A 44669-nucleotide genomic window follows, 5' to 3' on the forward strand; every position below is an offset into this window, starting at 1 on the left:
TGCGCACGTTATTGAGCAACATGCAAATAATCGCTTGTTCCGTCCACGTGTAAATTATGTTGGCGAGCGACATGTACTTAGTAAATAAGAACAACTGGGGAGTTGTTAGCGCCGCCCGCCAGATGGGTGTTTGACAGACACCCATCATTAATAATAACGAATTTTCGACAGAAAGGGAAGAATAGCATGATTAAAACAAATGAAATTAAACAAAAAGATGCATTATTAGAAGAAATTACGGATTATGTATTAAATAAAGAGGTTACTAGTGCAGAAGCATTTAGTACTGCTCGCTACGTATTATTAGATACACTTGGATGCGGAATTTTAGCATTGCAATATCCAGAGTGTACGAAATTATTAGGTCCAGTTGTACCAGGAACGGTTGTGCCAAACGGTACACGTGTACCAGGAACGTCTTATGTACTAGATCCAGTAAAAGGTGCATTCAATATTGGATGTATGATCCGTTGGTTAGACTATAACGATACTTGGCTTGCAGCAGAATGGGGACATCCATCTGATAACTTAGGCGGAATTTTAGCAGTTGCAGATTATATTAGCCGTGTTCGTATTTCAGAAGGAAAAGAACCATTAAAAGTACGTGAAGTACTAGAAATGATGATTAAAGCACATGAAATTCAAGGTGTACTTGCTTTAGAAAACAGCTTAAACCGCGTTGGTCTTGACCACGTATTATATGTAAAAGTAGCAACAACTGCAGTAGTTGCGAAAATGCTTGGCGGAACACGTGAAGAAATCTTTAATGCATTATCACATGCGTGGATTGATAACTCTAGTCTTCGTACATATCGACATGCTCCAAATACTGGATCACGTAAATCATGGGCAGCAGGTGATGCGACGAGTCGCGGTGTTCATCTTGCAATGACTGCTCTAAAAGGTGAAATGGGTTATCCAACAGCATTATCTGCGCCAGGATGGGGATTCCAAGATGTATTATTTAACAAACAAGAATTAAAATTAGCTAGACCACTAGAGTCTTATGTAATGGAAAATGTATTATTTAAAGTATCATATCCAGCAGAATTCCATGCACAAACAGCTGCAGAATGTGCAGTGAAATTACATCCGGAACTTAAAGAAAGATTAGATGAAATTGATCGTATTACAATTACAACTCATGAATCAGCAATTCGTATTATCGATAAAGAAGGTCCATTAAATAACCCAGCTGATCGTGATCATTGTTTACAATACATTACGGCAATTGGTTTATTAAAAGGAGATATCGTAGCGGACGATTATGAGGATGTAGTAGCAAATGATCCACGTGTAGATGAATTACGTAATAAGATGGTTGTTGTTGAAAACAAACAGTACAGTTTAGATTATCTTGACCCGAACAAGCGCTCAATCGCCAACGCTGTTCAAGTTCATTTTAAAGATGGTACTGTAACAGAAAACGTGGAATGTGAATACCCACTTGGTCACCGTTTCCGTAGAGACGAAGCGATTCCAAAAGTTGTTCAAAAATTCACTGCAAATATGGCAGGTCATTATTCTAGTAAGCAACAAGAACAAATTCATGAAGTTTGTTTAAATGAAGAAAAACTAGAAAATATGAATGTAAACGAATTTGTAGATCTATTCATAATTTAATAATAGGGGGAATTTAGAATGGCTTGGGTTGTGAATAAGCAGTCAACACAAGAGGAGCTTGCGAATGGCTTCCGAGCTTTAGTAGAAGCAAATGAAATTTTGCAAATTCCAGGTGCTCATGATGCAATGGCCGCTCTTGTTGCAAAAAATACAGGTTTTTCAGCTCTTTATTTATCGGGAGCTGCTTACACTGCAAGTAAAGGTCTACCAGATTTAGGTATCGTGACATCTACTGAAGTAGCAGAAAGAGCAAGAGATCTAGTTAGAGCTACAGATTTACCAGTTCTTGTTGATATTGATACAGGATTTGGTGGAGTACTAAACGTAGCGAGAACAGCTGTAGAAATGGTAGAGGCAAAAGTAGCGGCTGTTCAAATTGAAGATCAACAATTACCAAAGAAATGTGGACATTTAAATGGTAAGAAACTTGTTACTACAGAAGAATTAGTTCAAAAAATTAAAGCGATTAAAGAAGTTGCGCCAAGCTTATATATTGTTGCACGCACAGATGCTCGCGGTGTAGAAGGACTAGATGCTGCGATTGAAAGAACGAATGCATATGTTAAAGCAGGTGCAGACGCAATTTTCCCAGAAGCGCTTCAATCGGAAGAAGAATTCCGTTTATTTACTAGCAAAGTGAATGCACCTTTACTAGCAAATATGACTGAGTTTGGGAAAACACCATATTATAGTGCAGAGGAATTTGCGAATATGGGCTTCCAAATGGTGATTTATCCAGTAACGTCGCTTCGAGTTGCTGCAAAAGCATATGAGAATGTATTCACGCTAATTAAAGAGACTGGTTCTCAAAAAGATGCACTTTCAAATATGCAAACGCGAAGCGAGCTATATGAGACAATTTCATATCATGACTTTGAAGAATTAGATACTGGAATTGCAAAAACAGTATTATCAGAAGATCAATAGATAAAACAACTAGGGCGATGAGAATACATCTTTGGCAAAATGAACTGCTTGATGTGAAAATTCATCGCCTTCTGTTTTCAATAATAAGATATTCCACTCATCGTAGACGAGCATATGCAAAGAGCAATGAAGGCCGAAATGATAGGGGGATTCAGATGGAGAAAACGAAGTTACCTTGGGATGAATTTTTTTCAATCAATAAAGATGTGAATAATACTTTCTTTACACCAGAAGATTTTTCAGGGGATGAAGATTTAATCGCAAAAACGACAGAACAATTCGTTAAACAGGAAATTGTCCCACAAATTGAAAACATTGAAAAACATAACTATAAAGTTTCCCGTCAATTATTTGAGAAAGCTGGGGAACTTGGATTATTAGGCATTGAGGTACCAGAAGATTATGGCGGGTTCGAGTTAGGAAAGGCTGTCTCAGGTCTTGTAGCAGAGAAGATGGGTTACGCAGGTGCATTTAGCGTTTCATTTAATATACACGCTGGTGTCGGTACATTGCCTTACATATATTACGGAACGAAAGAACAGAAAGAAAAATATTTACCAAAAATCGCATCGGGAGAATGGATTGGGGCTTATGCTCTAACTGAGCCAAATGCTGGTTCTGATGCATTAAGTGCAAAAACAAGCGCAATTTTGAATGAAGAGGGTACAGCTTGGAAGTTGAATGGTGAGAAGCAGTGGATTACAAATGCTCATATGGCAGATGTATACGTTGTTTTTGCGAAGACAAATAAAGGAATGACAGCGTTTATTGTCGAAAGAACATGTGAAGGTGTATCTATTGGATTAGAAGAAAAGAAAATGGGGATTAAAGGTTCTTCAACAGCGACGCTTATTTTAGAAGATGTAGTTATCCCTGCTGAAAATGTGTTAGGGGAAGTTGGGAAAGGGCATCACGTAGCCCTTAATATTCTTAACTTCGCTAGACTAAAACTTGCTTTTGGAAATATTGGAACAGCAAAACAAGCAATTGGTTTGTCAGTTCAATATGGAAAAGAGCGAAAACAGTTCCAAACGGAATTAGTGGATTTTACGATGATACAAGAGAAAATTGCAAATATGATCATTACAACATATGGAGCAGAAAGTGCAGCTTATCGTACAGCAGGTGTAATTGATGACGCAATTCATGAGAGTGATGAGGACCTTATGAAAAAAATGTCCCAATTTGCAATTGAATGTGCACTGAATAAAGTGAACGCTTCTGAAACACTCGCTTATATCGTAGATGAAGCTGTACAAATTCATGGCGGTTACGGTTATATGCAAGAATACGAAGTAGAACGATTATATCGTGATGCTAGAATTAGTCGTATTTTTGAAGGAACAAATGAAATTAATAGATTAACAGTTGCTAAAATGTTAATGAAGCAAATCGAACAAATAGAAGATACTGAAGTAGAAATTGATATAGCAACTGTAGAAAGAAACCATCGTTACATTTTATTAGCGAAAAAATTGTTGAAACAATCTTTGAAAACGCTCTCTAAAACTCCAGGATTAAAAATTGATCAAGAGCAAGAATATTCACGTGTATTATCAAATATGTTGACGGACGTGTACGTCATGGAATCAGCATTTTTACGTACGAGTAAAGCAATTAATAAAAATGGTGAAGAAAAAGAGCGTACAAAACAAATGATAACGGATGTTATTTGTGAGGAAGGCTATCGTAAAGTAGAAGAAGCGGCGATTTCTATACTTTCAGCGGCTGTCACAGAAGAACAAGATAGACACGTAATGTTAGCTGAAATCCGTCAATTATTAGTGCCTTTATACACGAACGTATTTACGAAAAAGAGAGAAATTGCGAAAGCTATTATAAATCGTGGGAAATATATTGTGTAAATAGGAGGAAAGCGATATGAAAAAGATTGGTTTTATCGGTTTAGGTAACATGGGCCTTCCGATGTCTAAAAATTTAGTTAAATCAAGTTACACAGTATATGGTGTGGACTTAAATAAAGAGGCTGAAGCTTCCTTTGAAAAAGAAGGAGGAATTATCGGCTTATCAATCTCAAAATTAGCAGAGACATGCGATGTGATTTTTACAAGTTTACCTTCACCTCGTGCTGTTGAAGCAGTATATTTTGGGGAAGAAGGATTATTTGAAAATAGCCACTCGAATGTCGTATTAATTGATACAAGTACTGTATCTCCACAATTAAACAAACAGTTAGAGGAGTCGGCGAAAGAAAAGAAAGTAGACTTTTTAGCCGCACCAGTTAGCGGTGGGGTAATTGGTGCAGAAAATCGTACATTAACGTTTATGGTAGGTGGATCAAAAGACGTATATGATAAAACTGAATCTATCATGGAAGTGTTAGGAGCGAATATTTTCCACGTAAGCGAGCAAATTGATAGTGGTACGACTGTTAAATTAATTAACAATCTATTAATTGGTTTCTATACAGCTGGTGTGAGTGAAGCTTTAACATTAGCGAAAAAGAGTAATATGGATTTAGATAAAATGTTTGATATTTTAAATGTAAGTTACGGTCAAAGTAGAATTTATGAGCGCAATTATAAAAGTTTCATTGCATCAGAAAACTATGAGCCAGGATTTACTGTAAATCTATTAAAAAAAGATTTAGGCTTTGCAGTTGATTTAGCTAAGGAAAGTGAACTTCACTTACCTGTAAGTGAAATGTTATTAAATGTATATGAAGAAGCGAGTGAGGCAGGGTATGGTGAAAACGATATGGCTGCTTTATATAAGAAAGTTAGCGAACAATTAATTTCTAATCAAAAATAAATCATAAAAAGGAGAGAATACAATGATTACAACTGAAATTAAACGAGTAAAAAATCATATTAATGGCGAGTGGGTAGAATCTACTGGTACAGAAGTAGAAGCGGTTCCGAATCCAGCGACTGGAAAAATCATTGCTTACGTTCCACTTTCTCCAAAAGAAGACGTTGAAAAGGCTGTTGAAGCGGCAAAAGCGGCATTTGAAACATGGTCTAAAGTACCTGTTCCGAATCGTTCAAGAAATTTATATAAATATTTACAGCTATTACAAGAAAATAAAGATGAGCTTGCAAAAATCATTACGCTAGAAAATGGTAAAACGCTAACAGATGCAACAGGTGAAGTACAACGTGGTATTGAAGCGGTAGAACTTGCAACATCAGCTCCAAATTTAATGATGGGACAAGCTCTTCCTAATATCGCAAGCGGAATTGATGGATCGATCTGGCGCTATCCAATTGGAGTTGTTGCGGGTATTACACCGTTTAACTTCCCAATGATGATTCCATTATGGATGTTCCCACTTGCAATTGCTTGCGGTAATACGTTCGTATTAAAAACATCTGAGAGAACGCCACTTTTAGCAGAGCGACTTGTAGAGTTATTCTATGAAGCTGGTTTTCCAAAAGGGGTATTAAATTTAGTACAAGGCGGAAAAGATGTTGTAAATAGCATTTTAGAAAATAAAGATATTCAAGCTGTTTCGTTCGTTGGTTCTGAGCCGGTAGCTCGTTACGTATATGAAACAGGTACGAAACATGGAAAACGTGTACAAGCGTTAGCAGGTGCGAAAAATCATGCGATTGTAATGCCAGATTGCAATCTTGAAAAAACGGTACAAGGTGTAATTGGATCTGCGTTTGCAAGTAGTGGAGAGCGCTGCATGGCATGTTCAGTAGTAGCAGTAGTAGATGAAATTGCTGATGACTTTATCGACGTACTAGTAGCAGAGACGAAAAAACTAAAAGTAGGTGACGGTTTCAACGAAGATAATTACGTTGGACCATTAATCCGTGAATCGCATAAAGAGCGTGTTTTAGGCTATATTAATAGCGGTGTAGCAGATGGAGCAACTTTATTAGTAGATGGTCGTAAAATTAATGAAGAAGTTGGAGAAGGTTACTTCGTTGGAGCAACAATCTTTGATGGCGTAAACCAAGAAATGAAAATTTGGCAAGATGAAATTTTCGCTCCAGTATTAAGTATTGTGAGAGTGAAAGATTTAGAAGAAGGTATTAAATTAACAAATCAATCTAAATTTGCAAATGGCGCGGTTATTTACACTTCAAATGGTAAACATGCACAAACGTTCCGTGATAATATCGATGCTGGTATGATCGGTGTAAACGTAAACGTTCCAGCACCAATGGCATTCTTCGCATTTGCAGGAAATAAAGCTTCCTTCTTTGGTGATTTAGGTACAAATGGTACAGATGGTGTTCAATTCTATACACGTAAAAAGGTTGTAACGGAGCGCTGGTTTTAATATAGAGTGAACAGCCAAATCAGTTGTTAAATGAAAACCACCACTATTAATAGTGGTGGTTTTCGTCTTGTTAATTATTTTTTTCAAAAGCTAGTTTAATACCAAAACCAATTAAGACGATTCCTGTTAAGCCTTGAATATAACGTTGCGTCTTCGGTTTCTTCATAAAAGCACTAATTTTATCAATTAAAAATATATAAAAGGCAAACCAAATGATTGTTAAAACGAGATAAGTAAGACCCATTACGAGAAGCTGAATAAATGTATTATGACTTGGATTTAAAAATTGTGGTAAAAAAGTTAAAAAGAAGACTGCAATTTTAGGGTTTAATAAATTCGTAAGAAACCCTTGGCGAAAACAAGAAGTATGTTCTTTATCATTATTTATAGATACATCATTTGTATTTACACCTTCTTTGTTTTTCACTGCTAATAGGGCTTTAATACCAATATAGATTAAATAAAGGGCCCCAACATATTTGAAAATAGAAAATAAAAGAGCTGACTTTACAATAAGTGCGGAAAGACCAATTACAGCAGCTAAAGTATGAATCAAAAGTGCAACACATGTACCGAATACTGTTTTAACACCGCCCATTTTACCAGCAACTAATGTGTTTTTCGTAGCCATCGCTGTATCAGGTCCAGGTAAAATGATTAGACAAATAGACATAATGATGAAAAGAAGATAATTTTCTATCATATTCGTCCTCCTTCTTTATTTTTAGAATATTTGATTAAAATTAGTGTAGCACAAAATTTAATTTAATAAAATTAAATTTTGTTAAAAAATATTAAATAAGAAGAGGCTATATTCGTAGTGGTGAATACACTACAAATATAGTCTCACTGTTAGGCATTAAGTAAGTTAAAGAAACGATTTACGTCGTCTTCTGAAACATCGCTTACCTGTTTATATTTATAATTCGGATTTTGGTCTTTATCAACGACAACGGAGCGTACGCCCTCGAAGAAATCTTCATGTCTCATGAAATTTTTAGCAAGTATAAGATCTGTAGCGAAACATTCTTCAACAGATTTTCCTTTGCCATCTAATAGTTGTTTTAAAGTTACTTTTAATGAAATTGGAGATTTTGATAATAATATTTGTTTCGTTTGTAAAGCGAATTCGCTATCTCCTTTTTCTAATGAGTCGATAATTTCTTCAATCGTTTCTAAGGCAAAGTGTGTATTAATTTCCTCTAATGAAGCAGCAAGTTTGCTTTCTAAGTCAGGAGTAGATGTAAAGGTTTGAAGAACTGCTTTTAAATGAGTATGTACATCTTCAGTATGCCAATTTACGTTGTCAAGTTCGGCTAGAAAAGCTGGTAATGAATCAGACGTCATAAAGTAATCAGCAGCATGAATAAATAATACGTCAGAAGCTTTTAAAATAGATGCTGTTAAAGCAACGTAATTTCCTGTATATCCAGGTGCTTTATTTAAGAAATATGCGGCGCCGACGTCTGGAAAGAAGCCGATGTTCATCTCAGGCATCGCCCATTTTGTGCGCTCCGTCACAATACGATACTTCGCACCATTTGTAAGTCCGACACCACCACCCATTACAATTCCATCTAAACAAGCGATAATCGGTTTTTTATATTGATAAATATATGTATCAATTTCATACTCTTCTTCAAAAAAACGTTCTGCATGCTGTAAAGCAACTTCGTTTGAACGTGCTTCGTAAAGAGTTTTAATGTCACCGCCTGCGCAAAAACCTTTCGTTCCGGCTCCCTTTAATACGATAATTGCAATGCGCTCATCGTTCTCCCATTCTTTAAGTTTTTGCCCAATTGGTTGTAACATATCATAAGATAAAGAGTTAAGTGCTTTTGGGCGGTTTAAAGTAATTGATGCAACGCCGTTTTCACTAACAGAAAATAAAACGTTTTCAGTCATGATTCATCCTCCCTTATATATCTTCTTATTCTTAATTCTTGATACGTATTGAAATGTCCTGTATAAATTTTGTCTAAAGTTGACGGTAAGTGTTATTTTATTCCGCTATTTGTGGATAAGAAGGCCCACACCTTGAAATTCGACGAATACGAGAAAGTTAGGTAGAAGAGAATGGCTGTTAAAAGTTTGATAGGTACGAGCGATAGGCAGTGGGAGTTTTGTTCATACCTATTAATTCATGCTTCACTTTATTCAACGCATATTTTGCCGAGTTATCTTTGCAGGATTTTGAATGTTGAAGATGAATAATACATTATTAATGTAAGTGATATTATTTGAAATTATTATGGCAAAAGCGCTATTATAAATGTGTAAAATGTAAAAAATTTCTTGAAAACAGAATGGTTTAAATGATAATGAATGTTTACATGGAATTAGAAATAGAGAAAGGAGAAATCGGAATGCCAGGACCTTTATTATTGTCGGTTATTATCTTGTCATCATTAATGATAGGGATTACTCAGTTTTTTCATCATACAGATACGACAGAAGAAGTAAAGGATAAAGTTCGTCTCGTATTTCCGATTTTTATCGTATCTATTTCCTTATGTTTTCTATTAAATAAAGATGGGTATATTGTGGTGGTTTTTTCATTTTTCGTAGCGAGCGTTTTAATAACGATTTTATATTATGTAATGAAAGATTATATGCAAAAATAAAAATGTCTAAATAGACATTTTTATTTTTGCATAACATTAAATTTCACATACCGTAATTTAAATGAAAACATAAAACATATAGCAACAGAAAAGTGTGTACTTTACCGTGTATGTACTTGTCAATCTTGCATAGCCACTATACTATTAAAATGTAGAGATTATAAGAAGGGGTTGTATCTATTATGAAATTTGAGATGCACACAAAAATAGTTTCAAATGAAAAAGAAGTAAGATTACATATGGAAGAAAACATATTTCAATTAAACTTGAATGGTTATCATTTATTTGCAGTTCAAGAAATATTACCTTTATATAAATCAAATGAAGAAAGAATTGGTAGTGCGATTATACAAAAGTTAGAGTGGGAGAACGGAAAAACTACAGTAAACTATCAACTCGTATCACTAAACTCAGTAAATTAAAAGGAGAAGGAAATTATGAAGTTATTTCATACAGCGGATTGGCATTTAGGCAAGCTTGTTCATGGCGTGTATATGACTGAAGATCAAAAGATTGTATTAGATCAGTTTGTACAAGCTATTGAAGAAGAAAAACCAGATGCCGTAATTATTGCAGGGGACTTATATGACCGAGCAATTCCACCTACGGAAGCAGTAGACTTATTAAATGATGTATTACAAAAAATAGTGATTGATTTACAAACACCAGTTATCGCAGTTGCAGGAAACCATGATAGTCCAGATCGTATACATTTCGGTAGTAGTTTAATGAAGAAACAAGGATTATTTATTGTGGGACAATTTCAATTTCCATATGAACCCATTGTATTAAATGATGAATATGGCGAGGTTCACTTCCATCTAGTTCCCTATTCGGATCCAAGCATAGTTAGACATGTATTGAAAAACGAAGACGTCCGATCTCATGATGATGCGATGCGTATTTTTATGAATGAACTTTCTGAAACGATGGATAAAGAAGCAAGACATGTATTTGTAGGTCATGCATTTGTAACTTCTGCGGGAGAAGCGGAGGAGAATACAAGTGATGCAGAACGTCCGCTTTCAATTGGTGGTGCTGAATACGTAAATAGTCATTATTTTGATAAATTTCATTACACAGCGCTTGGACATTTACATCAAGCGCATTTCGTACGTAATGAGACAATTCGATATTCAGGTTCGCCACTTGCATATTCTATTTCTGAAGAAAAACATAAAAAAGGATATTATATCGTGGAACTGGACGAAAAGGGTGAAACAACAATTGAAAAAAGATTACTTACACCACGTCGTAAAATGCGAACAGTAGAAGCGAAAATAGATGAATTATTACAACATCCGGTAAGTGAAGATTACGTGTTTGTAAAACTATTAGATGAAAATCCTGTTTTGCAGCCAATGGAAAAAATACGCTCTGTATATCCAAATGCAATGCATGTTGAAAGGTCTATTCAAAGGCGAGAGTTCACAGAGTCAAATGAAGTAACTGTTTCAAGACATAAAACGGATGATGTATCTCTTTTAAAAGCTTTTTATAAAGAAATGAAAGGCTTAGATTTATCAGAAGAGAAAGAACGTCTATTTGTAGAAGTATTACAAACAGTGCAAGAACGGGAAGGTGAACGAGGATGAGACCGATTCAGCTTATTATGACAGCATTTGGGCCATATAAACAGACAGAAGTAATCAATTTTGATGATCTTGGAGAGCATCGCATCTTCGCCATTTCTGGAAATACGGGAGCTGGAAAAACAACGATTTTTGATGCGATTTGTTACGTATTATATGGTGAAGCTAGTGGGGAAGAACGCAGTGATACGAGCATGCTTCGAAGTCAGTTTGCTGATGATGATGTTTATACAAGTGTAGAACTAACTTTTCAGTTAAAAAGGAAGCACTATGAAATAAAACGGCAACTTGGCCATAAAAAACAAGGGAATAAGACGATTACAGGACATGCAGTAGAATTATATGACGTTATGGATGGAGAAAAAATTCCAGCTGTTGATCGTTTTCATGTAACAGATGTAAACAAAAAAGTGGAAGATTTAATTGGGTTAAGTAAACATCAATTTAGTCAAATTGTTATGTTACCACAAGGAGAATTCCGAAAACTATTAACATCTGAGACAGAAAACAAAGAAGAGATTTTACGTCGTATTTTTAAAACAGATCGTTATAAATTAATGCGTGAATTACTTGATCAAAAACGAAAACAATGGAAAGACGTTCTGCAAGAAAAACAAAAAGAGCGAGAGTTACATTTCCGCAATGTATTTAAACTACCAATTCGAGATGGAGCATTATTAGAGACATTAGTGGAACAAGAACATGTAAATACGCATCAAGTAGTAGAGGCGTTAGAGCAAGAAACAACGGCATATAAGACAGAGGTTGCGCAATTACAACTAGAACAAGATGCTCGAACAAAGCAATTAAAAGAAGCTGAAACACGTTTTCATGCAGCAAAATCTGTAAATGAGAAATTTACAGATTTACAACAAAAGAATGAAAGATACAACACTTTACAAGAAAACCGTGCGGTCATTGAAAGGAAAGAAACATCTTTTAGACGTGCGGAACAAGCAAAGCATTTATTACCATTTGAGCAATGGCACGAGGAAGCAATGCAAAATGAACAGAAGGCTGAAAGTTTATTAAAGCAGATTATCGTAAAAAAAGAGAATATAATAACCAGTTTTACACTTGCACAGCAGAAATACGAAGTAGAAAAAAATAAAGAACTTGAACGAGAAGATGCTAAAAAACTTGTTCAAAGATTAGAAGAATTACAATCAATTATTGCATCATTAGCTGAAAAAAAGTTGAATTTACAAAATGCTGAAATTCAACTAGGAAGATTAAAAGAAAGTATGCAAAAGCTCGATCAACTACTAGAAGAGCATACAAATCAAAAACAGAGAATGTCTGGTGAATTACAGCAATTAGAACAAGCACTTGAGCAGTATGTAGCGAAAGTAGAAGAACTAACGAACATGCGAGAAGATGCAAAAGTTTTAAAGCAGGCATATGACGTTTGGCAAGAGAAACAAAAATTCGAGCAAGAAAAAGAAGCAGCATATACTAAGATGCAAGAGGCAGTTCGTGCATATGAAAATATGGAACGCCGCTGGCTAAGCGAACAAGCAGGCATATTAGCACTTCATTTACATGATGGTGAATCTTGTCCAGTTTGTGGTAGTACGAATCATCCGAAAAAAGCGACAGAGCAAAGTAATGCGATCGATGAAAAAGAGTTAAACGATTTAAGAGACAAGAAAAATGTTGCTGAAAAATTACATGTTCAAGTAGAGGAGAAATGGAATTTCTATCGACTACAATATGAACAGGTGATCGAAGAAGTCATGAAACGAGGGTATCACTCAGATGAATTAGTTGAAACGTACAGTGCACTCGTTCAAAAAGGAAAACAATTAGCGGCAGAAGTTAATACGTTAAAAGAAAGCGAAGAAACGCGTAAGCAAATTGCTGTGAATATAAAAAGTGTAGAAGAAAAAGTAGATGAACTTCAGAAACAAAAGCGTGAAGCAGAAACATTGCAGCACCGTACAGAAATGGAGTGCATGCAACTTCGTACGTCATATGAACATGATAAGCAAAATATTCCAGATAACTTACAAACAGTACAAGCTTGGAAAGCACAGTTTGACCAAGCAATGCAACAACTTAGGTTAATGGAAGACGAATGGAAGAAAGTGCAAGAAGCATATCAACATTGGCAAAATGAAAATATACGTATTCAAGCAGAACATGAAGGTGCATCTAATCAATTTGAAAGTGCAAAATTGAAGAAAGAAGAGACTCTCTCGCGCTTTATGAAAGAACTAGAGCAGAGGGGATTTATAGATCAGCTAACGTATAAAGAAGCTAAGTTAAATGATGCTGAGATGGAGATGTTACAAAAAGAAATTCAAAGTTACTATTCATCTCTTGAAGTACTTGCAAAACAAATTGAAGAGTTACATGCTGAATTAAAAGATAAAGAGTTTATGGATATTACATCGTTAGGTGAGCATATAAAAGAATTAGAAATCAATCTCGATATAAGTAAAGAAAAACGACAACGTGCGCAAAACGCTGTAACATATATTTCTGATTTACATGAAAGTATTAGACGTATTGATGAACAAATTCATGAGGAAGAAAAAGCTTTCCAAGAACTAGTTGATTTATATGAAGTAATGAAAGGCGATAACGAAAGTCGCATATCATTCGAGCGTTACATCTTAATTGAGTATTTAGAACAAATTGTTCAAATTGCAAACGAACGATTACGAAAATTATCAAATGGGCAATTTTATTTAAAAAGAAGTGAGCGAGTTGAAAAAAGAAACCGTCAAAGTGGATTAGGTTTAGATGTGTACGATGCATACACCGGCCAAACACGTGATGTGAAAACATTATCTGGCGGTGAGAAGTTTAACGCATCGCTTTGCTTGGCGCTTGGAATGGCAGACGTCATTCAAGCGTATGAAGGTGGTATTTCCATTGAAACGATGTTTATCGATGAAGGTTTCGGTTCATTAGATGAGGAATCATTAACGAAAGCAGTAGACGCTTTAATTGACTTACAAAAATCAGGCCGATTTATCGGTGTCATTTCACACGTTCAAGAGCTGAAAAACGCAATGCCGGCTGTATTAGAAGTAACGAAGCAGAAGGATGGTTGTAGTCAGACTCGGTTTGTGGTGAAGTAAGTTCAATTTTAGTTCATACTAAAAGATTTAATCACGCTTTTCTCGAATTGTTACATAATTTTATTATGTAAGTAAGGGTTTATATTTTAAAATGTTTTATTTACATTTGAATTTAAATAAAAGTATGTAAGCTGGTTCTAATCGTTATTAAATGTAGAACTTATGAAAAATCAAAGGCCGTCTCTTTTTTAGAGGCGGCCTTTGTATGTTTGTTATTCAAAATTTGATAACTCACCTATGAATTATCAGAAGAAGGCGGTGTATTTTCCAAACGATTATAAGCTTTAAAAGCTACGATTGCCGATATAACACCACCTACTAAAAATAGAGTTGATCCACCAACTAAAATGATACGACTGACATATGTCTCACGTGCTTCTTCAATTTCTTCTTGTAACATTGTAGGCATATGAAATCCTCCTTTGCCAAATTGTTTTGTAAATAGTATATACAAACGCCTAAAATGTGTTAAGATTACTGGATAGTTTTATGCGGAAGATACAAAATGCATAAAACTATCCAGCACGTAGTAGGATGCAAGTCATTAAATAAATCTTCATCATAAATTTATGCTAACTTCACATAGAGCACATATTAACATTGTATTATGTATATGTACCAAATAAATAAATGAATAAATAAAAAAAGTGAATAATTGTAAGTTCTATTTTTGAAAATTTGAGATCCTATTATTTCTATATGAAGGTCTTGAGCGGGAGTATTGAATTTTGTAGAAATGGATCTTAATAAAAAGGAATTCATATAAAAGGGGAATGTCTTATGACAACATATACGAGTGAAATGAAAAAAAGTGTAGTTTCAGAAGAGGATGTAGATATTTTAAAAATTATGGCGCATCCAATCCGATTACAAATTGTAAATGAATTAAGTACTAGAAAAACTTGTAATGTAACACAATTAACAGAATTGCTGAATATTCCACAATCGACTGTTTCGCAACATTTATCAAAAATGAAAGGTAAAGTGTTACGAGCTGAGCGAAAGGGTTTAGAAATTTATTATCACATTAATAATTTAAAAGCGAGTAAGATTGTTAATGTTTTAGGATATATAAACTAATGAAGTATTATGATATAAAATAGCCTCTGCTGGTGAGCAGAGGCTATTTTGTGTTGTTTTATCACGCATTAACGGGCAATGAAACTTCCACCTCAAAATTTAGCTTGAGCAAAGAAATTAGGATGGGAGATAAACTGCCCGTTAATGCCCGATTGGTGAGGGTTGATTAAAGTTTTACTTTATGTATTTGCATTTAAAATTTTATAGTTTTTATGATTTACTATCGTTCGATCAAATTCAAAAGTACCACCGCTTACATCTGTAATTTCAACTAAGACCGATTCAGTATATAGTTTTAGTACAGACCCAGTAATCTTTAAATTATTTCGTTGAAAAAGTATAGTATCCCCTACGTTTGCTTTCATAGTACCTCCTTATAAAAGACAGAAATATTTGTTTATTACATATATTAAACCACGGATAGTTATATTAGTGAATATTTAGTTTTGTTTATCAATGAAAATTTTTTTATTTAATAGAAAAGTATAGAGTGCTCCTATGGTAAAAGTTATATTTTGTTTAAGGTTATTATATGCAAAGTAAAATTTTTCAGAATTGGCGAACCAATATTTCTATGTAAATTATGTAGCTAAACAAATTAATCAAAAGAGAGATAATATGTAGCTCTAAACGTAAAGTAGATCAGCAAAGTTTTATAGGGAAGGCAGCATTGTTTTTCGGAGTACAGGAAGTAATTTCTTCAATAAGTATAAATAAGCGTTTCTCAAAAGTAATAGTATTCAGGTGAATATAGTATAAGAAATGAAAAGAAATGGAGTTATCATCTGTATAAATCTGACTAAAAATATAGAAAAACTCAAATATAAAAAGGTATTCAATTAAAAATGGAGAAGTAATATATATGAAAGGAGAGATTCATATGAGTAAAGGGAAAAAGAAAGTTAAGCAAACTAGTTTTCTGGTGAATTTTTTGAACGGCAAGGGGAGTCTCGTGAAATTTTAATAGTATTATAGTTATCCCCTTGTGAAAAAATTGGTTGGGGGAATATATAAATGATAACAGAAATGAATATTAAAGTAGTTTGTGAGGAACAGTTTTCAAATAGAGAAATAAAAATTTTAGAGACGTTTCTTTCAACTCTATCGGGGCATTCTAACGCTTTCGTTACAAAAGAGGGGATGTTTTTAAATCCTTTAAGTAAAGAGAAGAGTGTGGTCTATTATCACAATTTTGTATTTGTAAAATCACTTACAGAAGAAAAGTGTGCAGAATTAAAAGAAGTTTTAACAAGACGTATTAAAAACGCTTTCGTTATGATGGAATTTGTAGAGCCAATCGTTACATTTGAAGAAACAATTATAAACGTATAAAGAAAATCAGCCTTATGAATTGACCTAATAAAACCTTCTCTTTACTAAATAGTAAAGAGAAGGTTTTATTACAGCCCAGTTTAATTTATGAAAATACAACAACTCAATTCAAATAGTACGTGTATTAACAAAGGGTGACAATGATTTCATTTGTGTTCTACTATTTAAATTTCAATTCAAAGATGGTTGTCAAACAGATATTCATATAGGCCGAATTTTTGAAAGTAAAGTTTTTAATAAGATAGGTAAAGATGAGAAGTCATTCTGAGATTAAAGAGGACACTATAGAATTGTGACCATTACACTTTTAATGTAATGGTTTTTTTCATGCAAACAACCAGAAACTTCGAAAAGAAGTTATATATATTCGTATCCAATTAAGTAGGAAACCTTTTGTTTGCATAAGGTAATCAAAATTTGACTGGAGCAAAGAAATTAGGTGGGAGTCGGGCTGCTCGTAAACATCTGATTGGTGTGGCCTAATAATCAATGAGAGGTGAATAAAATCCTACAGATTAAAGTTTCACTAAATGAAAAAGATTTCAAAAACACTTGTAAGCCGTACTTATATAACACAATACGAACAGCTGCTACGTATTTAATAAGCAGTTTGTTGTATTTCACCCTTCATTTTCTGTAACTGATTTCATATTTTTGACGCTTTACATTGTAAGTGCTTACATAAGCGGGGACATCTTATACAATGAAGTTGTCAAATCAAAGAGGTGGACAAAATGAACATAAAAAAAGTAAATGTAGCGAATAGCATTGAAATAGAAAGAGGAGGCGGGATGATATGAAAAAATCAACTGTTAATCCATGGCTTGTTGTCCTTGGTACAGTCATAGTACAAATGGGGCTTGGAACGATATATACTTGGAGCTTGTTCAATCAGCCTTTAGTTAGTAAATTTGGTTGGAGTCTGAACGCTGTTGCTATAACTTTCTCGATTACAAGCCTTTCTTTAGCGTTTTCAACTTTGTTTGCGAGTAAATTGCAAGAAAAATGGGGACTTCGTAAACTCATTATGATAGCTGGACTAGCATTAGGACTAGGATTAATACTTAGTTCACAAGCTTCCTCATTAATATTGCTTTATGTATTAGCAGGAGTTGTCGTAGGGTATGCAGATGGTACAGCATATATCACTTCACTATCGAATTTAATTAAGTGGTTTCCAGAGCGTAAAGGTTTAATTGCTGGTATATCTGTCTCTGCATATGGTTCAGGTAGCCTAATCTTTAAATACATAAACGCACAGCTGATTGAATCAGTTGGTGTATCACAAGCGTTTATATACTGGGGTTTAATTGTTACAGCTATGATTGTGATTGGCGCTTGTTTAATCCATCAAGCTGCTGATCAAGGGGCAGTTCATGAAACAAAAACGCAGGAATATACAACGAAAGAAATGCTAGGTACAAAACAAGTATACTTATTATTTATTATGTTATTTACATCATGTATGAGTGGCTTATACTTAATTGGCATGGTAAAAGACATCGGTGTTCAACTTGTAGGGCTTAGCGCAACAACAGCAGCTAATGCAGTGGCTATGGTTGCAATCTTCAATACATTAGGTCGTATTATTCTAGGACCGTTATCAGATAAAATCGGCCGTTTAAAAATCGTTACTGGTACTTTTGTTGCTATGGCGACTTCAGTCTTGGTCCTAAGTTTCGTAGATTTAAATTATGGTATCTACTTCGTCTGTGTAGCAAGTGTAGCGTTTTGCTTTGGTGGAAATATCACTATTTTCCCAGCTATTGTTGGTGATTTCTTCGGCATGAAAAATCATAGTAAAAACTACGGAATTGTGTATCAAGGATTCGGGTTTGGAGCGCTTGCAGGTTCCTTTATCGGTGCAATTCTAGGTGGATTTAAACCAACTTTCATGGTGATCGGCGTATTATGTGTCGTGTCATTTATTATCGCAATTTTAATTCAAGCACCTAATAAGAAAAAAGAAAAAGAAGAAGAATATCGCAGTGTAGCGTAACGATTTAAACCTTCTATGGCACTACGATAAGAAAAAAGCACTCTATGAAAAAGGGTGCTTTTTTCTTTATGAACTTTTTTAAATTATTTTTCTCTGCCAAGTCCTTGTAATCGACGTAATGATACGAATAAAAGTGCGAGTAAAATATCGATTTGGATTATATTGAAGTTTCATTAAAGGATGCATAATATAGGAAAATGTAAATTAATCTTAGATTATACATAGAATATTTATTGAGAAATGAAAGATGTAAAATAAAATATTTTCAGAAAAATGTTGAAAAAAAATGAATTTTTGGTAAAGCATTGTAGGCGAAAAAATCTACAAGTTATCTTTTTGAATTTCAAAAAGATGATAAGGAATTATGGATCTATTTTGTATCCTTTATTACAGCCCGTAAAACCCCCAATGAATAAAGTTGCACTTCATTTAAAGTACTTTTTATTGCTTATAGATGTAGTCTTGCATAGAAACATAAAAAAAATGTCTGAAAAATAAAAAAAGATTGACAAGATTATTGAGAAACATTATCATTTCGATGTAAGAACAGTAAATGAAAAATATTATCAATTAATTTCATTTCGATGAAAAGTACACTTGACCAATTAGTTTAGTAAGTGTATTATTTTTTACATTACCAATGATAATGAAAATCGTTATCATTTAATTTGTTTCATTAGATTAATTTTTATATGAAAGGATAGAGGGAATGAACGTAGGGGAATTTGATGGGAAAACCGTTTTCGTAACAGGTGCAGCGCAAGGTATAGGTAGTGTTGTAGCAAAAATGTTTTTAGAAAGAGGAGCTACAGTTATTGCGGTTGATCAAAATGAAGAAGGGCTAAATGTGTTATTAAATCATGATGCATCATATGAAACACGTATGAAGACATTTCATTTAGATGTAAGTGATAGCAATGCTGTTGAAGAGGTAGTAAACCGAATTGAAAATGACATAGCGCCTATAGATATATTAGTAAATGTCGCAGGAGTTTTACGAATGGGAGCGATTCACTCTTTAAGTGATGAAGATTGGCATAAAACATTCTCTGTAAATACTACAGGAGTTTTCTATATATCTCGATCGGTAAGTAAACGTATGATGGTAAGAAAATCAGGGGCAATTGTTACAGTTGGCTCAAATGCAGCAAATACTCCGAGAATGGAAATGGCTGCGTATGCTGCATCAAAAGCTGCAACGACAATGTTCATGAAATGTTTAGGATTAGAGCTTGCATCATACAATATTCGCTGCAACTTAGTTTCTCCTGGTTCTACTGAAACTGAAATGCAAAGGTTACTATGGGCTGATGAAAATGGAGCTAAAAATATAATTGCTGGTTCTCAAAATACATATAGACTCGGTATACCATTACAAAAAATTGCACAACCTTCAGAAATTGCTGAAGCAGTATTGTTTTTAGCTTCTGATAAAGCGAGTCATATTACAATGCACAATTTATGTGTCGATGGCGGTGCTACATTAGGAGTTTAATAAAAAATTCAGGAGGTTTTCATACTATGAATGAACTTACAGCCGTAAAGGAACTGTCAGAAAAATTATTAGAAGATTATAAAACTGAATCTTCATTCTTTTTCGCTTCACCAACTCGAACGATATTAGCAGAAGGAGAGTTTACTACAGTAAAGCATCGTGAAATTGAAAGTTTCCCAGAGCTTGTGCAAGCGACATTAAGTAATGCGAAACAAGCTGGAAATCCAAATCCTATCGTTGTGGGTGCTTTGCCATTTGATCGTAGAAAAGAAGTCCAACTTATCGTACCAGAATATAGCAGAATTTCTGAGCGTTTACAATTAGATACAACAAATCAGCTTGAAATAAATGAGAACGTAACATTTGAAATGAAGTCAGTGCCAGACCCTGAAGTTTATATGAATGGTGTGAAGCAAGGGATTGAAAAAATTCAGGATGGAGATTTAAAGAAAATCGTTCTATCTAGATCGTTAGATGTTAAATCTTCAGAGAAGATTGATAAACAAAAACTACTTCGCGAATTAGCAGAGCATAATAAGCACGGTTATACATTTGCTGTGAATTTACCGAAAGATGAAAACGAGAACAATAAGACATTAATTGGAGCAAGCCCGGAATTGCTTGTTTCACGTAGTGGTATGCAAGTCGTTTCTAATCCATTAGCTGGTTCAAGACCAAGAAGTGACGATCCAGCTGAAGATAAAAGAAGAGCAGAGGAATTACTCTCTTCACCAAAAGATTTACATGAACATGCGGTAGTAGTTGAAGCGGTTGCTGCTGCGCTTCGTCCGTACTGTCATACATTGCATGTGCCAGAAAAACCATCAGTTATTCATAGTGAAGCAATGTGGCATTTGTCTACCGAAGTGAAAGGTGAACTTAAGAATCCAAATACTTCTTCTTTACAATTAGCAATTGCTCTCCATCCTACGCCAGCAGTTTGCGGAACTCCAATGGAAGCAGCAAGAGAGGCTATTCAAAAAATTGAGCCATTTGACCGTGAATTCTTTACAGGAATGTTAGGGTGGAGCGATTTAAATGGAGATGGCGAATGGATTGTTACAATTCGTTGTGCGGAAGTGCAAGAGAATACACTTCGTTTATATGCAGGAGCTGGAGTTGTTGCTGAGTCAAAACCAGAAGATGAGCTAGCAGAAACATCAGCTAAGTTCCAAACAATGCTGAAGGCTTTAGGGTTAAGAGATAATTCGTTGAATGAAAAATAGGGGGAAGAAAGAATGTTAACAGGTTATACGGAATGGCCAAAAGAATTCGTCGATCGTTACCGAGAAGAAGGGTGTTGGCTTGGTGAAACATTTGGCGGAGTGTTAAGAGAGCGTGCTGAAAAATATGGAGATCAGATTGCAGTTGTAAGCGGTAATACACATATAACGTATAGTGAACTTGATAAAAAGGTAGATCGCTTAGCTTCAGGTTTACTGAATGTAGGAATAAAGAAAGAAGACCGAGTTGTAATCCAGTTACCTAATATTATAGAGTTTTTCGAAATATGTTTTGCACTATTTCGAATTGGAGCGCTTCCTGTTTTTGCGCTACCTTCACATCGAAGCAGTGAAATTAGTTATTTTTGTGAGTTTGGCGAGGCGAGCGCTTACGTTATTTCAGATAAGGCTCTCGGTTTTGATTATCGAAAACTAGCAAGAGAAGTGAAAGAGAAAGTGCCAACTTTACAACATGTAATTGTAGTGGGAGAAGAAGAAGAGTTTGTGAACATAAATGATCTGTATATGGATCCCGTATCATTACCAGAAGTTCAGCCAAGTGATGTTGCGTTTCTTCAATTATCAGGAGGGACAACAGGACTTTCTAAATTAATTCCTAGAACACATGATGACTATATTTATAGTTTACGTGTTAGTGCTGAAATTTGTAATTTAAATGCAGAAAGTGTCTATATGGCAGTTCTTCCAGTAGCACACAATTACCCAATGAGTTCTCCAGGAACATTTGGAACTTTCTATGCGGGTGGAAAGGTAGTGTTGGCAACTGGAGGGAGTCCAGACGAGGCATTTGCTCTTATAGAAAAAGAAAAAGTGACGATTACAGCGCTCGTTCCACCATTAGCAATGATTTGGCTTGATGCTGCATCTTCCCGTAATAACGATTTATCGAGCTTGCAAGTGATTCAAGTAGGTGGTGCGAAATTTAGTGCCGAAGTTGCGAAGCGTATTCGCCCTACATTTGGATGTACGTTACAGCAAGTGTTTGGTATGGCAGAAGGGCTAGTAAATTACACAAGATTAAATGATCCGGAAGAAATCATTATTCATACACAAGGTAGACCGATGTCTACATCCGATGAAGTAAGGGTTGTTGATGAAAATGATAACGATGTAAAACCGGGTGAAGTAGGTAGTTTATTAACACGAGGTCCATATACAATTCGTGGTTATTATAAAGCGGAAGAGCATAATGCACGATCATTTACAAAGGATGGATTTTATCGCACAGGTGATCTTGTAAAAGTAAATGAACAAGGTTACATCGTTGTAGAAGGAAGAGATAAAGATCAAATTAATCGTGGTGGTGAGAAAGTTGCTGCGGAAGAGGTTGAAAATCATCTATTAGCACATGATGCAGTACATGATGTAGCAATTGTATCTATGCCTGACGATTATTTAGGTGAACGCACCTGTGCTTTTGTTATAGCTCGCGGTCAAGTTCCAACTGTAAGTGAATTAAAAATGTTCTTAAGAGAACGTGGTATAGCGGCTTATAAAATTCCAGATCGAATTGAATTTATTGAATCATTCCCGCAAACAGGAGTCGGAAAAGTCAGCAAAAAAGAACTACGTAAAGTCATTGCTGAAAAACTTATTACAGTAAAACAATAATAAAAACCGGAAGGAAGTGATTAGATGGCTATCCCATCTATTTCAGTATATAAAATGCCAATTGAATCAGAACTACCAAAAAATAAAGTGAATTGGACACCAGACCCGAAACGTGCAGTACTTTTAATTCATGACATGCAAGAATATTTTCTTGATGCATATAGCGATAAAGAATCACCAATAGTAGAACTCATTTCAAATATTAAAATGATAAGAGAAAAATGTAAGGAACTTGGTATACCAGTTGTTTATACAGCGCAACCTGGTGGGCAAACGTTAGAACAAAGAGGTTTATTACAAGACTTTTGGGGTGACGGTATTCCTGCTGGACCAGATAAAAAGAAAATTGTTGATGAACTTACTCCTGATGAAGATGATATATTCCTAACAAAATGGAGATATAGTGCATTTAAAAAGACAAATCTATTAGAAATTTTAAATGAACAAGGAAGAGATCAACTCATTATTTGCGGTATTTATGCGCATATTGGATGCCTTTTAACAGCTTGTGAAGCATTTATGGATGGTATAGAGCCGTTCTTTGTAGCAGATGCAGTTGCTGATTTTTCACTAGAGCATCATAAACAAGCATTGGAGTATGCATCTAATAGATGCGCAGTAACGACATCAACAAACCTACTGTTAAAAGTTTTACAAAGTGTAAAAGGTGATGAGAGTGAAGGAACCACTATACAGGAAGTACATGAACTAGTTGCACAACTACTTCGTGAGCCAGTAGAGAGTATTGATATTGATGAGGACTTATTAAATAGAGGGCTTGATTCGGTCAGAATTATGAGTTTAGTAGAGAAGTGGCGTCGTGAAGGGAAAGAAATCACGTTTGCAGATTTAGCAGAACGTCCAACTGTTGCAGGTTGGTACAGCTTACTATCTTCAAAAACAGCAAAGGTGCTGTAACAAATAGACTACATAATAAAGGGGTAGTAAAGAATGCCTAACAGTCAAAAGATTCGTCATTCGTTATCATCTGCGCAGTCTGGTATGTGGTTTGCGCAACAATTAGATCCGCTTAATCCGATATATAATACTGGGGAATATGTAGAAATAAACGGGAATATTCATCAAGACATTTTTGAATTAGCTGTACGTAAAGTCGTAATGGAAGCAGAAGCACTTCATGTTCGCTTCGAAGAGGATGAAATTGGCCCATGGCAAGTTATTGAAGAATCACAGTTTCATATGCATTTTATTGACGTTCGTAAAGAAGAACATCCTGAAGAAGCTGCTAAAGTATGGATGAAAAATGATTTATCTATGCCAGTCGATTTGAAAAAAGATACTTTATTTACTGAAGCACTTATTCAAGTTGAAAATAATCGTTTCTTTTGGTATCAGCGCATCCATCACATTGTGATGGATGGCTATGGATTTTCACTTCTTAGCCAAAAGGTAGCGAATGAGTATACATCACTTATAGAAGAAACAAACAAGAATGAAAAGCCATTTGGTTCTCTTGCAAAAGTTGTGCAAGAAGATATTGAGTATCGTGAGTCTAAACAATTTCAGGAAGATCGTACTTTTTGGTTAGAAAAATTTGCGGATGAACCAGAAGTTGTAAGTTTGGCAGAACGAGCACCGAGAACATCAAATGGATTTTCACGAGAAACAGCTTATTTATCTAGTTCTAGCACGAAAACTTTACTAGAAGAAATCAATATTTCGTTAACAAGTTGGCCGGAATTCATTGTCGCTGTAACAAGTATTTATATGCATAAATTAACAGGTGAAAATGATATTGTTTTAGGTTTACCGATGATGGGACGTCTAGGTTCTGTATCTATTCATACACCTAGTATGGTAATGAATTTAGTTCCGCTTCGTATTACAGTAACTCCAAATATAACTCTTGCGGAATTATTGCAACAAGTTTCTAAAGAAATCCGAGATGTACGTCGCCATCATAAATACCGTCATGAGGAATTAAGAAGAGACTTAAAGTTACTAGGTGAAAATCAAAGGTTGTTTGGACCGTTAGTGAATGTTATGCCATTTGATTACGGGCTTAATTTTGCTGGGAAGCGTGGTATTACGCATAACTTATCAGCAGGACCTGTAGATGATTTATCGATAAATGTATATAAACGTTTTGATCAAAAGGAGTTAATGATTCATTTTGATGCGAATCCCGAAGTATATAATGGCGCGGAGCTAGCATTGCATAAAGAAAGATTTATGAATCTATTTGAATTAGTAATAAATAATTATGAGAAAAACGAGTCTATTGGAAAAATAAACATTACTCTGCCTGAAGAAAAGCATAAAGTTTTATTGGAATGGAATGAAACGAAGGAAGATGATGAGTTAATCAGTCTACCTATATCATTTGAAAAACAAGGGCAAAAAAATCCAAATAAACTAGCGATTACTTGTGACGGTGTAAACCTTACGTATAAAGAGCTAAATGAACGAGCGAATGAACTAGCACATTATTTAGTAGAAGAAGGCATACGACCAAACCAGTTTGTAGCTTTAGTATTTCCTAGATCAATAGAAATGGTGGTTAGTATGCTAGCGGTCTTAAAAGCTGGTGCAGCATATTTACCAATAGATCCAGAATACCCAGCAGAAAGAGTTAATTATATAGTAAATGATGCAAACCCAGTTTGTATCATAACACATTCATCTGTTTCATCTAAGTTAGTTATAGAAAATGATATGAAAAAAGTTGTATTAGATGAAGAAGAAACGAAACTAGCGTTACATACATATTCTTGTATGAATATAGCATGTAAGAATGATGTATCACGTTTAAACCCAGCCTATACAATATATACTTCAGGCTCAACAGGAAACCCAAAAGGTGTAATTGTTCCTATGAGAGGTTTAAGTAACTTTTTAATGGCTATGCAACAAAAGTTTTCATTAAATGAAAATGATCATTTATTAGCAGTTACAACGTTTGCGTTTGATATTTCTGCTCTAGAAATTTATTTACCTCTTATTAGTGGTGCAAGTTTAACAATTGCGCAAAAAGAAGACATACAAGAGTCATCAGCATTAACGACACTTTTACAAGAAGAAAGAGTGACAATTATGCAGGCTACACCGACGCTTTGGCAGGCGTTAGTAACTGATTATCCAGAGAAGCTACAAGGGCTAAATATACTTGTTGGTGGTGAAGCTCTTCCAGCGCATTTAGCAAATAAATTAAAAGAATTAGGTTGCTCAATAACTAATTTATATGGACCAACTGAAACGACGATTTGGTCTACTTTCATGAACATTGATGAAGGTGAAAAGGGTATACCTCCTATTGGAAAGCCAATTTCCAATACAGAAGTGTATGTATTGGATGCAGGGTTACAACCAGTTCCACCTGGAGTTATTGGGGAATTATATATTGCAGGGGAGGGACTTGCAAGCGGATATTTAGGAAAACCTGAGTTAACAGCTGAACGGTTTGTTGCAAATCCTTATGGAGAATCAGGGAAGCGCATGTACCGTACAGGAGATCTTGTGAAATGGCGTAGTGATGGTGCGTTAGAGTACATTAGTCGCGCAGATCATCAAATTAAAATTCGTGGATTCCGAATTGAATTAGCTGAAATTGAAACGGTATTACAACGACATGAAAATATTCAACAAGCGGTAGTAATGGTACGAGAAGATCGTCCAATTGATAAACGCATCATTGCGTATATCGTTGCAGAAGAAAAGGAACTGATTAATCTTTCAGAAATTCGTTCTTATGTTTCAGAAAGTTTAGCGAATTATATGATACCATCGGCATTTGTTGTGCTAGAAGAATTACCATTAACGCCAAATGGTAAGGTTGACAGAAAGAAATTACCTGCTCCTGATTTTAATGGAATGAACAATGAGAGAGTTGCTAGAAATCCGAAAGAAGAAATATTATGTGATTTATTTGCAGAAGTACTTGGTGTTTCTCGAATTAGCATTGATGATAATTTCTTTGAAATGGGTGGACATTCACTTCTCGCATCTCGTTTAATGGCAAGAATTCGTGAAACGTTAAGTGTGGAATTAGGAATCGGGAAACTATTTGAATCACCAACTGTTGCCGAACTGGCGAAACAATTAAACTATGCAAAAAATGCAAGACCAGCTATTCAGAAAGCAAGTAGGCCAAATGAAGTTCCACTTTCATTTGCACAGCGCAGGTTATGGTTCTTAAATTGTTTAGAAGGTCCAAGTCCTACTTATAATATTCCGCTAGTCATTCGTATGAATGGAATATTGAATCGGGAAGCATTACAAGGTGCTTTTTACGATGTAGTTGAGAAACATGAAACACTTAGAACAATTTTCCCTAACGTATTAGGTAGTTCCTATCAGAAAATTTTAGATATGGAAAACTTAAATCTAGAAATGGTTATAACTAATACATGTAAAGATGAATTAGAAAGTGTACTTTCACAGGCGGTAAGATATAGCTTTAACCTCGATTTTGAGCCGGCAGTTCGTTTGCAACTTTTTACAGTGAGTGAAAACGAACATGTATTATTAATTCTATTACATCATATTGTAGGTGATGGCTGGTCATTACAGCCGCTAACGAGAGATTTTACAGCGGCGTATAAAGCACGATGTCAAGGTGACAGAGTTCAGCTGGAGACACTACCAGTTCAATACGCAGATTATGCACTTTGGCAACAGCAATTGCTAGGTGATGAAACGACACCAGAGAGTCTTATTTCAACACAATTAGATTTTTGGAAAGAAGAACTTAAAGGTTTACCAGACCAAATGGAGTTACCTACAGATTTCCAGCGTCCAATTGAGACGAGTTACCGCGGGGAAACAATTCATTTTCATATAGATGAAGGTATGCATAGTAGGTTAGTAGAGCTTGCACGTAAAAATGGAGTTAGTTTGTTTATGGTATTGCAAGCAGGGCTTAGTGCACTATTTACAAGATTAGGTGCAGGCACTGATATACCAATTGGAAGTCCGATTGCTGGAAGAAATGATGATGTACTTTCAGATATTGTTGGTTTATTTGTAAATACATTAGTGTTACGTACAAATACGTCAGGAGATCCAAGTTTTAAAGAATTATTAAATAGAGTGAAGCAGGTAAATCTTGCAGCTTATGAAAATCAAGATGTTCCATTTGAAAGGCTTGTTGAAGTGTTAAATCCAGTACGTACTCGAAACAGCCACCCGTTGTTTCAAGTTATGTTAGCTTTTCAAAATACACCAGAAGCAACGTTTAATGCACCAGATTTAGAAGCGAGCCTTGAAATTCAAAGCGTTGGTTCTGCAAAATTTGATTTAACATTTGAAATTAGTGAGAGTAATGAGGTTGATGGTACTCCGAACGGTTTACATGGATTACTAGAGTTTAGTACCGATTTATATAAACGTGAAACGGTTCAAAAACTAATAGAACGATTCATTTTGTTATTAGATGATGCAGCTACAAATCCGGATCAATCAATTGGCAGATTAGAAATATTAACTGTTGCAGAGAAAAATACAGTATTAGAAAAGTGGAATGGTGGTTTTCAAATTGCACCAGAAATGACATTGCCACAATTATTTGAAAAGCAGGCTCATGTAAATCCAAATTCTATTGCTGTTGTCTTTGAAGATGAAAAGCTAACGTATGAAGAGTTAAATAGAAAAGCGAATAAAATAGCTCGTTCGTTAATAGCAAAAGGAATCGGGCCGGATCAACTCGTTGCTTTAGCGATGCCGAGATCTTTAAATATGGTTGTAAGCTTACTTGCTGTTCTTAAAGCAGGTGCCGGATACCTTCCGTTAGATCCGGATTATCCGTCAGATCGTATTTCATTTATGCTACACGATGCGAAACCATCATGTGTATTAACAAATGCAAGTGTAGAAATTGAATGTGATGAGGCACTAAAGATTTTAGTTGATGATGTGAACGTAATAGAAGAAATTGAAAAATATAGTGAGGACAATATTGATGAAATGGAGCGCCTGAAGCCGTTATCTCCTTCACATATTGCTTACGTTATTTATACGTCAGGCTCAACAGGTAGACCGAAAGGAGTTATGATACCTCATCAAAATGTAGTAAGACTTTTAGGAGCAACCGATCATTGGTTCCAATTTGACGCAGACGATGTGTGGACGATGTTCCATTCATACGCTTTTGATTTCTCGGTTTGGGAAATTTGGGGACCTTTATTATATGGAGGGCGTTTAGTTGTAGTACCACATACTGTAAGTCGCTCGCCGAAAGAATTTTTACAGCTGCTTGTTAAGGAAAAGGTTACTGTTTTAAACCAAACTCCATCAGCGTTCTATCAATTGATGCAAGCAGATCGTGAAAATGAAGAGGTTGGTCAAAAACTATCTTTACGATATGTTGTTTTTGGTGGAGAAGCACTTGAACTAAGTCGATTAGAAGATTGGTATAGTCGTCATCCTCATAACGCACCGAAACTTATTAATATGTACGGTATAACGGAGACGACGGTACATGTTAGTTATATTGAGTTAGATGAGAGTATCGTTTCTTTACGAGCAAATAGTTTAATCGGGTGCAGTATACCAGATCTTAAAGTATACGTATTAGATACCTATTTACAACCAGTGCCACCAGGAGTAGTTGGGGAAATGTATGTTGCAGGTGCTGGACTAGCTCGTGGATATTTAGGAAGAGCAGCATTAACGGCTGAACGTTTTATCGCAGATCCATTTGGTAAACCTGGTACAAGAATGTATCGCACAGGAGACTTAGCGCGCTGGCGTCAAGATGGGACGTTAGATTATATAGGACGTGCAGATCATCAAATTAAAATTCGTGGATTCCGAATTGAATTAGGGGAAATAGAAGCGGTCATAATGAAACACGATAAAGTTGAACAAGTAGCCGTTATTGTCCGGGAGGATCAACCTGGGGATAAACGATTAGTTGCTTATATCGTCGCATCAAATAATGAAACGATTGATACGAATGAAATGCGTCAGCATGCTGGAGGTAGTTTGCCAGATTATATGGTTCCATACGCTTTTGTAGTAGTAAACGAGTTACCTTTAACTCCAAACGGTAAATTAGATAGAAAGGCATTGCCAGCTCCAGAGTTTATTGCATCATCATCTAGCCGCGGACCGAGAACACCGCAAGAAGAAATGTTATGTGACTTGTTTACAGAAGTTTTAAGTGTGTCTCAAATTGGAATTGAAGATGGATTCTTTGATCTTGGTGGTCATTCACTTCTTGCAGTGCAGCTTATGAGTCGCATGAAAGAGGCACTTGGCGTTGAACTGAATATTGGAACTTTATTTGCAGCACCTACTGTTGCGGGGCTTGCTGAAAGGCTTGAAATGGGGAATGGTCAAAGTGCACTTGATGTGTTGCTTCCATTACGAGCAAGCGGGGATCAATTACCACTATTTTGTGTACATCCAGCAGGTGGATTAAGTTGGTGCTATGCAGGACTTATGAAATCTTTAGGAACAGATTATCCAATCTATGGTGTACAAGCACGTGGTATCGCTGAAAATGAAGAACTTCCAAAAAGTTTAGAGGAGATGGCGGCGGATTACTTGAAACATGTTCGTGAAGTACAGCCTCACGGACCGTATCGTTTACTCGGTTGGTCACTTGGAGGTAATGTTGTTCATGCAATGGCGGCGCAACTACAAAATGAAGGGGAAGAAGTAGAATTACTCGTTATGCTTGATTCTTATCCTGGTCACTTCTTACCGAATACGGAAGCGCCTACTGAAGAGGAAGCGTTAATCGCATTACTTGCTTTAGGGGGATATGATCCAGATAACATGGATGGTAAACCACTGACTATGGAAAGTGCGATTGCAATACTTCGCAAAGATGGAAGTGCATTAGCGAGTCTTGAAGAAGAGACTATTTTAAACTTGAAAGAAACATATGTAAATTCGGTAGGGTTGTTAGGGAAGTACGTACCGAAAGTTTATAACGGGGATATTTTATTCTTTAGGTCTACTGTTATACCAGACTGGTTTGATCCCATTTCTCCAAATACATGGCTAAATTATTTAGATGGAGATATCGTGCAACATGATATTGATTGTAGACATAAAGATTTATGTCAGCCAGGGCCGCTTACAGAAATTGGGCAAGTACTTGCGAAATATTTACAGAATAAGAAAGGGGTAAATAGAGTATGACGAATCCATTTGAAAATGATAATTACACATATAAAGTATTAATGAATGAGGAGGGCCAGTATTCTCTCTGGCCTGCCTTTCTCGATGTACCAATTGGATGGAATGTCGTACATGAAGAAGCTAGCAGGCAAGTTTGCTTAGAATACGTTGAAGTAAACTGGAATGATTTAGAGCCAAAAAAAAATCAAATTAGCGAAAAAATATTAGTAGGAAAACAATAATGAAAGTAAAAATAAATCCAAAAGTAGTTATAAGCATCGTGTATATAACAGCGATGTTTATGGCTGCGATGGATGCAACAATTGTGAATGTAGCATTGCAAACGATAAGCAAAGAACTGCAAGTACCCCCATCTGCAATGGGGACAGTAAATGTTGGGTATTTAGTTAGTTTAGCTGTTTTCCTTCCGATTTCTGGTTGGTTAGGAGATCGATTTGGTACGAAAAGAGTATTTTTAACTGCTCTTTTCGTATTTACAATTGCCTCTGCTTTATGCGGAATGGCTAACGATATTACTTTATTGAATATTTTCCGTATCATTCAAGGTGCTGGTGGAGGGCTTTTAACACCGGTCGGAATGGCGATGTTATTTCGAACATTTTCACCAGAGGAAAGACCGAAGATTTCTCGGTTCATTGTACTCCCAATTGCTGTAGCACCAGCAATTGGTCCTATCATCGGTGGTTTCTTTGTAGATCAAATGTCTTGGCGTTGGGCATTTTATATTAATCTACCGTTTGGAATCGTTGCATTGCTATTTGGACTTCTATTTTTAGCAGAGCATATTGAAAAATCAGCTGGTCGTTTTGATTCTCTCGGTTTTGTTCTTTCAGCACCAGGTTTTGCGATGCTCATCTATGCACTCAGTCAAGGGCCGTCAAAAGGATGGATTTCTCCAGAAATAATAAGTACTGGGATAGCTGGGATTGTATTCATTTCACTGTTTATAATAGTAGAATTGAAAGTAAAGCAACCGATGTTAGATTTACGCTTATTAAAAGAACCCGTTTTTAGAAAAATGAGTCTCATATCCTTGTTTTCATCTGCTGGTTTACTTGGAATGCTATTTGTTTTTCCGCTTATGTATCAAAATGTAATCGGAGTTTCTGCGCTGGAATCAGGTCTTACGACATTCCCAGAGGCGATTGGATTAATGATTTCTTCGCAAATTGTACCATGGACGTATAAGAAATTAGGTGCTCGAAAGGTAATCTCTATTGGACTAATAAGTACCGCGGTTATATTTGTATTATTAAGTTTTGTAAATCATGATACGAATCCATGGCAAATACGGGCATTATTGTTTGGCATAGGTATTTTCTTAGGGCAGTCTGTCGGTGCAGTTCAATTTTCTGCTTTTAACAATATCACACCACATTCTATGGGGAGAGCAACTACTATATTCAATGTGCAAAACCGATTAGGATCTGCAATAGGAGTTGCTGTTTTAGCTAGTATACTGTCTGGTTTTGGAAGTAATAACGTACAGAATAACGCACAATCAGATTTCTTGCCATATCAAGCGGCATTAATTGGATCAGCACTATTTTTACTTATAGCATTACTATTTTCTTTACGTATTTCTGATAAAGAGGTAATGTCAAAGAAGAAAGAAAAAATGTTATCAGTATCACAAAAAGAGAAAGAACTCGTCAATGAATAGCAATATATGTATGCTACTTTAATTGAAATTGATATTAGTAGTAAAAAGGAGATTTTACATGATAGAAAGTAAAGTTGTAGATTCTATACCAACTTTGAATGAGAATGATTGTCAAATATGGTGGGCAAGAATTTCAGATTTACAATCATGGCATTACAATTTACTAAATGATGTAGAGCAAGAGAAAGCAAATTCATATCATCATTCGGCAGATCGTGCACGTTTTATAATAGGTTGCGTAATTAGTAGGTTAGTTCTTGGAAAGATACTTTCTATGTCGCCAGTTCAAGTGCCGATTGATCGATTGTGCCCAGTATGTAAGTTACAACATGGTAGGCCGCAATTACCAGAAGGTATGCCACAATTATCAGTTTCACATTCGGGTGAGTGGGTTGTCGTTGCATTTACAAAATCTGCATCTGTCGGTGTTGATGTTGAACAAATGAATCCAAATGTAGATGTGATGAAAATGGCAGAGGGCGTATTAACAGATATTGAAATAGCACAAGTTATGAAATTACCTAATGAACAGCGATTAGAAGGATTTTTAACGTATTGGACTCGAAAAGAAGCTGTGCTGAAAGCGACAGGTGAAGGGCTATTGATTCCACCAGTTGAAATTACTGTATCAGCTCCAAATGATCCTCCTAAATTGTTGGTTTTTAGGGATAGACAAGAGTTAGCAGAAAATACAAGGATGGAAGATGTAAGGCCTAGTTTAGATTATATGGCTTCCATTGCAATATTTAGTAAAGAAGTAACTGAAATTACGCAGTTAGACGCGGTAGCGCTATTAAATTATAAATAAGTTTAATAAAATATTTTATAGAAGAGGTGTTCCACATGTTAGTGGCGGAAAGTAGAACAAATGAATTCACTTATAATGTACAAGCAATTAAAAATATTTTATTTTCTGGAGATACATCATCTATTCTTGCTTTAGAAAAGCTTTTGAATGATACAGTTCAATTTGATGTTCTAGAACAAGAGGTAATAGATAGGCAGTACATTCCGAAAGAAGCAAAAAATTTCTTTGATAAAAACGGAACATTTCTTTATCGTGTATCTAATGTTAGTTATAAAGGTAAGCTGTTATCTGAAAATCTAATTTTTGCGGATACTTCTTTTTTACCGGATACAATAAAAAGTGAATTAGAAAGTGGAACTATTCCTGTTGAAAACCTGATAGAAAAAATGGAAGTAAGAAGAAACGTATTATATAAAGGATATCAGCCATCTGGAAATATTATCGAATTGTTTGATGGATGTTCAGTTGCGGCGAATGTGTATCCAACTAGAAAATATCAAATTGTAAGTAACTGCAAATGTGTATTTTATATTTGTGAAGTGTATCATGCAGAAAATATAAAGGAATTGCTTAAATAAGAAATAAACAAGAAACCAGCCTATAAAATGGCTGGTTTCTTGTTTATTTAACAGCTTCTTTTAATTCTTTACCTGCTTTAAATGCTGGAACTTTACCAGCCGCAATTTGAATTTCTTCCCCAGTTTGTGGGTTACGCCCTGTACGAGCAGATCTTTCACGCACTTCAAACGTTCCAAAACCGATTAATTGAACTTTATCGCCAGATTGTAATGCGTTAGCAATTGTGTCAAATACGGATTGTACAGCTGCAGAAGCATCCTTTTGAGAAATATCAGCTGTTTGTGCCACATTTTTAATTAATTCTGTTTTATTCATGTTTTCACCTCATAAAAATTTTTTTAGAATGAATGTTTTAGTATAATGGATAGTAAAGATAAAGCTAGTTTTATGGTTGGAAAGAATACTATATAGTTATGTTAATTTCGTTGCAAGAGACTGAATCCCTGCTAATAATTGGGGATTAATTAAGAATTGATGCATACAAAAAGCAATAGTATGAGGATGAGGGGGAATATACGTATGATTTTTCGTGAAAAGAGTGAGAAAGAGAGTATATTAATTCGTCAACATGATCATGGTTTTTTGGCTGGAGAGATTGCTAGGCATATAAAAGAATGTTTTTTTGAAGATACAACATACTTAAAAGAGACAATTGATGCAATATATGAACATGATAGAGGATGGATAGAACTTGATAAAGTACCAATTTTGAATGATGCTAAAAATATTCCGTATACATTTATGGATTGTCCAAGCCCATTACGTTTTGTTTTTTATACGATTGGTTTGAATGAAATTGAAGATTCTAATCCATACGGGGCATTACTGTGTAGTAAACACTTTTTATCATTCCCGTTAAATGAGGAAGATGAAGAGATGCTTTCTTTTTATAAACATGAATTAGAACGACAAAAAAGAATTTTGAAAACGTTAACACAGGAACAGTTTGCGATGTTCGATAAACATTATAGATTATTAAAGTTTTGTGATGAACTTTCTTTATACGTATGTATGAATAAGCCTGGTGTCAAAAAGAAAGATGAAGTTGATTTATTTAAAGATGGTTTTGAAGGAACAGAAATGTTTAATAGTAAAGAGGAGAAACTTATTCAAGCTGAATGGGTGGACGAGGAAACAATTCGGATTACACCATTTCCATTTCAAACGGAATTTTATACGTATGTAAAATATAAAACGATAAATAAACATGAAATTGAAGAAAAAGGGATTGTAAAAGCTGATAGAGAATCGGAAATGAAGGAGCAAAACGTTCGTTTTATACAATAAGGAGGTAATATAAATTGAAAGATTATATATTAAAACAGTGTGATTACCATGCTTGGGCTAATACTAGATTATTCAATCGATTAAAAGAGTTACCAAATTATGAGACAATTTTGAATGAGCAGATACAGAGTGTATTCCCATCCATTAAGGATACTTTTGCGCATATTTATATTACAGATCAAGTGTGGTTACACATATTACATGGCAGAAGTATGAGTGAAGCAATACAAGATCGTGAAAAGTTAAAAAAACAAATCGATACAAAATCGCTAAATGAATTAGAAGAAATGTTTTTAAATATAGCTAATCAGTATAAAGAATTTCTAAGTACACAACAAGATGTACATGCTGAATTTGTTATTAAGAATCCATATGCAGGGACACTACATACTTCAATTTTAGAATTAGTGCAACACGTCGTAAATCATGGTACATATCATAGAGGAAATATAACAGCAATGATCCGTCAACTTGGTCATTCATCGACAATGATGGATTTTGTACTGTATTTACATATGATTCAGAAAAAGGGGGAGTAATATAGTTTGTAAGAAGGAGAGACTTTAATTGTAAAAGTCTCTCCTTCTATTTTATCCTGCATGAACTGCCTATAAAGTACCGATTAGTGTGGGAAAATAATCATTTGGGATGTACAAAGCCTCCAATAATTAAAGTTTCACTGTATTTCTTACGAAGCTTTATTTTCTTGTAATTGCTTAGCGTATTGTACAGCCTTATATGCATTGACTCTACCGTTTTTCCAGTACGTACCTGTACCACTAATTTTATCAGAAGTTGACTCAATAATTTGGCGGATTTGTGTATTGCTATATCCTTGATTTGCTAAAAGAGCAGCGACTCCTGCAACATGAGGTGTTGCCATAGATGTACCACTTAATGATTGATACGTGCTCCCTTTATATGTTGAATATATATTTGAACCTGGTGCTGCAACATCTACCCAGCTACCATAAGTAGAAAATGAAGATTTTCTATCTGATTGATCTGTAGAAGCAACTGCAATTACTTCGCTGTAATAAGCAGGGTAATTAGCTTTTGTATTTCCAGCATTTCCAGCAGCTGCAACTATAACAGAGCCTTTATTCCATGCATATTGAACTGCTTGTTGTAATGCAGTACCACCATTTGGAGCTCCTAAACTTAAACTAATTACTTTTGCACCCGAATCAGCAGCTTCTCGAATACCTTGCGCTACAGCATCAAGAGTCCCGCTTCCTTGATTATCTAATACGCGAACAGCGTAAATGGAAGTCTGCGGGGCAACACCAGCAATTCCGACACTATTATTCGTAAGTGCTCCAGTAATTCCAGCGCAATGTGTACCATGACCATTACCATCATCAGATGTATTGTCGTTATCAACATAATCATGTCCGTAAATTACTTTAGAAGCTAAATCAGGGTGTGAGCCTTGAACTCCTGTATCAATGATAGCTACTTTTACACCAGGATCACTTCGTTGGCTATCCCAAGCTTGTGGAGCTTGGATCTTTTGTAATCCATATTGATTTTTAAAATATGGATCGTTTGGATTCCAAAAGGCGTGAACGTAATAATTCGGCTCTGCATATTCCACATCTGGATTATTTTTATAACTCTTTATTTTTTCTTTTACAGTACCTTTTGAAAATTGAACGACTTCAAAACCTAACTTATCATCTTTAGATAAGACATTAGCTCCGACAGATTTATGAAAAGATTGCACATTATTTAAAGATGCATTTTGCTTGAATTTAACGATTAATTGGTTAGGAACGTAATCAGTAGATGATGTTTCAGCACTTGAAGTATTCGTGTTAAAGAAGAAACCACCAATAATAAATGATAAAACAGATAGGAAAACAATGAATTTGTTTTTCAAAAGATTTTTCCTCCCTTTTCTTGGATGAGTTTTTCAGCGACACTTTAATGTCGCATTCCTTTTCAACTATATAGTTAGACCATACGATTTATGACATTTATGTGAAAAACTTTTATTGGAATAAAAAGGGGGGAAGATTGATATAAATTTATTTTAAATGATATTGGTTGAGTAAGAGAACGAAAAAAGGAATGCTCATTATGCATGAGTCATTCCTTTTTTCATAGATTAATTGTGATTTCCAAATGAAGTTATACCATTTATAAATAGTTGTTACGTTTTATCCATCTTGATAAAAGAAATCTAAGTGGTTAAGAGGGAGTGACTCTATTTCTTGTCTATTAGAAACTTTGTTTCACATATCTTGTTGTGTTATTTGTTTCTGTATTTAATAATTGTAAGGTCTTACCATCGAAATTCTGTACAATATAAGGTATGTCTTTCTTAGAAACAGTGACTTCTTTACCGTTGTCCATTCGCTTCGTTATATGTAATTCAAAAGTCATAGAGTTTTTATCGTAAGACCATGTTCCTTCCGTTACATTGTCCTTGTTTGGGTAAGTTCCTGCTGCATATAACTCAAAAGTATTTCCACCTTTTATGATAAATGTTACTAGGAAACCACTAGAAGTTTCAAGTCCCCAGTCAGCAATTAACTCAGTTCCGTCTGTTACTTTACTCTTAACGTTTGCTTCGTTAACACCTGAATTAGTGTCTATTCCTGTTTTCTCACTTGCAGATATTCCGCCGCCGTTCGCCTTCGTTACTTCGTTTTTCATGTTGTTATATACTTCAATCCAGTATTTGTCGCCTTCTTTAACTAACTTTTCAGCGTTTTCAATTACTTCTTTGTCAGTTTTACCACCAGTATTTTTCTCTGTGTTTTGTGAGAAAATACGTTCTACTCCCTCAAAGGCTTTTCTGTACTTAGCGGTTGCTTTCTCAATATCCTTTTGAGCATCTATATACTTGTTCGGTGGGTCGATTTCTTCAAACTTATCAATTGCTTTAAAGATGTTTTCGACACTAACTAATACGTCTTTTCGTGTCTTATTGCCTTTGCTAGCTTCCCCAACTATATTATTGTACTCTTTGAATAGTCTATCAAACTCATTTCCTAAATCAATTAAATACATAGGATAGTCGTCTGCTAATACTCTTACTTTCTTCACATCAGAAGTTGACTGCTTTGAAGTACTAGAGTCAGCTTCTTTAGAAGTCTTAACTTCAGAATCCGTCTTAGCGGTTTTAGACTCTTCTGTCTTAGCAGGTTTAGACTCTTCTATTTTTATGCAACCGTTCATTAACAACATAACTGGTATGGTTAATCCTAGTAGTTTCTTTGCTTTCATGATTAAATGCCCCTTATCCTTAGTTAATAAATTAGCCGTATCTATTTACCTTGATTTCAGCCTTACTGTGTTTTTCTAGAAATACTATCTGTTGCTTCCTCAAAAAGCTTTGAACCATCTTTAGCTTTCGTTAATGACTGATTCATCTTACTTTCGTTTTGTTCTTCTATTGCATCAAAAAGCAGTGCAAATGCTTCATTATAAAGTTCCATTGATTGTTTTATATTTTCTTGTTCTACTTTTAACTCAGGCGGTGCTTGGAGGTTTCTTAACTTTGTTACATATGCTTTTGCTCCACCTATACTTAGTTGTACTTCACTTTTCTTTTGACTATATGACTTAACATCTGAACTTGCTACCTTTTCTATTAATTTCAAAACATCATCAACTTTAGTAGCATTTTCTACTATTTCTGACTTGTATTTCTCAACTTCTGAACCACTTAACTTTGCAGTTGATGAACTAGAGGAAGTAGATGAGTTTGAATTGTTAGAAGAAGAACTTGGTTTACTACTTGATGAGTTACTGTTTGCATCTTTACCATTCGCTGCAGATAAGCTATCATCTTTTTTACTATCGGTTGACTTACTCTCTTTCTCCATCTTTTGCGTTTCTTCTTTCTTTGGTTCCGCTTTCTTACTATCAGTTTCAATTGTAATACAACCACTTAATAACATAACTGGTAATGCTAAACTTACTAATTTCTTTGCTTTCATGATTCTTAATACCCCTTTATTTGTAAAATTTAGTGCAAACAAGTTAACATACTTAACTAAGAAGTTTTCTCCGAATAACATCTTAGAATCGTCTATCTATAGATTACCTTTATATTACATAATCTTCAATAGTTTTCCTTTTATAATTTTCTGGTTATTAAGTTGTGATTTATATATAATCAACTGGACTTTAAAGTTTTTTTGATAATACTGCTTAAAAAAAGAGGGGATTCTTACCGAGATATTTATGTTGAGGTTCATTGTATTTTAGTATTACTTCACTATAATTTATGTGTGATGCTAATGATTTTTAGAGTAACCAACACTGATAATTTTAAATGAAGTTTACTTAATAGAATATAATGTACTAAACATATTCTTTTATTTACTTTAGTGGAACTTTTTTAATAAAATAAAAGGCCCTACATTTTGACCAATTTCTTTTTCAAAATGTAGGGCTGTATTCTATATAAAATTAATATTTATAGTGAAATTTGAACTACAGTTATTTTAAAAACAGATTAACTTGCCTGTTTTTTATGGCTTTCTTTCAATTTCTCTGCTTGTAAAAAACGATTCGTTTCAGCGACAACGATACCACTTAATCCGATTAGGCCAATTAAGTTTGGAATTGCCATAAGTCCATTTGCAATATCAGCAAATGTCCATACGATGCCAAGTTTTAAATTGGCACCAATCGCAATCATCACGATAAAGATTGCTTTATAATATCGAACAGCACCTTCTCCAAATAAATAAGCGACACATTTCTCACCGTAATATGACCAGCCTAAAATAGTAGAGTAGGCGAATAAAATTATGGCAATACCAAGGATCATACTACCAGCGGTGCCGAATACAGATTGGAATGCAAGTGTTGTAGCTTCAACACCGGTTTTACCTGATTTCCATGCTCCAGTTGTAATTAATACAAGTCCTGTAATTGTACAGACGATAAATGTATCAAGAAAAGTACCAGTCATAGAAACTAAAGCTTGTTTTGCAGGTGAATCTGTTTTTGCTGCAGCGGCCGCAATAGGAGCACTACCTAAACCAGCTTCGTTTGCAAATACACCGCGCGCCATTCCGATTTGAATAGCTGATGCGACTGTTGCTCCAATAAAACCACCTGCGGCTGCTGTACCTTGAAATGCACCAGAAAAAATAAGTGAAAATGCTTCTGGAATTTGATCAAAGTGATAGAAAATAATAATAAGACCAGCAATTATATAAAAGAAAGCTTTAATAGGAACAATAAATCCCGTTACTTTCCCGATTTTTTTTACACCGCCTAAAATAACAATAGCGATTAAAAATGACATTAATATACCAGTTAAAGCAGGGGGGAAAGAGAAATTAATTCGCATTGCCTCTGCAACTGAGTTAGATTGCACCATATTACCGATCCCGAAAGAAGCAGTTGTACCGAATATAGCGAATAAAACAGCAAGCCATTTCTTACCTAAGCCACGCTCTAAATAATACATTGGTCCACCTGAATATTCACCATTTTCATTACTAACACGGTATTTCACTGCTAGAATTGCTTCGGCATACTTTGTTGCCATTCCGAATAAAGCGGTAATCCACATCCAAAAAATTGCACCAGGACCACCAATTGTAACAGCTGTTGCAACACCGGCGATATTTCCCATACCAATCGTTGCGGCCATAGCTGTCATGAGTGCTTGGAAGTGGCTAATATCTCCAGAAGATGACGTATCTTCTGACTTTTTAAATGCTATTTTGTGAGCGTATAATAGTTTACTAAACTGTAAACCTTTCAAACGCACTGTGAGAATGATACCAGTACCAACGAGTAGCAACAAAGTTGGCAATCCCCACACGTAATGATTCATTTGTTCTAATACTTTACTTACTGTCTCCATCTTTATTCTCCTTTTTTAGAAAAAATAAAAACCACTTCAAGTAAATGAAATGGTCTCTGGAGAAACAAGGAATAGAAAAATAAACCGATACAAATCGGCATTTTCCTTCGCTTGTCTCTGTCCTTTTTACCTGAGAGATTATCCGCTAAAATAGCGGATTTGCTCCTTCGGCGCTCTTTTTCCTCCGCGCTATTAAAAGCGAGAGGGAGTCTCTCCAGAGATTCGTCCCCATGCAGTTCTACTTGTAACCAAGACCTGAGAGTTTCAAAGTTGGTATTACAACTTTTTGCCCCGTCGGTAGATCAATTGACCTTCTCCTGAATGGTTCATCCGAATTATAAAATTAATATACACATTGAATGTAAATCAATAAAAATATTATAGACAGATAAACTGTGAATTGCAATCTTTTTTTTATTTTAAAATAGTAAACAGTTTTATTTTTTAGAAATTCCTAATTTATCTTTAATTTCATTTAAAGTAGATAAAGCGATGACAATATGTTGATCGGCAAGCCCTAAAGCCTGTTTTGTATTTTCAATTATTTCATTGGCCGGAGTAGAATTATTGTATTTATCAATAATTAAATCTGCTGCATTTTTCATGTAATATGATGCGGATTTAAACTGAGTTGTGAATTGGATTAGTTGTTTTTGTATATGTATATCCGTTATGCTTTCTTCGATTTTTATCGTGTCTATTTCGTTCATAAGTGTTTCATACTGTTTGGAAACAGCACTCATTGTAGCTAATAGTTTATTTCTATCCACTGAATCTCCGTTCGTGTTCATCTCTTCCCAGGCAGGCAACCAATCTTTTTCGATAATGTCATTATAATTAGTAGTCAATTCCTTAATTTTAGGTTGTAATTTAGTTTTGAAAGTTTTTGTATCCACTGTTTCTACAGTTGCTTTTTCATTATCATTTTTATTTTTACCATTAGTTACGTAGAAAATCGTACCGAAAATGATGAAAATAGAAATAACTACTGTCCATTTAGCAAAAAGAATTTTCTTCAATATGTAACGCCTCCAAAATTTAAAAACTTATAATTATAATATATAACAATAATGTTGTTTTAAATAGAGAAAATAAAGTTAGAAGTGATTTGAATTACATCTTTTTTATACGTAACTAATTAAAATTAGTAAAAAGATGAAAGGAATATATAAGAAAGGGGAATTTTAGTGAAAGTGAATAAAAGAAAACTAGTTTTAAATATTGTAACGGCTATGTTATTAATTGGTGTATCTCGCATTAACGGGCAGTAAGACCCCCACTTCAAAATGCAGCGAAAGCAAAGAAGTTAGGTGGGGGATGAAGAATCCCAAAATGATTAAAGTTTCACTTTATTTGCACTCATTTATGTAGACAAAGAATCTAAAATTGAAAAATTTCCAGTACCAATGTCAGCAATCCATGTTAATGATGATAATGAAGAGGTTTATACATATATAAGTGTAATGCTTATTATAAAGGCAAGTGGATGGGAGCCAGCCTAGTTAGTTTTAAAAAAGTGGAACGAAAGGTAAATGTATAACATTATCCGAGAGAAATTACGTATTATTTATTTGAGCAATAGATATACAAGGGAGAAAAGATTTCGATGTAATTCCTATAGAGCTACATTTTTTATATTCCGAATTATTTGAAATGAAAACAGATAGATGGTTTGATAGATATAGTGCAAAAAAATGATTATTTGTACAAAAGTAGAAGTTTTTAGTTACCATAGTTTTGTTATGTAAACTGATTGTTGTAAGAGAGATTGTATTATGAGGGGGGATTAGAAATGTTACTAAAAACAATATTTTGCAGAGTGGAAGAAAAGAAAAGGGAGATGTTTTCGGCTGCTCAAGAAAAATGGGGTGATTTACAACATTTAGATGGTTTTCATGGGCAATTTGGTGGATGGAATGAAGATGAGGCATGTGTATTTACTTTATGGGAAGATAGAAGTGCATATCAATCATTTATGAACGGTGCTCACGATACAATTTATTTAAATAGTAATCAAAAAGATACGTTTCTTTCATGTGAAATTGAACTATTTCAAACGTTGTATGATATAAATGATAAGCCTTTGCAAAACGTTGTTACAGAAGGATCATTCGTAAGAGTTGCCATATGTGATGTAAAGGGAGAAAAAGAAAATCATTTTTTACATAAGCAAGAAACAATTTGGAATAAAGGAATGGAGAATGCAAAAGGGATGTTAGGTGGAGTAGTTGCGAAGTCTTTAAAAAATGAAACTCGTTACATAGTATTAACTTATTGGGAAGATGAAATGGCGCATCAATATTATGTGGAAGAGGGTTTTCCCATGTTGTATAAACTGGCTAACATTCATGAAGATATAGAAGAGATAAGAAGTAAACAAGCTGTATGTAAGGAAGAATGGCTTGTATATTAAGTGCAGAAAAAGTGTATAAATGAATGTATAATAAAGATAATTTCTTGTAAACAAGAAATTAATAGAAGACGTCATATACCCTTTCATGTTAATATATTTAAGTTAAAATAGGAGGCTTACCCTTTTGTATTGTACGGTAGAAGCAGTGTGAGCTTGAAATTTTTTATGAAAAGGATGTGCCTAACTTGCGTATCAATAAATTTATTAGTGAAGCTGGAAAAGCGTCTCGACGCGGAGCAGATAAATTAATTAATGAGAGAAGAGTAATTATTAACGGTAAGGTTGCAAAAATTGGTGACCAAGTAAATCCAGGTGATGATGTACGAGTGAATGGAGAACAACTTCGTATTGCTCGAGACCATGTGTATATCGCTTTAAATAAACCAGTAGGTATTACATGTACAAGTGAAAAAGCAGTAAAAGGTAATATTATTGATTTAGTGAATCACCCTTTACGTATTAGTCATATTGGACGTCTCGATAAAGACTCAGACGGTTTAATTTTGTTAACGAATGATGGCGATATCGTTAATGAGATTTTACGTGCTGAAAACAAGCATGAGAAAGAATATATCGTTTCAGTGGATAAGCCAATTACACCTGATTTCTTAGAGAAAATGGCAGCGGGAGTTAAAATTTTAGGTACAAAAACACTTCCTTGTGAGGTTACACAGTTATCAAAATATGAGTTCCAAATTATTTTAACACAAGGGCTGAATCGTCAAATTCGCCGTATGTGTGAAGCTTTAGGTTATCAAGTATATACGTTAAAACGTACGAGAATTATGAATATAGAATTGAATAATTTACCAGTTGGGCAGTGGAGAGATTTATCGAAGAAAGAGAAAAGACGTCTATTTTCAGATTTAAATTACGAACCACAAGATTGGTAAAATTGTGAAGTGAAACCAAAAAAATTTGGTTTCACTTTTTTAAATTAAATAAATAATTTTTTTAAACACTTGCAAAAATAAAATGAATAAGATATATTAAATAACAATAAATGGATGTTTTATAAAAGCAAAGAAAAGGACACGAGTTATTTTACCCGGTTATACAGAGAAGGAAGGAAAGCTGAGAACTTCCTAACGCAGAAAAAT

36 protein-coding genes and 1 riboswitch are annotated in these 44669 nt (G+C 34.8%); of the genes, 26 read left to right on the forward strand and 10 right to left on the reverse strand.

Features of this window, described 5'->3' with window-relative positions; genetic code table 11:
• The 6 genes from JDS92_RS30970 to JDS92_RS19045 all read left to right on the forward strand — a co-directional run.
• The coding region (locus JDS92_RS30970; RefSeq protein WP_242476013.1) for a hypothetical protein at positions 1–88 on the forward strand (88 nt) is incomplete at its 5' end.
• Positions 89–186: 98 nt separating this feature from the next.
• Entirely contained in the window at positions 187–1623 is a 1437-nt protein-coding gene (gene prpD, locus JDS92_RS19025; protein ID WP_097956768.1) for a 2-methylcitrate dehydratase, read from the forward strand.
• An 18-nt stretch (positions 1624–1641) separates the two neighbouring features.
• Entirely contained in the window at positions 1642–2550 is a 909-nt protein-coding gene (prpB, locus tag JDS92_RS19030; RefSeq protein ID WP_097956767.1) for a methylisocitrate lyase, read from the forward strand.
• Positions 2551–2705: 155 nt separating this feature from the next.
• A complete protein-coding gene (locus tag JDS92_RS19035) occupies positions 2706–4415 on the forward strand; it encodes an acyl-CoA dehydrogenase family protein (RefSeq protein ID WP_070189612.1) in 1710 nt (569 codons plus the stop codon).
• A gap of 16 nt (positions 4416–4431) precedes the next feature.
• Positions 4432–5322: an NAD(P)-dependent oxidoreductase gene (locus JDS92_RS19040; protein WP_097956764.1), complete on the forward strand. Its 891-nt coding sequence runs from the start codon at positions 4432–4434 to the stop codon at positions 5320–5322.
• Positions 5323–5344: 22 nt separating this feature from the next.
• Positions 5345–6805 carry a CoA-acylating methylmalonate-semialdehyde dehydrogenase gene (locus JDS92_RS19045; protein WP_016108339.1) on the forward strand — a complete coding sequence of 487 codons (1461 nt, stop codon included), beginning with the start codon at positions 5345–5347 and terminating at the stop codon, positions 6803–6805.
• 70 nt (positions 6806–6875) lie between these two features.
• On the opposite strand, the gene JDS92_RS19050 is transcribed toward JDS92_RS19045, so the two are convergent.
• Together JDS92_RS19050 and JDS92_RS19055 are read right to left on the reverse strand one after the other, a co-directional pair.
• A complete protein-coding gene (locus JDS92_RS19050; protein WP_000572350.1) occupies positions 6876–7508 on the reverse strand; it encodes a LysE family translocator in 633 nt (210 codons plus the stop codon).
• 149 nt (positions 7509–7657) lie between these two features.
• On the reverse strand, positions 7658–8710 hold the full coding sequence (locus JDS92_RS19055; RefSeq protein ID WP_097956762.1) for an enoyl-CoA hydratase/isomerase family protein: 1053 nt from the start codon (positions 8708–8710) through the stop codon (positions 7658–7660).
• A 461-nt stretch (positions 8711–9171) separates the two neighbouring features.
• Here JDS92_RS19055 and JDS92_RS19060 point away from each other — a divergent pair, with 461 nt between their 5' ends.
• The 4 genes from JDS92_RS19060 (at position 9172) to JDS92_RS19075 (ending at position 14110) form a co-directional block, all read left to right on the forward strand.
• On the forward strand, positions 9172–9429 hold the full coding sequence (locus tag JDS92_RS19060) for a hypothetical protein (RefSeq protein WP_002093761.1): 258 nt from the start codon (positions 9172–9174) through the stop codon (positions 9427–9429).
• A gap of 182 nt (positions 9430–9611) precedes the next feature.
• Entirely contained in the window at positions 9612–9851 is a 240-nt protein-coding gene (locus JDS92_RS19065) for a DUF2584 domain-containing protein (protein ID WP_000667358.1), read from the forward strand.
• 15 nt (positions 9852–9866) lie between these two features.
• Positions 9867–11024: an exonuclease SbcCD subunit D gene (locus JDS92_RS19070; protein ID WP_199632328.1), complete on the forward strand. Its 1158-nt coding sequence runs from the start codon at positions 9867–9869 to the stop codon at positions 11022–11024.
• The gene (locus JDS92_RS19075) at positions 11021–14110 is read left to right on the forward strand and encodes an SbcC/MukB-like Walker B domain-containing protein (protein ID WP_199632329.1); all 3090 of its coding nucleotides are present in this window, start codon (positions 11021–11023) and stop codon (positions 14108–14110) included. The genes JDS92_RS19070 and JDS92_RS19075 overlap by 4 nt, the downstream gene beginning before the upstream one ends.
• 235 nt (positions 14111–14345) lie before the next feature.
• Here the strand turns inward: JDS92_RS19075 and JDS92_RS19080 are convergent, their stop codons facing one another.
• A complete protein-coding gene (locus JDS92_RS19080) occupies positions 14346–14519 on the reverse strand; it encodes a hypothetical protein (protein ID WP_001142745.1) in 174 nt (57 codons plus the stop codon).
• Positions 14520–14890: 371 nt separating this feature from the next.
• On the opposite strand from JDS92_RS19080, the gene JDS92_RS19085 reads away from it, so the two are divergent.
• Positions 14891–15190 (forward strand): ArsR/SmtB family transcription factor, encoded by a 300-nt coding sequence (locus JDS92_RS19085; RefSeq protein WP_000214792.1) that lies wholly within the window; start codon positions 14891–14893, stop codon positions 15188–15190.
• A 179-nt stretch (positions 15191–15369) separates the two neighbouring features.
• Here the strand turns inward: JDS92_RS19085 and JDS92_RS19090 are convergent, their stop codons facing one another.
• Positions 15370–15555: a YkvS family protein gene (locus JDS92_RS19090; protein ID WP_000646787.1), complete on the reverse strand. Its 186-nt coding sequence runs from the start codon at positions 15553–15555 to the stop codon at positions 15370–15372.
• Between the two features lie 649 nt (positions 15556–16204).
• On the opposite strand from JDS92_RS19090, the gene JDS92_RS19095 reads away from it, so the two are divergent.
• The 11 genes from JDS92_RS19095 to JDS92_RS19145 all read left to right on the forward strand — a co-directional run bounded on the left by JDS92_RS19095 (position 16205) and on the right by JDS92_RS19145 (position 34029).
• Positions 16205–16522, forward strand: coding sequence for a hypothetical protein (locus JDS92_RS19095; protein WP_000627296.1), 318 nt, complete (start codon positions 16205–16207; stop codon positions 16520–16522).
• A gap of 796 nt (positions 16523–17318) precedes the next feature.
• Positions 17319–18521, forward strand: coding sequence for an L-lactate MFS transporter (locus JDS92_RS19100; RefSeq protein ID WP_000750116.1), 1203 nt, complete (start codon positions 17319–17321; stop codon positions 18519–18521).
• A 709-nt stretch (positions 18522–19230) separates the two neighbouring features.
• Positions 19231–20016 (forward strand): 2,3-dihydro-2,3-dihydroxybenzoate dehydrogenase, encoded by a 786-nt coding sequence (dhbA, locus tag JDS92_RS19105; protein ID WP_098144984.1) that lies wholly within the window; start codon positions 19231–19233, stop codon positions 20014–20016.
• A 26-nt stretch (positions 20017–20042) separates the two neighbouring features.
• On the forward strand, positions 20043–21242 hold the full coding sequence (gene dhbC / locus JDS92_RS19110; protein ID WP_199632330.1) for an isochorismate synthase DhbC: 1200 nt from the start codon (positions 20043–20045) through the stop codon (positions 21240–21242).
• A gap of 12 nt (positions 21243–21254) precedes the next feature.
• Positions 21255–22871, forward strand: a complete 1617-nt coding sequence (locus JDS92_RS19115) for a (2,3-dihydroxybenzoyl)adenylate synthase (RefSeq protein ID WP_199632331.1) — start codon at positions 21255–21257, stop codon at positions 22869–22871.
• Positions 22872–22895: 24 nt separating this feature from the next.
• The gene (locus tag JDS92_RS19120) at positions 22896–23789 is read left to right on the forward strand and encodes an isochorismatase (protein WP_199632332.1); all 894 of its coding nucleotides are present in this window, start codon (positions 22896–22898) and stop codon (positions 23787–23789) included.
• Between the two features lie 33 nt (positions 23790–23822).
• Entirely contained in the window at positions 23823–30980 is a 7158-nt protein-coding gene (locus JDS92_RS19125) for an amino acid adenylation domain-containing protein (RefSeq protein WP_199632333.1), read from the forward strand.
• The gene (locus JDS92_RS19130) at positions 30977–31201 is read left to right on the forward strand and encodes an MbtH family protein (protein WP_000184075.1); all 225 of its coding nucleotides are present in this window, start codon (positions 30977–30979) and stop codon (positions 31199–31201) included. Before JDS92_RS19125 ends, JDS92_RS19130 begins: the two co-directional genes overlap by 4 nt.
• Positions 31201–32643: an MDR family MFS transporter gene (locus JDS92_RS19135; protein WP_199632334.1), complete on the forward strand. Its 1443-nt coding sequence runs from the start codon at positions 31201–31203 to the stop codon at positions 32641–32643. Before JDS92_RS19130 ends, JDS92_RS19135 begins: the two co-directional genes overlap by 1 nt.
• A 58-nt stretch (positions 32644–32701) precedes the next feature.
• Positions 32702–33451, forward strand: coding sequence for a 4'-phosphopantetheinyl transferase Sfp (gene sfp, locus JDS92_RS19140; RefSeq protein WP_000573008.1), 750 nt, complete (start codon positions 32702–32704; stop codon positions 33449–33451).
• A 35-nt stretch (positions 33452–33486) separates the two neighbouring features.
• Entirely contained in the window at positions 33487–34029 is a 543-nt protein-coding gene (locus JDS92_RS19145; protein ID WP_097956749.1) for a cold-shock protein, read from the forward strand.
• Positions 34030–34072: 43 nt separating this feature from the next.
• On the opposite strand, the gene JDS92_RS19150 is transcribed toward JDS92_RS19145, so the two are convergent.
• Positions 34073–34345: an HU family DNA-binding protein gene (locus JDS92_RS19150; protein WP_001043908.1), complete on the reverse strand. Its 273-nt coding sequence runs from the start codon at positions 34343–34345 to the stop codon at positions 34073–34075.
• A gap of 204 nt (positions 34346–34549) precedes the next feature.
• Here JDS92_RS19150 and JDS92_RS19155 point away from each other — a divergent pair, with 204 nt between their 5' ends.
• Together JDS92_RS19155 and JDS92_RS19160 are read left to right on the forward strand one after the other, a co-directional pair.
• On the forward strand, positions 34550–35317 hold the full coding sequence (locus tag JDS92_RS19155) for a DUF3891 family protein (protein ID WP_199632335.1): 768 nt from the start codon (positions 34550–34552) through the stop codon (positions 35315–35317).
• Between the two features lie 14 nt (positions 35318–35331).
• Positions 35332–35856 carry a DinB family protein gene (locus tag JDS92_RS19160; protein ID WP_199632336.1) on the forward strand — a complete coding sequence of 175 codons (525 nt, stop codon included), beginning with the start codon at positions 35332–35334 and terminating at the stop codon, positions 35854–35856.
• 149 nt (positions 35857–36005) lie between these two features.
• Here JDS92_RS19160 and JDS92_RS19165 read toward each other — a convergent pair whose 3' ends face one another.
• The 5 genes from JDS92_RS19165 to JDS92_RS19185 all read right to left on the reverse strand — a co-directional run bounded on the left by JDS92_RS19165 (position 36006) and on the right by JDS92_RS19185 (position 42175).
• Positions 36006–37199 (reverse strand): S8 family peptidase, encoded by a 1194-nt coding sequence (locus tag JDS92_RS19165; RefSeq protein ID WP_000790784.1) that lies wholly within the window; start codon positions 37197–37199, stop codon positions 36006–36008.
• Positions 37200–37540: 341 nt separating this feature from the next.
• On the reverse strand, positions 37541–38551 hold the full coding sequence (locus JDS92_RS19170; protein ID WP_098711642.1) for a DUF3994 domain-containing protein: 1011 nt from the start codon (positions 38549–38551) through the stop codon (positions 37541–37543).
• A 62-nt stretch (positions 38552–38613) separates the two neighbouring features.
• Positions 38614–39267 carry a DUF7018 domain-containing (lipo)protein gene (locus tag JDS92_RS19175; protein ID WP_392388334.1) on the reverse strand — a complete coding sequence of 218 codons (654 nt, stop codon included), beginning with the start codon at positions 39265–39267 and terminating at the stop codon, positions 38614–38616.
• Positions 39268–39788: 521 nt separating this feature from the next.
• Complete coding sequence (locus JDS92_RS19180; protein ID WP_000451043.1) at positions 39789–41156, reverse strand: alanine/glycine:cation symporter family protein; 1368 nt, start codon at positions 41154–41156, stop codon at positions 39789–39791.
• Positions 41157–41263: 107 nt separating this feature from the next.
• A riboswitch (glycine riboswitch) is annotated at positions 41264–41384 on the reverse strand.
• A 209-nt stretch (positions 41385–41593) separates the two neighbouring features.
• Positions 41594–42175: a hypothetical protein gene (locus JDS92_RS19185; RefSeq protein WP_199632337.1), complete on the reverse strand. Its 582-nt coding sequence runs from the start codon at positions 42173–42175 to the stop codon at positions 41594–41596.
• A 773-nt stretch (positions 42176–42948) separates the two neighbouring features.
• Here JDS92_RS19185 and JDS92_RS19190 point away from each other — a divergent pair.
• Together JDS92_RS19190 and rluF are read left to right on the forward strand one after the other, a co-directional pair.
• Positions 42949–43569 carry a DUF4937 domain-containing protein gene (locus tag JDS92_RS19190; protein ID WP_199632338.1) on the forward strand — a complete coding sequence of 207 codons (621 nt, stop codon included), beginning with the start codon at positions 42949–42951 and terminating at the stop codon, positions 43567–43569.
• Between the two features lie 185 nt (positions 43570–43754).
• Positions 43755–44462, forward strand: a complete 708-nt coding sequence (gene rluF, locus JDS92_RS19195; protein ID WP_001222161.1) for a 23S rRNA pseudouridine(2604) synthase RluF — start codon at positions 43755–43757, stop codon at positions 44460–44462.
• Positions 44463–44669: the final 207 nt, after the last annotated feature.

This window comes from Bacillus cereus group sp. N12 (assembly GCF_016483575.1).
Taxonomy (GTDB): Bacteria; Bacillota; Bacilli; order Bacillales; family Bacillaceae_G; genus Bacillus_A; species Bacillus_A toyonensis.

Coding starts and splice junctions, on each gene's coding strand:
- prpD (WP_097956768.1), top strand. CDS start 187: ATGATTAAAACAAATGAAATTAAACAAAAAGATGCATTATTAGAAGAA.
- prpB (WP_097956767.1), top strand. CDS start 1,642: ATGGCTTGGGTTGTGAATAAGCAGTCAACACAAGAGGAGCTTGCGAAT.
- JDS92_RS19035 (WP_070189612.1), top strand. CDS start 2,706: ATGGAGAAAACGAAGTTACCTTGGGATGAATTTTTTTCAATCAATAAA.
- JDS92_RS19040 (WP_097956764.1), top strand. CDS start 4,432: ATGAAAAAGATTGGTTTTATCGGTTTAGGTAACATGGGCCTTCCGATG.
- JDS92_RS19045 (WP_016108339.1), top strand. CDS start 5,345: ATGATTACAACTGAAATTAAACGAGTAAAAAATCATATTAATGGCGAG.
- JDS92_RS19050 (WP_000572350.1), bottom strand. CDS start 7,508: ATGATAGAAAATTATCTTCTTTTCATCATTATGTCTATTTGTCTAATC.
- JDS92_RS19055 (WP_097956762.1), bottom strand. CDS start 8,710: ATGACTGAAAACGTTTTATTTTCTGTTAGTGAAAACGGCGTTGCATCA.
- JDS92_RS19060 (WP_002093761.1), top strand. CDS start 9,172: ATGCCAGGACCTTTATTATTGTCGGTTATTATCTTGTCATCATTAATG.
- JDS92_RS19065 (WP_000667358.1), top strand. CDS start 9,612: ATGAAATTTGAGATGCACACAAAAATAGTTTCAAATGAAAAAGAAGTA.
- JDS92_RS19070 (WP_199632328.1), top strand. CDS start 9,867: ATGAAGTTATTTCATACAGCGGATTGGCATTTAGGCAAGCTTGTTCAT.
- JDS92_RS19075 (WP_199632329.1), top strand. CDS start 11,021: ATGAGACCGATTCAGCTTATTATGACAGCATTTGGGCCATATAAACAG.
- JDS92_RS19080 (WP_001142745.1), bottom strand. CDS start 14,519: ATGCCTACAATGTTACAAGAAGAAATTGAAGAAGCACGTGAGACATAT.
- JDS92_RS19085 (WP_000214792.1), top strand. CDS start 14,891: ATGACAACATATACGAGTGAAATGAAAAAAAGTGTAGTTTCAGAAGAG.
- JDS92_RS19090 (WP_000646787.1), bottom strand. CDS start 15,555: ATGAAAGCAAACGTAGGGGATACTATACTTTTTCAACGAAATAATTTA.
- JDS92_RS19095 (WP_000627296.1), top strand. CDS start 16,205: ATGATAACAGAAATGAATATTAAAGTAGTTTGTGAGGAACAGTTTTCA.
- JDS92_RS19100 (WP_000750116.1), top strand. CDS start 17,319: ATGAAAAAATCAACTGTTAATCCATGGCTTGTTGTCCTTGGTACAGTC.
- dhbA (WP_098144984.1), top strand. CDS start 19,231: ATGAACGTAGGGGAATTTGATGGGAAAACCGTTTTCGTAACAGGTGCA.
- dhbC (WP_199632330.1), top strand. CDS start 20,043: ATGAATGAACTTACAGCCGTAAAGGAACTGTCAGAAAAATTATTAGAA.
- JDS92_RS19115 (WP_199632331.1), top strand. CDS start 21,255: ATGTTAACAGGTTATACGGAATGGCCAAAAGAATTCGTCGATCGTTAC.
- JDS92_RS19120 (WP_199632332.1), top strand. CDS start 22,896: ATGGCTATCCCATCTATTTCAGTATATAAAATGCCAATTGAATCAGAA.
- JDS92_RS19125 (WP_199632333.1), top strand. CDS start 23,823: ATGCCTAACAGTCAAAAGATTCGTCATTCGTTATCATCTGCGCAGTCT.
- JDS92_RS19130 (WP_000184075.1), top strand. CDS start 30,977: ATGACGAATCCATTTGAAAATGATAATTACACATATAAAGTATTAATG.
- JDS92_RS19135 (WP_199632334.1), top strand. CDS start 31,201: ATGAAAGTAAAAATAAATCCAAAAGTAGTTATAAGCATCGTGTATATA.
- sfp (WP_000573008.1), top strand. CDS start 32,702: ATGATAGAAAGTAAAGTTGTAGATTCTATACCAACTTTGAATGAGAAT.
- JDS92_RS19145 (WP_097956749.1), top strand. CDS start 33,487: ATGTTAGTGGCGGAAAGTAGAACAAATGAATTCACTTATAATGTACAA.
- JDS92_RS19150 (WP_001043908.1), bottom strand. CDS start 34,345: ATGAATAAAACAGAATTAATTAAAAATGTGGCACAAACAGCTGATATT.
- JDS92_RS19155 (WP_199632335.1), top strand. CDS start 34,550: ATGATTTTTCGTGAAAAGAGTGAGAAAGAGAGTATATTAATTCGTCAA.
- JDS92_RS19170 (WP_098711642.1), bottom strand. CDS start 38,551: ATGAAAGCAAAGAAACTACTAGGATTAACCATACCAGTTATGTTGTTA.
- JDS92_RS19175 (WP_392388334.1), bottom strand. CDS start 39,267: ATGAAAGCAAAGAAATTAGTAAGTTTAGCATTACCAGTTATGTTATTA.
- JDS92_RS19180 (WP_000451043.1), bottom strand. CDS start 41,156: ATGGAGACAGTAAGTAAAGTATTAGAACAAATGAATCATTACGTGTGG.
- JDS92_RS19190 (WP_199632338.1), top strand. CDS start 42,949: ATGTTACTAAAAACAATATTTTGCAGAGTGGAAGAAAAGAAAAGGGAG.